Annotated in this window: 50 protein-coding genes and 1 other annotated feature (2 of these 51 running past the window's edge); of the genes, 4 read left to right on the top strand and 46 right to left on the bottom strand. The window is 42.6% G+C overall.

The genetic code is table 11. The features are described 5' to 3' along the window. The 10 genes from hpt to CLV38_RS02735 form a co-directional block, all read right to left on the bottom strand. Nucleotides 1-344, bottom strand: the 5' portion of a protein-coding gene (gene hpt, locus CLV38_RS02780) for a hypoxanthine phosphoribosyltransferase (protein ID WP_106191202.1). 193 nt of this gene lie to the left of the window's left edge; 344 of the gene's 537 nt are visible here — the first part of the coding sequence; the start codon lies at nt 342-344; its stop codon lies off the left edge, out of view. Between the two features lie 36 nt (nt 345-380). Continuing rightward, nucleotides 381-1,790 carry a tRNA lysidine(34) synthetase TilS gene (tilS, locus tag CLV38_RS02775; RefSeq protein ID WP_106191200.1) on the bottom strand — a complete coding sequence of 470 codons (1,410 nt, stop codon included), beginning with the start codon at nt 1,788-1,790 and terminating at the stop codon, nt 381-383. A 92-nt stretch (nt 1,791-1,882) separates the two neighbouring features. Continuing rightward, nucleotides 1,883-2,323 carry a S1 domain-containing RNA-binding protein gene (locus CLV38_RS02770; protein ID WP_106191198.1) on the bottom strand — a complete coding sequence of 147 codons (441 nt, stop codon included), beginning with the start codon at nt 2,321-2,323 and terminating at the stop codon, nt 1,883-1,885. 111 nt (nt 2,324-2,434) lie between these two features. Further along, nucleotides 2,435-2,875: an FtsB family cell division protein gene (locus CLV38_RS02765; RefSeq protein ID WP_106191196.1), complete on the bottom strand. Its 441-nt coding sequence runs from the start codon at nt 2,873-2,875 to the stop codon at nt 2,435-2,437. A gap of 183 nt (nt 2,876-3,058) precedes the next feature. Then, nucleotides 3,059-3,322: an RNA-binding S4 domain-containing protein gene (locus tag CLV38_RS02760; RefSeq protein ID WP_106191194.1), complete on the bottom strand. Its 264-nt coding sequence runs from the start codon at nt 3,320-3,322 to the stop codon at nt 3,059-3,061. Next, nucleotides 3,312-4,361: a MazG nucleotide pyrophosphohydrolase domain-containing protein gene (locus CLV38_RS02755; RefSeq protein WP_106191192.1), complete on the bottom strand. Its 1,050-nt coding sequence runs from the start codon at nt 4,359-4,361 to the stop codon at nt 3,312-3,314. Before CLV38_RS02755 ends, CLV38_RS02760 begins: the two co-directional genes overlap by 11 nt. Nucleotides 4,362-4,387: 26 nt before the next feature. After that, nucleotides 4,388-7,879, bottom strand: coding sequence for a transcription-repair coupling factor (gene mfd, locus CLV38_RS02750; RefSeq protein WP_425427762.1), 3,492 nt, complete (start codon nt 7,877-7,879; stop codon nt 4,388-4,390). An 87-nt stretch (nt 7,880-7,966) separates the two neighbouring features. Then, nucleotides 7,967-8,527: an aminoacyl-tRNA hydrolase gene (pth, locus tag CLV38_RS02745; RefSeq protein WP_106191186.1), complete on the bottom strand. Its 561-nt coding sequence runs from the start codon at nt 8,525-8,527 to the stop codon at nt 7,967-7,969. 116 nt (nt 8,528-8,643) lie between these two features. After that, nucleotides 8,644-9,054, bottom strand: coding sequence for a zinc ribbon domain-containing protein (locus CLV38_RS02740; protein WP_146128982.1), 411 nt, complete (start codon nt 9,052-9,054; stop codon nt 8,644-8,646). A gap of 116 nt (nt 9,055-9,170) precedes the next feature. Then, complete coding sequence (locus CLV38_RS02735) at nt 9,171-9,734, bottom strand: hypothetical protein (protein ID WP_106191182.1); 564 nt, start codon at nt 9,732-9,734, stop codon at nt 9,171-9,173. 421 nt (nt 9,735-10,155) lie between these two features. Here CLV38_RS02735 and CLV38_RS02730 point away from each other — a divergent pair, with 421 nt between their 5' ends. Next, the gene (locus CLV38_RS02730; RefSeq protein ID WP_106191238.1) at nt 10,156-10,638 is read left to right on the top strand and encodes a glutathione peroxidase; all 483 of its coding nucleotides are present in this window, start codon (nt 10,156-10,158) and stop codon (nt 10,636-10,638) included. Between the two features lie 102 nt (nt 10,639-10,740). Here CLV38_RS02730 and aspD read toward each other — a convergent pair whose 3' ends face one another. Further along, nucleotides 10,741-12,324, bottom strand: a complete 1,584-nt coding sequence (gene aspD, locus CLV38_RS02725; protein WP_106191179.1) for an aspartate 4-decarboxylase — start codon at nt 12,322-12,324, stop codon at nt 10,741-10,743. A gap of 208 nt (nt 12,325-12,532) precedes the next feature. After that, nucleotides 12,533-14,473 (bottom strand): alpha/beta hydrolase family protein, encoded by a 1,941-nt coding sequence (locus CLV38_RS02720; RefSeq protein WP_106191176.1) that lies wholly within the window; start codon nt 14,471-14,473, stop codon nt 12,533-12,535. Nucleotides 14,474-14,647: 174 nt separating this feature from the next. Between CLV38_RS02720 and CLV38_RS02715 the strand changes: the two genes are divergently transcribed. Next, a complete protein-coding gene (locus tag CLV38_RS02715) occupies nt 14,648-15,637 on the top strand; it encodes an L-lactate dehydrogenase (protein ID WP_211295400.1) in 990 nt (329 codons plus the stop codon). Between the two features lie 102 nt (nt 15,638-15,739). On the opposite strand, the gene CLV38_RS02710 is transcribed toward CLV38_RS02715, so the two are convergent. The 3 genes from CLV38_RS02710 to glmU form a co-directional block, all read right to left on the bottom strand. Continuing rightward, complete coding sequence (locus CLV38_RS02710) at nt 15,740-16,183, bottom strand: NusG domain II-containing protein (protein ID WP_106191173.1); 444 nt, start codon at nt 16,181-16,183, stop codon at nt 15,740-15,742. Between the two features lie 112 nt (nt 16,184-16,295). Then, nucleotides 16,296-17,273: a ribose-phosphate diphosphokinase gene (locus CLV38_RS02705; protein ID WP_106191232.1), complete on the bottom strand. Its 978-nt coding sequence runs from the start codon at nt 17,271-17,273 to the stop codon at nt 16,296-16,298. Nucleotides 17,274-17,381: 108 nt separating this feature from the next. Beyond that, a complete protein-coding gene (gene glmU / locus CLV38_RS02700) occupies nt 17,382-18,755 on the bottom strand; it encodes a bifunctional UDP-N-acetylglucosamine diphosphorylase/glucosamine-1-phosphate N-acetyltransferase GlmU (RefSeq protein WP_106191170.1) in 1,374 nt (457 codons plus the stop codon). 244 nt (nt 18,756-18,999) lie between these two features. Here glmU and CLV38_RS02695 point away from each other — a divergent pair, with 244 nt between their 5' ends. Then, nucleotides 19,000-19,623, top strand: coding sequence for a general stress protein (locus CLV38_RS02695; RefSeq protein ID WP_106191168.1), 624 nt, complete (start codon nt 19,000-19,002; stop codon nt 19,621-19,623). A gap of 114 nt (nt 19,624-19,737) precedes the next feature. Here the strand turns inward: CLV38_RS02695 and purR are convergent, their stop codons facing one another. The 16 genes from purR to CLV38_RS02615 all read right to left on the bottom strand — a co-directional run bounded on the left by purR (nt 19,738) and on the right by CLV38_RS02615 (nt 39,664). Further along, nucleotides 19,738-20,559 carry a pur operon repressor gene (gene purR, locus CLV38_RS02690; protein WP_106191166.1) on the bottom strand — a complete coding sequence of 274 codons (822 nt, stop codon included), beginning with the start codon at nt 20,557-20,559 and terminating at the stop codon, nt 19,738-19,740. 212 nt (nt 20,560-20,771) lie between these two features. Next, nucleotides 20,772-24,203, bottom strand: a complete 3,432-nt coding sequence (locus tag CLV38_RS02685; RefSeq protein WP_106191164.1) for a pyruvate carboxylase — start codon at nt 24,201-24,203, stop codon at nt 20,772-20,774. A 308-nt stretch (nt 24,204-24,511) separates the two neighbouring features. Continuing rightward, entirely contained in the window at nt 24,512-25,591 is a 1,080-nt protein-coding gene (locus CLV38_RS02680) for a GGDEF domain-containing protein (RefSeq protein WP_106191162.1), read from the bottom strand. A 167-nt stretch (nt 25,592-25,758) separates the two neighbouring features. Continuing rightward, nucleotides 25,759-26,616, bottom strand: a complete 858-nt coding sequence (locus CLV38_RS02675) for a metal ABC transporter permease (RefSeq protein WP_106191158.1) — start codon at nt 26,614-26,616, stop codon at nt 25,759-25,761. After that, nucleotides 26,553-27,269, bottom strand: a complete 717-nt coding sequence (locus CLV38_RS02670) for a metal ABC transporter ATP-binding protein (RefSeq protein ID WP_106191155.1) — start codon at nt 27,267-27,269, stop codon at nt 26,553-26,555. The genes CLV38_RS02675 and CLV38_RS02670 overlap by 64 nt, the downstream gene beginning before the upstream one ends. Before the next feature lie 131 nt (nt 27,270-27,400). Continuing rightward, the gene (locus tag CLV38_RS02665) at nt 27,401-28,627 is read right to left on the bottom strand and encodes a metal ABC transporter solute-binding protein, Zn/Mn family (protein WP_106191153.1); all 1,227 of its coding nucleotides are present in this window, start codon (nt 28,625-28,627) and stop codon (nt 27,401-27,403) included. Between the two features lie 136 nt (nt 28,628-28,763). Further along, the gene (locus CLV38_RS02660) at nt 28,764-29,303 is read right to left on the bottom strand and encodes a hypothetical protein (protein ID WP_170068792.1); all 540 of its coding nucleotides are present in this window, start codon (nt 29,301-29,303) and stop codon (nt 28,764-28,766) included. 147 nt (nt 29,304-29,450) lie between these two features. After that, nucleotides 29,451-30,299 carry a 4-(cytidine 5'-diphospho)-2-C-methyl-D-erythritol kinase gene (gene ispE, locus CLV38_RS02655; protein ID WP_106191148.1) on the bottom strand — a complete coding sequence of 283 codons (849 nt, stop codon included), beginning with the start codon at nt 30,297-30,299 and terminating at the stop codon, nt 29,451-29,453. A 141-nt stretch (nt 30,300-30,440) separates the two neighbouring features. Beyond that, entirely contained in the window at nt 30,441-30,698 is a 258-nt protein-coding gene (locus CLV38_RS02650) for a Veg family protein (RefSeq protein WP_106191146.1), read from the bottom strand. A gap of 230 nt (nt 30,699-30,928) precedes the next feature. Further along, a complete protein-coding gene (gene thiW / locus CLV38_RS02645) occupies nt 30,929-31,435 on the bottom strand; it encodes an energy coupling factor transporter S component ThiW (protein ID WP_106191144.1) in 507 nt (168 codons plus the stop codon). A gap of 314 nt (nt 31,436-31,749) precedes the next feature. Further along, entirely contained in the window at nt 31,750-32,652 is a 903-nt protein-coding gene (gene rsmA / locus CLV38_RS02640; RefSeq protein ID WP_106191142.1) for a 16S rRNA (adenine(1518)-N(6)/adenine(1519)-N(6))-dimethyltransferase RsmA, read from the bottom strand. Beyond that, a complete protein-coding gene (gene rnmV / locus CLV38_RS02635; RefSeq protein WP_106191140.1) occupies nt 32,645-33,214 on the bottom strand; it encodes a ribonuclease M5 in 570 nt (189 codons plus the stop codon). The genes rsmA and rnmV overlap by 8 nt, the downstream gene beginning before the upstream one ends. Before the next feature lie 4 nt (nt 33,215-33,218). Next, entirely contained in the window at nt 33,219-33,989 is a 771-nt protein-coding gene (locus tag CLV38_RS02630; protein WP_106191138.1) for a TatD family hydrolase, read from the bottom strand. Nucleotides 33,990-34,120: 131 nt separating this feature from the next. Next, the gene (gene metG / locus CLV38_RS02625) at nt 34,121-36,151 is read right to left on the bottom strand and encodes a methionine--tRNA ligase (protein ID WP_106191136.1); all 2,031 of its coding nucleotides are present in this window, start codon (nt 36,149-36,151) and stop codon (nt 34,121-34,123) included. Nucleotides 36,152-36,271: 120 nt separating this feature from the next. Beyond that, the gene (locus CLV38_RS02620) at nt 36,272-37,096 is read right to left on the bottom strand and encodes a Cof-type HAD-IIB family hydrolase (protein ID WP_106191134.1); all 825 of its coding nucleotides are present in this window, start codon (nt 37,094-37,096) and stop codon (nt 36,272-36,274) included. A gap of 156 nt (nt 37,097-37,252) precedes the next feature. Next, a complete protein-coding gene (locus CLV38_RS02615; protein WP_106191131.1) occupies nt 37,253-39,664 on the bottom strand; it encodes a glycoside hydrolase family 31 protein in 2,412 nt (803 codons plus the stop codon). Nucleotides 39,665-39,854: 190 nt separating this feature from the next. Further along, nucleotides 39,855-40,053: a binding site (T-box leader), on the top strand. A 218-nt stretch (nt 40,054-40,271) separates the two neighbouring features. Here CLV38_RS02615 and tyrS point away from each other — a divergent pair. Next, complete coding sequence (tyrS, locus tag CLV38_RS02610; protein ID WP_106191129.1) at nt 40,272-41,537, top strand: tyrosine--tRNA ligase; 1,266 nt, start codon at nt 40,272-40,274, stop codon at nt 41,535-41,537. A gap of 677 nt (nt 41,538-42,214) precedes the next feature. On the opposite strand, the gene CLV38_RS13690 is transcribed toward tyrS, so the two are convergent. The 15 genes from CLV38_RS13690 to CLV38_RS02545 form a co-directional block, all read right to left on the bottom strand. Beyond that, nucleotides 42,215-42,352: a hypothetical protein gene (locus tag CLV38_RS13690; RefSeq protein ID WP_170068791.1), complete on the bottom strand. Its 138-nt coding sequence runs from the start codon at nt 42,350-42,352 to the stop codon at nt 42,215-42,217. A 139-nt stretch (nt 42,353-42,491) separates the two neighbouring features. Beyond that, a complete protein-coding gene (locus CLV38_RS02600) occupies nt 42,492-43,457 on the bottom strand; it encodes a DUF1002 domain-containing protein (RefSeq protein ID WP_106191124.1) in 966 nt (321 codons plus the stop codon). A gap of 191 nt (nt 43,458-43,648) precedes the next feature. Next, on the bottom strand, nt 43,649-44,302 hold the full coding sequence (locus tag CLV38_RS02595; RefSeq protein WP_106191122.1) for an SDR family oxidoreductase: 654 nt from the start codon (nt 44,300-44,302) through the stop codon (nt 43,649-43,651). Between the two features lie 104 nt (nt 44,303-44,406). Continuing rightward, entirely contained in the window at nt 44,407-45,189 is a 783-nt protein-coding gene (locus CLV38_RS02590; protein ID WP_106191120.1) for an ABC transporter ATP-binding protein, read from the bottom strand. A gap of 48 nt (nt 45,190-45,237) precedes the next feature. Then, entirely contained in the window at nt 45,238-46,194 is a 957-nt protein-coding gene (locus CLV38_RS02585) for an ABC transporter substrate-binding protein (RefSeq protein WP_106191118.1), read from the bottom strand. Between the two features lie 13 nt (nt 46,195-46,207). Beyond that, on the bottom strand, nt 46,208-47,251 hold the full coding sequence (locus CLV38_RS02580) for a FecCD family ABC transporter permease (protein WP_106191115.1): 1,044 nt from the start codon (nt 47,249-47,251) through the stop codon (nt 46,208-46,210). Nucleotides 47,252-47,254: 3 nt separating this feature from the next. After that, the gene (locus CLV38_RS02575) at nt 47,255-48,313 is read right to left on the bottom strand and encodes a FecCD family ABC transporter permease (RefSeq protein WP_106191113.1); all 1,059 of its coding nucleotides are present in this window, start codon (nt 48,311-48,313) and stop codon (nt 47,255-47,257) included. A 37-nt stretch (nt 48,314-48,350) separates the two neighbouring features. Further along, nucleotides 48,351-49,370, bottom strand: coding sequence for an NAD(P)/FAD-dependent oxidoreductase (locus tag CLV38_RS02570; RefSeq protein WP_106191108.1), 1,020 nt, complete (start codon nt 49,368-49,370; stop codon nt 48,351-48,353). A gap of 178 nt (nt 49,371-49,548) precedes the next feature. Next, nucleotides 49,549-51,828, bottom strand: a complete 2,280-nt coding sequence (locus CLV38_RS02565; RefSeq protein ID WP_106191106.1) for a glycoside hydrolase family 65 protein — start codon at nt 51,826-51,828, stop codon at nt 49,549-49,551. A 621-nt stretch (nt 51,829-52,449) separates the two neighbouring features. Further along, nucleotides 52,450-52,746: a hypothetical protein gene (locus tag CLV38_RS13835; protein WP_342751964.1), complete on the bottom strand. Its 297-nt coding sequence runs from the start codon at nt 52,744-52,746 to the stop codon at nt 52,450-52,452. Further along, a complete protein-coding gene (locus CLV38_RS02560) occupies nt 52,746-53,813 on the bottom strand; it encodes an MFS transporter (protein WP_211295398.1) in 1,068 nt (355 codons plus the stop codon). The genes CLV38_RS13835 and CLV38_RS02560 overlap by 1 nt, the downstream gene beginning before the upstream one ends. Further along, entirely contained in the window at nt 53,813-53,962 is a 150-nt protein-coding gene (locus CLV38_RS13830) for a hypothetical protein (RefSeq protein ID WP_211295397.1), read from the bottom strand. Before CLV38_RS13830 ends, CLV38_RS02560 begins: the two co-directional genes overlap by 1 nt. 453 nt (nt 53,963-54,415) lie before the next feature. Next, the gene (locus tag CLV38_RS02555; RefSeq protein WP_106191104.1) at nt 54,416-55,360 is read right to left on the bottom strand and encodes a sugar kinase; all 945 of its coding nucleotides are present in this window, start codon (nt 55,358-55,360) and stop codon (nt 54,416-54,418) included. Nucleotides 55,361-55,371: 11 nt separating this feature from the next. Next, entirely contained in the window at nt 55,372-56,013 is a 642-nt protein-coding gene (locus CLV38_RS02550; protein ID WP_106191101.1) for a bifunctional 2-keto-4-hydroxyglutarate aldolase/2-keto-3-deoxy-6-phosphogluconate aldolase, read from the bottom strand. 100 nt (nt 56,014-56,113) lie between these two features. Next, on the bottom strand, nt 56,114-57,671 hold the 3' portion of the coding sequence (locus tag CLV38_RS02545) for a fructose-bisphosphatase class III (protein ID WP_106191099.1). The gene runs 380 nt beyond the window's last position; the window shows 1,558 of its 1,938 coding nt (coding positions 381-1,938); its start codon lies off the right edge, out of view — the gene reads right to left on this strand; it ends in the stop codon at nt 56,114-56,116.

The following is a 57,671-nucleotide window of genomic DNA, read 5'->3' as shown; positions in this document are numbered from 1 at the left end:
TTAAATAGGTCTTTCAGGTAAGCAAGCGTTCCGCCCGTATCAATGATGTCTTCCACAAAGAGGACGTGTCTGCCTTCTACATTTGTATCCAGGTCTTTAAGGATTTTAACTTCTCCGGAAGATACGGTGTCATTCCCATAACTGGAGACATCCATAAAGTCGATTTCAAGATAGATCTCCATCTTTTTAATTAAATCAGCCATGAACGGCAGCCCACCTTTTAATACGCCCACTAATAACGGGTTTTTCCCTTCATATTCTTCGTCCAGCACTTTAGCCAGTTCCACTACTTTTTTTTGAATATCTTCTTCTGAAATCAATATACTTTCAATGTCATTTTTCATTAATATCGTCTCCTTCGACTTTCATAGTGATTATGTTTATCGATCACTGGTGTCTGAATAAATTAGTACGTAGCTTATTGTATCAGTTATAGGGTCAAGTGACAATGCGGATTCCTTGTAGTCGACGACCCACAAAATTTCCTGATGAGCATCTGTGATAATCCATGCGTTTTTCCGGTCCTGGGCTGGAATTTTCTGATCAATGAAAATGTCCTTTACTTTTTTCGACCCGTGCATACCCTTAACCCTGATTTTGTCCCCGTCCTGTCGATGTCTGATCGTCAATGGGATCTGTGAGGGCTCTAGATTAAGGTATAGCGGGTGCTCATCTCCTTCTGGTGTTCTGGTGCAGTAATCTGAGTACGGCAGGAGCCCGACTACTTTATTACCTGACAACGGAATCCATTCACCAGGTTCCAATGACTTAGTCTGTGTAGATGGTTCTGACTGACCACTTCCGACTGGTTTCTTCTCAATCGTACATTGATTATAGATTCTTGTTGCAGTCAACTTGTTCGGCAGATCGATGGACGTATTAGGCCCTGCTGTTTCAAGCCAGTTTCTAAAAAGGGTCAGATGTTTTTGAGTTAATACAAAACCAGCTTCATTTTTCCATTCAGCTACGGCGCTCGCCAGTACCTTCTCCTGCATAAAATCATCCAGGATTAAATACGGTTCTCTATCAATTACAAGCTGATGGTCATTCACCTCTACAATCTGTTTCCGCTTTTCTTCAATTAGTGGTGTGATGAGGCTCATTACACTATGGATCTCTTGAGAGAATCGAATGATGTGATCTTCTACGGAGGGATTCTCTGTTTTTAATAAAGGAATAATCGTCTGTCTAAACCGGTTGCGTGTATAATAAGAGGCCTTGTTCGTCTCATCTTCACGCCATTTCAGCTGATGCTTTTCGGCATAGCCGATCAGCTCAGACTTACTATAAGGGAGCAGCGGTCTGATGATAGTCAGATTTTCATCTTTTCGAACAGGTACTATACCCGTCAATGCGTTGAGAGAGTTCCCTCTGACCAGTCGCATTAAGACTGTTTCTACCTGATCATCTTTATGATGAGCAGTCAGGAGAACCTCACTGCCAATACGCTCGGCCAGGCTTTTAAAATAGGCATAGCGAACGGTTCTTCCGGCCTGCTCTAACCCGGAACCTGGATGCTCTTCTTTCGACCACTTGTATATCTCGACATCCGCTTCATATTCTAATGCCAGCGACCTGACAAACAGTGCATCATCACCTGACACCTCTCTCAACTGATGATCCACATGTGCGACAGTTATATTAGGTTTGGTGTCTGCGGGAAGGCGACTGACCAGATCCAGTAAAACGACAGAATCCACTCCACCAGATACAGCAATAATCACCTTGTCATTTTTTCCCCAGTAAGCTCCGCGTTTTACTTTTAAAGCAAAATCTCGATACAGATCCATCCGTTCACCTCTTTTCAAGCTGCTGAATTCCAATTAAAAAAGGTTCAGGGAACCCCCCAAACCCTTTTATTTATTCATTTTAAATGGAGTGATTAATTTTTTCGTCCACCGCGTCCGCCGCGTTTATTTTCAGTGTTTCGTTTAATAGATGTCAGACGGTCTTCACTGTCTTTTAGGAAAGAACTCATGAGAGAGTCAAAATCATCTTTTTTAGGAGCTGGGGCACTTCTTTTGCTTGAAGAAGAACTTGCACGCCCACGACTTGGAGCTTTTGGTCTTGGAGTTGCTTCGACAGGTTTGTCTTGAGCTTTACGGATAGATAATCCGATTTTTCCGTCATCTGCTATAGATAGTACTTTTACAGTGACAGTTTGACCTACTTCTAATTCTTCGTTAATGTTTTCTACATAACTATCTGATACTTCACTAATGTGAACTAATCCAGTTTTGTTATTGCCTAAATCAATAAACGCACCAAAATTAGCAATACCCGTAACTTTACCTTCTACTTTGTTTCCAACTTCAATTGACATATTTTCTATGTTGCCTCCTAAGTAATTTGAGTTCATTATACCATGTTCCCATTTTATAATAAAGGTTTATAGGGAAGGTTTTGTACCAAATCCACTTTAATGTTCGTGTTTTCAGTCCTGATCTCCCAGTTCTTCCGCATCGCGTTCTGGCGCAGTTTCTGTGGCTTCGATATGGTCTGGGTTCCGGTCATCCGGGAAACTGAAGACGATTTCATTGTCTTTAGTCAGATAATATTCACTTCTAGCCAGTTTCGCTACGTATTCTTCGTCTTCCAGAAGACCGATATAGTACTCCAGCTCTTCCTGATGCAGGCCTAGTGATTCGAGCTCCTGCTCTGCCACCACTCTCTGCTCTTCGAGCTCATTTAATTTAAAGTAATTAGTGACCAGTGCACTGCTCGCCAGCAGGATAAGCAATGTTCCCGCTGCAATAATCAGCTGCATTCGTCTTTTAAGTTGTTTTTTGCGTTTATGCGCGCGTATGCTTTCGAGTGTTTTTGTTTCATTGTAAGGATTATCGATGCGAGCAATACGTGGTTTTTTATTATCCATTATTGCTGCCCCCCTTTTTTTCCGATTTAAGTGTTTAAAGTATATCAATAAATGGGTCACTTTGAAAGAACTAGCAGATTTGATTTTTTGAATTATTTTAACTGTACTAAATAAGACACAATCGGTCGGCTGACTGACTCTACTGTTCAGCCAGGCAAGCGACTGTGTCCGGTTGTCAGTGCGTCAGCGTGATTCCTGATACGTTTCTTCAATTATAGAATATAGATTTTTTGCTTCATCTTTTTTGGTCGTATCTTTTATGTCTTCCACTTTTACTTTAAGTGTCTTGTTTCCAAAGTGTATAGTCAGTTCATCTTCTACGGCAACTGTACTCGAGGACTTAGCCTTTTTCCCATTAATCAGTATTCGGTCTTTGTCCGCAATTTCTTTTGCTACAGAACGTCTTTTAATAATTCGGGACACTTTTAAAAATTTGTCAAGTCTCATCTTTCATCCTCTTTTCTTCTCGTTTGATTTTCTGCCATATTGCATCTACTTCTTCTGGTGTATTAGCTTCCACCCCGTCAAACACATGCGGGTGACGTCTTCTTATTTTTCGGTTTACAGTAGTCAGTACGTCTTCAAAGCTGAATAGTCCTTCTTTTTCAGCGGCACTAGTCTGGTAGAGGATTTGAACCAGTACATCCCCCAATTCTTCCTTCCAGTTGGCTGTATCCTCTTTTTCGATCGCTTCGATCAGTTCACCTGTTTCTTCTTTTAAGTACCGTATCAGAGAACGTGGTGTCTGTTCATTGATCCAGACATCTCCTTCAGGTGCAGTCACCTGATCGATGTAATGCTGAAGAGTGGAAAGTGACGTCACCTGCTCATCTAAACTTAAAGGCGGACAGAACAGCGATGTTGAAGCAATTTCCCCATCTTCACTTGCTTGGTCCAGTTCATTGAGTGGTATATAGCTGACCTTTTCATCCTGATTTCCTGGCGAATTAATTACAGTGATTGTATGATCAGCTGGGTATTTAGTCATTAGTACTGACTTTACTTCTGTCATGGCCACAGCGCCGTTGAGCTGTGTAACGAAAACTGGCTGACCTGTCTGGATACTATCCTGCTGTAAACTCCCAGCATTGATTAGCTGTATCCCTTCCAGTGGATCGACATTGACAGCACTGACTAGCGCCTCCAGAAAGCTTTTACCTTGAATGACCTCGACATGACCATAACATGTCTTCAACTCCACCAATAAATCATCTTCAGTAGAAATGAATCCGGGTACTGCATAGGTAACGGGACCCTGGTTCACTTTTTCAATCAGGACTGCTGCCAGTTTAGAGACATCTGCAGGCAACTCACTGAAATCGTTCAAGACGTCAAATGACCTGCCTTCAGCTAAAAGGCTTTCCAGAACTGGATGGTCTGTTGTATTCACAATAAGGTATTCAGCCTTTTTCAGTAACATATACTGATTTAACGGCAGGTCGTTCTTATCCTTATGACCTAAACCGATCAATGTGATCTTATGCATCACAGCCTCCTTACTCTACTCGTTATTTATTCAAGTGATTCGCTCTTTAAGTCTTGTTCATTTTTCGCCTTTTCATTCAGATACTCTGATGTGTTTTTTGCAAATAACACTAATGCATCCAACCATTCATTGACTGTGGTGCGCTTAGTCAATTTGAACTCAATGGTCAGATTATCCTCTGCCTGCATATCTGTTTTGAGCTGGATGTCTTTAAGTGCTTTGAAGACTTCAGGGAGCGGCAGACGATTTGTTCCGGCTTTCGAGAAGACCACAGACAACTTAGTCCCATCCCGTCTGATCAGTTCGATCAGTGCTTGCTCACTATACATTTTGAGTAGTCCAACTGACAGCAGATCGGCCACTTCCTGTGGGTATTCGCCGAATCTGTCAATCAGTTCGTCCTGCAGTTCGACGTAATCCTCGTCAGAACCGAATTGGCGGATGCGTTTATACAGTTCGATTTTCTGGCGTTCATCCTGAATATACGTTCCTGGAAGGTATGCATCCACTGACAGATCCATTTCAACAACTGTTTTATGAGTGGATTTGTCCCCTCGTTTTCTGGCCACAGCTTCTTCCAGCATTTGAGAGTACAGATCGAATCCAACACTGTCAATGAATCCATGCTGCTGCTGACCTAGAAGATTACCTGCGCCTCTGATTGCCAAGTCACGCATCGCTATCTTAAAACCGGATCCCAGTTCAGTGAAATCTTTTATAGCCTGAAGCCGTTTTTCACTGACCTCTGTCAGGACTTTGTTAGGCTGATGCATGAAATAGGAGTACGCGATCCGGCTGCTTCGCCCAACTCGTCCTCTCAGCTGATAGAGCTGGGACAATCCCATACGGTCCGCATCTTCAACGATCAGCGTATTAACGTTGGGAATGTCTACCCCTGTTTCAATGATAGTCGTGGTTACCAGCATGTCGTACTCGCCTTGTATAAACTGGTAAAGGACATTCTCAAGCTGGACTTCACTCATCTGACCGTGTGCATGAGCGATCCTGGCATCGGGCACCAGCTGCCTCAGTTCATCTGCTCGCTGTTCGATTGTACTCACCCGGTTGTGCAGATAAAAGACCTGACCGCCCCTTGCCATTTCTCTTTGTATCGATTCCATAACCACGGCTGCATTCATCTCCATAACATAGGTCTGAACAGGATAGCGGTTAGCCGGTGGCGTTTCAATAACAGATAAATCTCTCACTCCAAGCATCGACATATGAAGCGTTCGCGGAATAGGTGTAGCTGTCAACGTCAAGACATCTACTTCATTTTTCAACTGTTTCAGTCGTTCCTTGTGTTTAACGCCGAATCGCTGTTCTTCATCAACGATCAGTAGACCCAGATCCTGAAAAACAATGTCTTTGGACAATATACGGTGTGTGCCTACGACAACGTCGACATGCCCTTTTTTTAGACCGTCAACTGTTTCTTTCAGCTGCTTGCCTGTTCTGAAACGACTTAACAGACCGATCTCAACGGGAAAATCGACAAACCGCTCAAGCATCGTTTCATAGTGCTGTTGCGCCAGAACTGTAGTCGGTACAAGGAATGCTACCTGCTTGCCGTCCTGAATTGCCTTAAAGACTGCCCGCATGGCTACTTCCGTTTTACCATACCCTACATCCCCGACAATCAGACGGTCCATTGGTTTATCTTTTTCCATGTCCCGTTTAACTTCTTTGATCGATCTCAACTGGTCTTCTGTTTCAGTATACGGAAAAGCATTATCAAACTCATTCTGATAAGCATTGTCTCTGGAGAATGCATAGCCCGTTTTACGTTCACGTTCAGCATATAATTCCACCAGTTCGTCTGCAATATCTTCAACCTGAGACGCCACTTTATTCTTAGTTTTAGACCAGGCAGTGCCCCCTAACTTGTTCAGTTTAGGTGCTTTGCCTTCTGAAGACACATATTTCTGAAGCAGATTCAATTGGGTTACTGGAATAAAGAGTTTAGAGGAATCTTTATAGATGACACTCAAGTAGTCTTGGTGGATGCCCCCGATTTCCATCGTCTCCATACCGGTAAACTGTCCGATTCCGTGATTGACGTGAACCACAAAATCACCTTTATTCAGTTCAGAATAACTTTTCAGTCGTTCGGCATTTGATAAATTCTGTCTTCTCGGTTTCTTTTTAGGTAATCGATTGAACAGCTCTTTTTCAGTCAGGACAGCCATTTTTTCTTGAGGCAGTTCAAATCCTGTTTGAACACTACCGCTGATGACCTGAATAATCCCCGGTCTGATTTCATTTTCATCTGCCAATGTGCTTGGAATCTCAAAGTTAAGCAAAGTCTGATGGACCTTTTCCGCCCGTTCATCGCTTTCAGTCATCACGATAACAGTGTATTCCTGTTTCTCCCAGCGGTCCATTTCGGTTTTCACCAGATTCATCTGCCCGAAAAACTTCTGCATCGTCCGGTACTGGAACGGGTGGATACTGTCCAGACGCAGTCCCTTCATTCCTTTCTGAAAAAGAGAAAAATAAAGCTGGCTTAAACTAGCAGTCTTGATGGTTTCCCTAAAGTTAGAGGAGAACTGCTGATTGATCAGGACATTCCCCTGAGATAACTGAGAGGTGATCCATTCCCCTTCTTCTTCTTCCAGCCTAGCTTCATTTTCAAGTATGCGCGGGTATTCGTCCATAACCAGCTGAGCATCGTCTGAAACATAGTCAAGCAGGGTGGTTTTTTCAGAATAAAGAAAATCGGCATACCGCACGAGTTCTTCTATATAGTACTCTTCCTGTACAGCATCGATAATAGGAGAGATCGTTTTTTCTAGAAGCAGTTTTTGTTCAGCATCTTTCGTCTTTTTAAGTGAGACGGCTAATGCCTTCTCAAAACGGTTAATGATGTGTTCCTTGTCTTCAACACAAAGTAACGTATCTGTGGCAGGTATGAGCTGGACTGATTCGACATTTTTCTGAGAACGCTGTGTGTCCGCATCAAAATACCTCAAAGAATCCACCTCCACATCGAACAGTTCGATCCTGACAGGGTGATCCTCGGTGATAGGATACACATCCACAATTCCACCACGCATACTAAATTCACCGGGAGCAGATACTTTCTGCTCACGTCTGTAGCCCATTTCAGTAAGCTTGCGCTGAAGCTGACCCAGTTCCACTTCGTCTCCAAGGGAAAAGGACAGTTCGGCATTTTTGAATACATCAGGTGCTGGCAGAAGTTTTCTGGCTCCAGCCAGCGACGTAACGACGATTCCTGGTTTCTTTTTCAGAAGAAAGTCCAGAGATTTCACTCTCTCAGCTCGTGATTCTGGTGAGGACACCGACAATTCTGCATGAATCATATCGTCCACAGCAAACAGAAAAAGCTGGTCATCAGGTATGAGACCAGTCAGATCAGTTATCAGTTGGTTCGCATGGTATACATTTTGAGTGACTACGATGATCTGCTGCCCTTTCTCTTCAAACAACGATTTGAGCAGAAGGGTTCGTGCAGATCCGGAAAGCCCGGTTATCAGTTGTTTCTTGTTTTGTCCCATCTGATTAAACAGCTCTTTGACAGCTGGTTTTTCACTAATTAGTGTGTGTAAATCCGCCACAGTCTTTTCTCCTTTTTAATCCAGTCATTAATTAAAATTCGTCATGGTATCTGCAAAGGTATGTCCTTCTACCCAATATAATGCAGCATCAGATGCCTTTTTCACTGAAAACAGGACGTCTTCGTGTACTGATTTGTGAAAAGGGCTGAGCACGTGAGATACCACTGACTGATTTTCGTAAGGTCTTCCAACCCCCACTCTCAGCCGATTGAACTGTTTAGTTCCCAAATGATCAATAAGACTTTTTATCCCATTGTGTCCTCCGGCTCCGCCTTTTTGTCTCAAACGGACCTTTCCTACTGGAAGGTCCATATCATCATAAACGACGACGATGTCTTCTTCTGTGCAGTTATAATAGTCCAGCCACTGTCTAACAGAACGGCCTGAATCATTCATGTAAGTCTGAGGTTTAATCAAGACGACCTTCTCTGTCCCGACAGTTCCTTCAGCATAGACAGATTCAAAATTTGAGCGGTTAAAAGCCCAGCCTTTCTGATAGGCTATTTCATCCAGTGTGATAAATCCGATATTATGTTTCGTCTGGGCATATTTAGAACCCGGGTTACCTAATCCAATAATTAATTTCATAGAGAGACTCCTTAACTGTTTTCTACATACAAAAAAGCTGAACGATAGTGTCGTCCAGTTTTTTGATTTATTACATTATAACACATCTGACTCTTTTTATGGATCCGGCAAACCTGTTAAGTCTTTTTAATGAAGGTCTCTTTGCAAGAAGGGCATGTCACGCGAATTTTCTTTTTGCCCCTTGGTACGCGCACTTTCTGCTTGCAGTTTGGGCATTTTGTGATTTTGAATGCTTTCCTCTGGACCCATCTGTTGCGCCATCTCCTATGCGTGAGTTGCACTTTCTGTTTTAAAGCAAGGTACTTCTGAAGTTCCCTGTAACGATTCGTTTTATCTTTTGATAAAATACGCAGTACGCCATAGGCTATCAGAGCAGTGCCAAGGGCCGAAACCCATATACCGCCTGCAAAATTGGCCACAATCCCTAGGACCAGTCCGCTGATGATCAGCAGTTTGGAAAATTCATCATATCCGTATCTGCCTTTCATATAAAATAAAAGTTTTTGTATCCATTGCATTCTAGTCATTCCTTTACCTGTTTCTTTACAGTATACCTGATTTATTTAAAGAATACATGAAGTTTTAAGGACATAAAAAAACCAGAGGCTCCCCTCGCTCAAGAGAATCCTCTGGTTAAATTTATTTATTCAGCTGGTGCTAAGATAATAACATTTTCCCATCGAACTAATTCTTCAGGGTCAGCTTCATCTCCAACTTCCCACAAATCTTCATCAGATACGCCGACTTGATAATCCTGGTCGCCGTCTGTTGCTTCAGCAGTGAAAGTAAATGCGCCTTCTTCTACTTCAGGTTTTTCTACAACTTCGCCATCTTGAAGAACGAATGCGTAAACATCAACGTCTTCTCCTGCAGCAGCAGAACCGTTAACAGTTGCTGCTCCATCTTCAGGTGTGAAAACATATCCGTCTTGGGACCATGTTCCACCAGTGACTTCAAGTTCGATCGATGATGTATACCCTAAGTCACTACCGATTCCATCGATAATGTCATGAGCACTTTCGCCATCTTCGTCAGTGTCACCTTCAGCAGCATCGTCTTCAGTAGAATCATCTTCTACTTCGTCCGCTCCTTCAGTTCCTTCTTCGATGTCTGGATCCGGTGAAGGTTCCTCATCTGTATCTGCGTCACAAGCAGCTAGTGCAAGTGTTGATACTGCTAATAAACCAATTAATTTTTTTAATTCCATTTGTGCATTCCCTCCTAATTTCTGTGTCTCTTATTATAAGAGACAAGTGGGATAGAACTATCTAAATATTTCGCTCGTGGTTATCATACCATAATAAAAATTTGATAACAATTTTTTTACATATTTTTGTCATAATTTTTTTATTGATTAATATTTAAACTTATAGAGTAGTTGTTTCTGAATTTTTCTTTCCTATTATTGAGAAACTGTTTATATTTCAGTAACACCTTCCACCACTAAATTGCGATGTGTTCTATATCATTAATCTGTATTATCCAGACTAGTCTGCTCGTTCAGTAAAACTAAATCCTTCCAAGACCGGTTAATAATCGGTATACTAATGACAAAGATTCTCCAATAGCAGTTTGAATACGATTTGTTGATCTACTGTAACATTAAAACCAGAAGGGACCGATTCATGATGACAACAGTTTATGATTTTAAAGTTAAGACACCCTCAGAGGAAACCTTCGATTTAAAAGAATTCGAAGGTCACGTTTTACTGATTGTCAATACTGCAAGCCATTGCGGGTTTGCTACGCAATTTGAAGATTTACAGGCTTTGCACGATAAATACAAAGATGCGTCTTTCAAAGTGCTGGGTTTCCCGTGCGGTCAATTTAAAAATCAGGAATTTGATGATATTGACCAGACTGTAGAGTTCTGCAGGGTAAACTACAATGTCTCCTTTCCAATGTTTGCCAAAATAGACGTCAATGGTGAGACGGCTCACCCCCTTTATAAACATCTGAAAGCCCAGTCAAATGGTATATTGTCAAATAATATTAAATGGAATTTTTCAAAATTTCTGGTCGACAGTCATGGACAGGTGGTAAACCGTTATGCTCCGACTACAAAACCGCTGGATATAGAAGATGATATCAAAAAGCTGTTAAAATCTTAAGTCATAATAATCAAGGCTAGTTAAAAAGCAGGAAAGCCTCACTCTAATCAGTGATAAACTTTCCTGCTTTTTGTATTCTTCAGTTATTTTTCAGCTGGTTCATTAGATGGAAACCGTCCATGTATCATGCATTCTATCCATCATTGCGCTGAGTCGTAATCCTACTTCTTTGTATGCTACCGTATCCAGATTAGCCAGAGACACGCGTACTGTCCATTTACTTGAACCGAAAGCCTCTGATTTCAGGAGCATCAGGTGTTCTTCCTGAGCCAGTTTCGCTACGATATCGGTCATCGTCCAGTTTTCTTCGATATAATTCTTGAACTCTGCTCCGTATCGCTTGTTCAACCACCAGTCAAAGTCGATTTCACAGTAATACGCTGTATTGAATTCTTCTATTGGCATCATCAATCCAAGTGAGTCATACAGTAGCTGTCCTCTTTTCTGACAGATTTGAATGACTTCCTGTTTGTACTTGTTTTCTTTATCCATCAAAACATACAAACTGAATAGTGTCATCATGACCTGTTGAGGAGATGACAATCCGGCAGCATGGTTCAGGGCTACTGAACGGCTGTCTGCTACCATTCTGTTGATAAAGGAGATATTTCTCGGCTCAGATGTCAGCGTGCCGTAGCGTTCGTCCAATATTTCTTTTGTCTCTTCAGGCAATTCGTTCAGCCGTCTGTCAAAGACATTATCTCTCGCCACTGCAATTGTTCCGATTCTCCAGCCAGTCGCTCCAAAGTATTTAGAATAGGAGTAGATGCAGGCTGTATTATAGGGCAGTGCCGTGAACAGAGAAGTGAATTTATCGAGGAAGGTCCCGTAGACGTCATCTGATAAAATCATCAAGTCAGGGTTGTCTGTGGCCACAATATCTTTTAACTGTTCGATCGAATCACCATAGATAGAATTTGCTGTGGGATTGCTCGGGTTCACTACAAAAACTGCCTTGATTTCTTTGTTTCTTAACCGATCCAGTTCTTTCTCAGGAAACTGATTGCTGCTTCGGCCGTCAATGTTCATAACTTCTGAACTGATATATTCCACGTCAAATCCGTATTCAGGTAATTCAGGAATTTCCATGTAGGGAGCAAATGTCGGAATCATCAACGCGATTTTGTCTCCGGGTTCCAGCAGATGATTATTCACCAGCGATTTAAAAGTATAGACAATGCCTGCTGTTCCGCCTTCTACTGCAAAGATATCGAAGGGAACAGTGTCAGCTGAAAACAATTCATGATGAAGGTATTGTTTGATTGGCTGTTCGCACGCCTCTAACACACGCTCCGGATAAGGGTAATTATCCCCAATGCTGTAATCCAGCATTTTAGTCAGCCATTTCTCTCTAGGCATCCCTAACAGATGGCCTCCATTTGTCCATATGTCTTTCAGCAGTGCTGCTCCATCAGACTCTCTGCTGTTTAAAAATGATTCAAATCGTTCTGTTTGTCCACTTTTATCTTTGATCATCGTTCCTAGAGAATCTTTTTCTTTGATAACTGTTTCCTTTGTAGCAAATTCTCCAAGCAGGAAATAGGCTTCACGTGGAATCGGGGCGGTCCAGTTCGGATTCCCTCTTCCGGCATTCAGCCACTCTTTTGTATCTTTCTGCAATTCGATACGGTTTTCAAGGTATAACGATAATTCAAATGGACTCAAACTTTCTAAATCTTGTTTCAAAATTCCACTCCTAGTTTTTTTCCTTTTTTGATTAATCAATTTAACTCTCGTGCTTAACCGTTAGTGAGTATAACAAACAATTGCGTCATGCCGGAGTTTAATGCATGAGTTTTAATACTCTTTAATCTAATTCTAATCTTAAATCTTTAGTATCGACATAGAAAAAGAAGACTTTCATATTGAAAGCCTTCTTTTGTTAATCTTAACGTTAATTTAACCAGTTCGCTATTTCTTTCAGACGGTCGATTCTTAGATTTGGCAACCCTTCACGCGATAGTCCGTGACTGGATTTAGGATAAAGAACCATTTTGGTCTCGACTCCCTGTTTTTTCATAGCTGTATACATTTGCTCGCCTTGTTCTTGCGGACACCTTAAGTCCTCCTGACCGTGTATAACCAAAAGAGGTGTTTTAATATTGTCTGTATACGCTAGAGGAGACATTTTCCACAGATCATCCATTTGAGAAACGTCTTTTTGTAGTTGAAATTCCACAAAGAACGCACCGACATCGCTGGTACCGTAAAAACTGACCCAGTTTGAGATACAGCGCTGTGTGACTGCCGCCTTGAAGCGGTCTGTGTGTCCGATGATCCAGTTGGTCATAAAGCCGCCATAGCTGCCACCGGCCACATATACACTGGACTGATCGATCTCCGGATGCTGTTCAAGTACATAGTCTGTACCAAGCATCAAGTCTTCGTAATCTTTATTTCCATAATCTCCGATAATAGAGGCGACAAATTCCTGTCCGTAACCGTTCCCTCCTCTTGGATTCAACAGAATCACACCATATCCTTTAGACGCCAGCTGCTGCATTTCATGGAAGAAAGTCTCACCATAACAGACTTGTGGTCCGCCGTGGATATATAGTACTGCAGGGTGTTTCGCCTTCTGATCAACGGGCGCGATATACCATCCCTGGATATCCCAGTCATCAGCTCCTTTATACCAGAACCGCTCAACGGGTGCGATATGATGGGATTTTTCAAAGGTAGCGTTCGGGTTATACAGTGCTTCCAGTTCACCGCTATCCACATTTACTGTAGCCAGCTTACTTGGTGTCGTCAAATCAGAATAGGTTACTGCAAACGTAGAGGTGTCGATCACATCTCCATCAGTAATGTGCAGCTCCTTGTCGAAAATGACTGTGTTGTTCCCCTTAATATCTCCTTTATAAATCATCACTTTCCCATGTTCAGTTACCGGGTAGACAAATGATTCATTATCGAGCCATTTCACAGGGAACCCTTTTGTTTTCTGCTGGAAATCTCCAATCACCAGATCACCAGCGTATTTATCCTCAACTGATAATTTTTCAAACGTTCGATTTTCTCTGTCCCATCCATACACACTGTCTAAAGTGACAAAAGCATGTTTAAAATCATTTCCAGTGAACAAGAAAAAGGTCTCTTTTTCGTTGACAGCCTCAAAAGAAAAACTGCCTTTCGGTATATCTTTAGTGACTAGATGTGCTGTTTTTGATCTTAAATCATATTCATAAACACTCGCTCCATAAGTCCACTCATCGTCCGGGTTCAGTTTGTCGACATATAGTATATAGCTTTCATCCTTTGAGACATACTGAAGTCTGAAGGCACGATCTTTTTCCAGAACCAGGGCATTGTCCTTAGTAGAGACGCTCACTTTTTTCACTTGATATAATCGGTCACTTTCAGTGATGCCTTGTCCATCCATTTTGTACTGCAGTTTAGTGATGGTGATTGGTTTGACTTTGTCTTTATCTTTTTTATCTTCATCAGATTCCGCTTTGACCGTTGTCTGATAATAGAGAGATCCGCTGTTACTGGTCCAGTCAAATGAACTGACGCCCTGCTTTTCTTCAGTCAATGCAAAAGCTGTCCCTCCTGACAGTGGCATGAGTTGAATCTGCGGTTTGTCGTTTTTACCTTTGGCCAGAAAACTCATCCATTTTCCGTTCGGTGCCAATTTTATCTGAGACGGATTCAACTCTTCACTGATCCACATCACTTTTTCTTTTGATTTGATATTAATACTCCATAGGGATGTTTTGTAATCATTGTCTTTTTTATCGGTTCTGGTTTCCAAGTAAAATACTTTCTCGCCTGAAACGATAGGCTGAGACACATTCTTCAATTCAAATAAACTTTCACTGGTAATATTCTGCATTCATGTAAACTCCCTTATTATAATATATAGTTAAGACCTTATCAGCACTCTTTCATCATTTTCTCATTTATGGAACTTTCAGTCAATATACAAAAACCCCAGAGTGTTTAGTAGCCTTCTCTGTAGATTTAAAAGCTATATGTGGTATACTTAACATGTAAAAAAGGGAAAGGGATGATTATGATGACAGAAAGAAAACAGCAGAAAATTATTCTCATTGGGGACGGAGCAGTTGGGTCAAGTTATGCCTATGCTTTGATCAACCAGAATATTGGTCAGGAACTTGGAATCATAGACGTCAATGTTGAAAAAGCCGAAGGAGATGTCATGGACTTAACCAGTGCCTTAGCTTTTACGGCACCTAAAAAAATATATGTAGCAGATTACGCGGATTGTCATGATGCTGATTTAGTTGTTTACACTGCGGGAGCTTCGCAGAAACCTGGAGAAACAAGACTGGATCTAACTGAAAAAAATCTGCGTATTACTAAAGATGTAGTAGAAAAAGTAATGGCGAGTGGCTTCGACGGGATTTTTCTGGTGGCTACTAACCCGGTGGATATTTTGACTTATGCAGTATACAAGCTCTCCGGTCTCCCTTCAAATCAGGTCATAGGAACTGGTACTTCCCTTGACAGTGCTCGCTTCCGTCAGGCAGTCGCTAATTTACTGGATGTGGATGTGCGAAATGTTCACGGGTATATCATCGGAGAACACGGGGATACTGAATTCCCTGTCTGGTCACATGCTAATGTAGCAGGTCTTCAGATCAATGAGTGGCTAAACAATAACCCTGATACTGATGAACAGGCTTTAGTAGAGATCTTTTTCTCAGTCAGAGATGCGGCATATGAAATCATCAAACGCAAAGGTGCAACTTTTTATGGAATCGGTGTGTCTTTAGCACGTATTACACGTGCTATTCTCAGCAATGAACATGCTGTGCTGCCACTATCCGTCTACCTTGAAGGGGAATACGGTGAGAGCGATATTTATATCGGGTCTCCCGCAATCGTCAACCGTAAAGGTATCGAAAAAATTGTAGAAATCCCGTTGAATGATTCTGAAAAAGAGAAAATGAAATACTCTACTGATACGATCCGTAATCACTTGAAGGAAGTTCTGGAGAAAAATCCTGATATTGGCTTCACCATATCAGACTGATCCTGAACTGATTTTTAGATAAAAAAAGCAGTCAGGTTTGATGCAGCCAAGTGTAGTCCAAAAGACTATACCTGATGCTGCTGTCAAACCTGTACTGCTTTTTTACATGGGAATAATAATGTCGTCTTCTTCGTATATTTCCTGTCCATCCAGATTTTCAGCATGAATCTCGATGATCAGCTGATGGGGCAGAACAACGGCTGTTTCTCCCGGGTGACTGATCCAGCCTCTTCTGACTCCAAGCTGATCTGGACTATTATCTTCTTTATTTCGGATGCGTGTCCCGTCAACTTCGATGATATTATACTGTCCTTCTGACGGCTCCAGCCTGAACTCCTCGTGAGGTGTCTCCTCACTCAATTCAACACTGTACACTTCTTCGCCAGAAATCTTGACTGTCGCGATGATGCGGGCATCTTCATCAATATTACTTAATTGGATACCGTACACAATATGAGGAATAAACGAAGCAATGAGCAGACAGATGATAATGACCACATCCAAAGGCTTCATGTTCCTCAAATGATACCTGACTTTCTGAATCAACTGTCTCTCACTCCTTTCTTTAAGAAAGACGCCGATCGATCTGACGTGCCAAAAAGATTGCTCTCTTTAACCTGCACACTGATCAGACGAATGGCGTCTTTTCCTCAATTCCTTATTGTCCTTTAAACTGTTCCTCGAAAAGCGGTGAGACCGAACGATTTTCATGAATGCGTTTGATGGCATGTCCCATCAACTCACCCACACTGACCTGTACGATTTTGTCGATTTTTTTATCTTCAGGCAATACGATCGAATCAGTGACAACCATTTTCTTGATTGGTGATTTTTCCAGACGTTCCATTGCCGGACCTGAAAAGACGGGATGAGTTCCACATGCGTAAACATCTTTTGCCCCTTTTTCAATCACAGCATTGGCAGCCAGGGTGATTGTTCCTGCAGTGTCGATGAGATCATCGATCAGAACAGCCGTTTTGCCTTCAACATTTCCTACGATATTCATAACTTCTGCTACGTTTGCTTTCGGACGACGTTTGTCAATGATGGCGATAGGCGATTTAAGAAATTCCGCCAGTTTTCTGGCACGCGTTACTCCACCATGGTCTGGAGAGACTACTACTGTGTTTTCTCCTCCAAGATTGTTGTCTAAAAACCAGTTAGCCAATAGTGAAGCCCCCAACAAGTGATCGACTGGAATATCAAAGAACCCCTGAATCTGTGACGCATGCAAATCCAATGTCAGCATACGGTCAGCTCCTGCCTGAGTAATCATGTTAGCCACTAACTTGGCAGTGATTGGCTCTCTCGATCTTGCTTTACGGTCTTGTCTGGCATAACCATAGTAAGGCATGACGATATTTATCGTCTTCGCACTTGCACGACGCAAAGCATCGATCATAATCAGTACTTCCATCAAGTGGTCATTAGTTGGAGCTGAAGTGGATTGAACAACATAAACGTGATCTCCACGAATACTTTCTTCAATATTGATACGAATTTCACCATCACTAAATTTATTGACTGATACTTTTCCTAATTCTACCCCTACATCCTTGGCGATTTTCTCTGCCAGCGGCTTGTTAGAACTCAAAGCAAATATCTTCAGTTTTGGATCAGAATAATGTTCGGACATGTCGGCCTCCATTTGTTTTCTCTCTTTTTTTTCCTACTCTTAGTTTATGCTTTAGAACCAAATAAATCAACTGTACTTGCGTGTGTAAGCCCTATTTTAAAGAGATTTCTAATTTTTGTGAGGCATTTCCTTATAATAGCCTTCTTTGGTGACTTGCCTTGCACGTGCAATCGCAAGTGATTCTGGCGGGACATTATCCGTAATCGTTGATCCAGCTGCTATATAACTATCGTTTTCGACTGTAACGGGTGCAATAAGATTCGTATTACAGCCTATAAATGAGTTGTCTCCTACTTCAATATGATGTTTATTTTTGCCATCGTAATTAACAAACACCGTTCCACAGCCCAAATTGATGTTTTCTCCTAGAGTTGCATCACCGACATACGTCAGATGGCCCACTTTAGTGTGTTTACCAATCGTCGCTTTTTTGATTTCCACAAAGTTCCCGATATGCACTTTTTCCTTGATAACGGCATCCGGTCTCAGATGACTATTCGGACCGATATTACTTTGTTTCTCCATAACAGATGATTCGATCAGTGAACTTCTGACCACCACTTCATTGCCGATCGTGCTGTCCACTATAATAGAATGTGCGCCGATATGACAGTCTTCACCAATCACCGTCGCTCCTTTAATGTAGACCCCAGGTTCAATTGTCGTATCCTGCCCAATGACCGCATCACTTTCAATATAGGTTTGTTCAGGGTCAACAAACGTCACTCCGTTGCGCATATGCGTTTCATTGATGCGTTTTTTCATCAGTTTATTGGCAAGGGCAAGCGCGATACGGTCATTGACACCCAGTGCCTCTTCTTTGTTGGCTAACTGATAAGCTGAAATAAGCTCATTGTCATTTTTTAAGATTTCCATAACATCCGGCAGATAATACTCTCCCTGAGAATTATTGTTGTCCACTTTTTCGATGGCTGCAAACAGGGCTTTATTATCAAAACAATACGTTCCTGTATTGATTTCCTGTACAGCCTGTTCCTGCTCTGAGGCATCTTTCTGTTCGACGATTTTAGAAACAGAGCCATCTTCGGAACGAATAACGCGTCCATAACCGAAAGGATCATCTGCATGAGCAGTTAATACCGTTGCTTTAGCGCCGACCGATTCGTGGTGCGCCATCAGACTTTCAAGGGTTTCTCTAGTCAGTAATGGCGTATCGCCACAAATGACCAGAGTCGTTCCTTCTTCATTTTTAAGGATCGGGCCAGCCTGCTCTACTGCATGAGCGGTTCCCAGCTGTTCTTCCTGAAGAACATACTCACTTTTATCTCCTAAATAATCCTGCACAGTTTCAGCACCGACACCTGTTACAGTCACAACTTTATCCATATTAGCTGCCAGAGCCTGGTCGACCACGTGGCCTACCATTGGTTTCCCCATTACCGGGTGCATTACTTTATATAATTTAGATTTCATTCGTGTTCCCTGACCTGCTGCCAACACTACTGCGAATCGTTTAGTCATTAGTTTCTCCTTGTCTTTTCTTAATAGTCTTATACCAATTCTTTATGACAATATATCTTCTTGTGCGTAACGCACGCAAACCTCCTTTCATAATACGTTATGACCAGGTGGTTTTCAAGGTTGATAAGGTGTTTTGTTTGTCCTATTTATTACAGTTTCCTATAATTAAACTAGTTAAGGATACGCAGTATCGTATAAATATGAGATAGACCACTTAAAGTCTATCCTTAAGGAGGAACTATTTATGGAAAAAGATTTTACCGTTATTGGCAGTTACCCAACTGAGGAAGAAGCTGAACACGTCATACGCAGACTGCTCAAGGAAGGGACAGCAAAACAGGATATTACCATTTTTACTAATAAAGATAAGAGTGATCGTTTGAATAATACGGAGAATGTTGATGTATCAAATGCTGATGTCAACGATGACAAGGATCATGATGATGACAAGAGTTTCTGGGAATCAATCAAAGATGCTTTTTCAGTCAGAGATGACGAATATTATGAAGATCCAAATTATGTAGTGGAAGATGACAGTCTTCATATGTACAGGGATGACTTGAAAAAAGGACATGTCGTGGTCACTATTCAAAAAAACGGCGGACAGGATTCGGGTAAAGAGCGTGAGGCAACGTCCTCTACACAGACACATGCAGGCGATCCAGACCTGGAGACATTAGGGACAACTGCCGGTTTCCCAAATGAGGGGAGTGTTCAGGGTATGGGTGATGGCGGACAACCGCCAATGGAACCTAAAACAAATGATGGAACACCTCCTGAACTGGAAGATACGCATGGTGAAGCGGACGTTGATGCTTCTACTGATGAGCGACTTCGCCAGACTCGAAAAAAAGATCTCGATTCATAATACCTTACGGTTAGACTAAAAAAACATTCCTTTGATGACTGCCATCAAGAGGAATGTTTTTTTGCTGGAACTGATCAGTCTATAAGAAATAATCAACTGCACGGACTATTCAGCCTAATCGAGCGAAAAGTTCCCTGGTGTCACTTCAATCGTTCGGTCTTTAGTATTGACTTTGTCCACTTTGATAAGCGATGTGTAATCCGTAACGGATCGTTCACCATTAAAAATGTTTTCAGCAATCACAGTTGCACCTACTACTTCTGAATTGAACTCTTCGATGAGACTGATCATTCCGTTGACCGTTCCACCGCCTTTAAGAAAATCGTCCACAATCAGGACTTTTGACCCCATATCCAGACTTCTTCTGGACAGTTCCATTTTCTCAACACGATCTGAAGAGGATCCGGATACATAGTTGATGCTGACGGTTGATCCTTCTGTTACTTTAGAATCACGTCTGACGATTACAAACGGCACGTTTAAGTAAAGGGCAACTGACTGCGCAATCGGTACTCCTTTAGTGGCCACTGTCATGACACTATCCACTCGTTTATCCATATACTGGGAAGCAATGACTCGCCCAATACGTCTCAGCCATTTTGGATCACCCAGCATATCTGATAAGTATACATAGCCTCCAGGGAGCAGCCGCTTGGAGTGGTTTAGTTCTTCACATAAATCAGTGATAAACTGGTCTACATCTTCAGGTGTCATTTTAGGAACGTATCTGACACCACCTGCAGCGCCGGGAAGTGTTTCCAGGAACCCTATCCCTCTTTTGGCAAATGTTTCTTTTACGATCGTCAAGTCCTCACTGATACTCGATTTAGCTGACTCGTAGCGTTTAGAAAATAATGTTAATGGAATCAGCGTATGCGGATGTTCGATCAAGTAATGGGTTATATCGATCAGTCGTTCACTGCGTTTAATTTTCATTTCCTTCACCTCATTATGTAACGTACATTACATTCATTTACAGTTCCATTTTACCTTTTTTATTCGTGAATTCCTAGCTTATTTTCAATTAGATTCATTTAATGTTCGGAATTTTTCATTTCCCAGTTTCAAGCAGTTCATTTTACCCTCTCATTTCTTACAAAAGAAAAAGAAGAAAGATCATTTGACTGACCTTCCTCCCCTTGTATTTCTTATTTGGATTCAATTTCTACCAGCAGGTCATTCGCCTGAATCTGATCTCCTTCTTTAACGAAGAGTCTTTCTACTCTACCTGCAATCGATGAACGGATTGTTGTTTCCATTTTCATTGCTTCTGTGATAACGATCGGTGCACCTTTTTCGACTTTATCGCCACGATTGACCAGAACTTGTAGCACAGATCCGGGCATCGTTGCGCCAATGTGCCCTTTGTTTGATGGTTCAGCTCGCTTGCGTACCGCTTTGGTAGCTGTAATACTTTTATCTAGTATTTCAACCTGTCGGCCCTGACCGTTTAATTCAAAGTACAGAATACGGTTTCCTTCCAGATCCGGATCTCCGATCTGAATCAGTTTAATAATCAGTGTTTTCCCTTTTTCAAGACGAACTTCGATTTGTTCTCCCATACGCACGCCGTAGAAGAAGGTCGGTGTATCAAACTTATTGACCTCTCCGTACATGTTATAGAAGAAGGTATAGTCAAGATAGACTTGAGGGTACATGATGTAGCTGATAACCTCTTCCATGTTCGGCTCTCTGTCCAGATGTTCAGCGAGTTCAGCTTTGATTACTGAAAAATCAAGCGGCTTTTTGTATTCTCCCGGTCTCTTAGCCAGCGGCTCTTCTCCTTTCAAAACGAGCTGCTGCAGTCGTTCAGGGAATCCGCCTTCTGGTATGCCAAGTTCTCCTTTAAAGAAGCTGACAACCGACTTAGGAAAATCAATACCGTCTCCTTTTTCAAATATCTCTTCTTCAGTCAGTTCATTCTGAATCATGAATAAGGCCATATCTCCCACTACTTTGGATGACGGTGTCACTTTAACGATATCCCCGAACATTTTGTTGACAAGCGTGTATGCCTCTTTAATGTCGTCCCATCGGTCTTCAAGGCCTACCCCTTTAGCCTGCTGCTTCAAATTGGTGTATTGTCCACCAGGCATCTGGTGAGAATACACTTCTGTAGAGGCTGCGGGCATTCCTTCTTCAAAGTCTGCATAAAATTTACGGGTGTCTTCCCAATATCTGCTCAGGTTTTCAACGTTCTTAATGTTGAATTTAGGCGCGTGAGAAGTTCCTTCAAGCGCATAATACAAACTGCTGATGCTCGGCTGACTGGTTTTTCCACTTAAGGCACTCTGAGCGACGTCGACAACATCGACACCCGCACGAATAGCCGCACCATAGGTGTAAACACCATTTCCGCTTGTGTCATGCATATGCAGATGAATCGGAACAGATACCGTATTTTTCAGTTCTCCGATCAAACGGTAAGCCGCGTGCGGTTTAAGCAGGCCGGCCATATCCTTGATCGCAATGATATGAGCCCCTAACGATTCCAGTTCTCTGGCCATTCGCTTGTAGTAGTCCATTGTGTATTTTGTCTGAGACGGGTCATTCAGATCTCCTGTATAACAGATTGCCGCCTCAGCAATTTTATTCTGATCCCTTACATACTGAATGCTTTTTTCCATTTGCGGGACCCAGTTCAGACTGTCAAAGATACGGAAGACGTCGATACCGTTCTCTGCAGCTAAACGAATAAATTCTTCCAGTACGTTGTCCGGCAGATTCTCATAGCCGACACCGTTCGACCCTCTAAAGAGCATCTGGAACAGCGTATTCGGCATTTTTTTACGCAGTTTTCTCAGACGTTCCCATGGGTCTTCAGTCAGGAAGCGGTAAGATACGTCAAATGTTGCGCCTCCCCACATTTCCACTGAGAAGAGTTCTGGGATCGCTTTTTCAGTTTCTTCTGCAATCGTCAGCATGTCTTTGGTGCGCATACGTGTAGCAAGCAGACTCTGATGCGCATCTCTGAAGGTTGTATCTGTCATTAAGACAGAATTCTGTTCTTTCAGCCATTGAGAGACTGCTTCCGGCCCCTCTTTGTCTAAAATGTGTTTCGGATAGACAATATCTTTTGATGGAAGAATCAGGTTTTCTGGCATTCTCGGTTCTTTGAATGCCCTTTTTTCAACTTTCCCTATTCCAGGGAAGCCATTGACTGTTACATTTCCAATATACTGAAGTGATTTGTTCCCTCGATCACGCAGTTTAGAGTATTCGAACAATTCCGGTGTTTCATCAATAAAGCGGGTAGTGGCTTTTCCTGAAGAAAACTCAGGGTGTTTCAGCACATTGATCAGGAACGGAATATTCGTTTTAACTCCACGGATCCTGAATTCGATCAGTGAACGCGTCATTTTCTGAACGGCTTTTTCATAATCCAGAGCCTGTACCGACAGCTTTACTAAAAGCGAATCGAAAAACGGGGTTACAACGGATCCCTGGAATCCGTTTCCGGCATCCAGACGAATACCAAAGCCGCCCGGAGAACGGTAAGTATTGATTTTTCCAGTATCCGGAAGAAAATTATTGACGGGGTCTTCAGTAGTGATCCGGCACTGAATGGCTGCTCCGTTTAATTTAATGTCTTTCTGCTGAGGCAGTCCCACTTCGTCGAATAAGTTAAGACCTTGAGCGATAAGAATCTGACTCTGTACAATATCGATGCCGGTCACCATTTCTGTGACTGTGTGCTCGACTTGAACTCGCGGATTGACTTCTATAAAGAAGAACTCATCATTTTCCAGCAGAAACTCGACCGTCCCGGCATTGACATAGTCCACATGTTTCATCAGTTTAACTGCAGTATGACATAATTCTTCTCTGACTTTAGGATCCAGATCAACGCAAGGGGCAACCTCCACTACTTTCTGATGACGTCTCTGAACAGAGCAGTCCCGTTCGAATAAATGCACGATGTTGCCTTGAGTGTCTCCAAGTATCTGGACTTCAATATGCTTGGGATTGGATATATAGCGTTCAACATAAATTTCATCACGCCCGAAAGCTGATTGGGCTTCACTTTTAGCCCGGTCATATCCTTCCAGTGCTTCTGATTCATCGTGAGCTACTCGCATCCCTCGACCACCGCCGCCTAATGCAGCTTTCATAATGATCGGATATCCGTACTCTTTACCGAAAGCTTTCACTTCCTCCACTGAATCAACGGGTCCGTCAGTTCCGGGAATCGTTGGAATGCCAGCTTCTTTAGCCACTTCTTTAGCTTTCAGCTTGTCTCCGAATACATCCAGATGTCTGGTTTCCGGTCCGATAAATGTGATGCCTTCTTCCACACATCGTTGTGCAAAAATTAAATTTTCAGATAAAAATCCGTAACCCGGATGAATAGCATCTGCACCCGAATCTTTTGCGATGTCAATGATACTCTCAATATCAAGATAAGCATCGATCGGTTTTTTTCCTTTGCCCACTAAGTACGCTTCATCTGCTTTGAACCGATGAACACTTGCTTCATCTTCCTGAGCATAGATTCCCACCGTGCTGATGTTCAGCTCATGCAGCGCTCTGAAGATACGGATAGCTATTTCTCCTCTATTAGCAACTAATACTTTTTCCATTCAGTTTCACCTCTACCTTATCTATTTCATTGCACTATCATTTTCTTTTAACCTTATTCTCTATTTTAACAGAGATTCACCATAAGAAAAAATTTTTTTTCAATCTGTCTGGGAATAGCCGATCATACTGTTCATCCAGAATGCAAAAAAAAAAAAGAATGCCCTCAGCGACATTCCCTCTTTTGTAGCATTTGACTTCATAACAGTGTTTCTTTCTTTTCCTTTACCAAGTGTATTCTTTCTTCTGAACTGACACTCAGTTTCACCTGCGGATCAATAAAATAGACTGCTTCAGCCAGACGGGCGGTTTACACACTGACCTGATTTCTTCCCGAACTTTTGGATAAGTAGAGTGCCAAATCTGCTTTCTCAACCATCGTTCTGGTTTCATGCGTTGTTTCCGGATAAGAAGCGAGCCCGATCGACACCGTTACCTTCAGCTGTTCGCCTGTGGCTGTGATAAATTCATGATAGTCGACATTAAACCTCAGCTGTTCTGCCAGTTTCAAGGCCTTAGCTTTATCACAGTCGGGCAGGATGACAGCAAACTCTTCCCCGCCTTTTCTAAAAACAGTGCCCTTATCGGCAATGGTCTGTTCCATCAGACTGCTTAATTCGATCAGAACAAAGTCGCCAACTGCATGTCCGTGATTGTCATTTATGATTTTAAAGTGATCGATGTCCAGCATCAAAAGGGCCAGTGTACCCTGCTTCTTTTTCACCGTCTCTGCATTGCGCTCCCAGACTTTATCAAAGTGCCTGACGTTATACAGTCCAGTCAGGAAATCTTTCGACGATTCAGTTTCGTACTGGGAGAAAAGGTATTCCGATTTCTTAATGTAATCGACTAAGAAGACGGCAGAGATTCCACCAATAGTCGAAATCACCCAGTACATCATAAAAATTGTACCGACAAGTCTAAACTCTCCCACCAGAATAACTAAAAAGTATGTAACCACAGCATTGGAAAATAAGGTCATGTAAACTGCCTTAGTCTTCAGGTCTTTTCGGTTTTTCAGCAGCCTTTCCAGGATGGTATATCCAATAAATAAAAGGCTGATCATGACTACTGCATACAGCGCCGAACGGTTAACACCGATTAAAAAACGGCTGAATATGATCAGCACACTACTGATAAAAGCCGGTGTTTTACCAATGAACAGAACCAGCAGCATAATGGGCACATACCTTAAATCAAGCAGTGTTTCATTAGTGACATTTATGGAAAAGTACATTAAGATGTACCCCATGAAACCTCCACTGAAACCATCTATAAGAACTCCTTTGACAGAATAGCCTTGCTCGTAAGCTTTTTTCCACCGCAATTTCATGTATAAAAAAATCAGGGCAACAACAATACAGATATTGACAAATAAATCAGCAAGCATGTTATTCTCCGTTCCTGATACTCATTCTCTCATATTTATGTATCTACATCCCCATAGTACCATTACCAGTGCTACTATATTGAAAAAAATTTTTCTAAATTATGACAAATAAATCACAAAGAGCCCTTCCAAAGAGACTATTCTCTTTGAAGGGCTGGTTTTAAGCTTTATTCAGTATCACCTGTAATGTTTCGACGTCTGTTCAGACGTTCGTACCGGGAATTCGAAAACAGTTTTTTCAGAAGCGACGTCAGTACGAAAATAGTGATAAAGACAAGGGTAATGGATGCTCCTGGAGGCGTACCATACTGATAAGAAGCGGTCAGTCCACTTAACATCCCTATGATGGCTATCGCAATCCCGATCAGAATGACGCCGTTAAAACTCTTACTCAATCTCATTGAAATAGCAGCAGGGAGTACAATAATAGCTGAAACCAGCAGCGCTCCGACAATGGGCATGATGACGGCTATTGTGACACCTGTGAGGATATTAAACAAGATCGACATCCGCTTGATGGGCAGACCGGCAGTATAAGCCGTATCTTCATCGAAAGTCAGGATATACATTGGTTTTCTGAAAATGATATACAAGACGCCAATCGTTATCGTCAGAATAAGCAGCAGCCAGATCTGCTGTTGGCTTATAGTCACGATCGACCCAAATAAAAACTGATTGATGTTGACGGTCGTTCCTCCTTCATTCAATCCCATCAGCACTAAGGCGACAGCCATGCCACCAGACATCAGCATTGCAACTGAAACCTCAGAATACGTACGGTAGACGATACGGAGGTATTCCAGCAGGATCGCCACCGCGATGACTACAAGGATATTGGTCCAGGTAGGATCGATCCCTAAAAGCATTCCTAACGAAACCCCAGCCAGAGAGACATGAGACAGCGTGTCTGCCATCAGCGACTGTCTTCTGAGAATAAGAAAAAGACCAAGTATGGGAGCAATCAGTGAGATAAGGAATGATGCCTGGAAGGCTCTTTGCATGAATCCATAGAAAAACATCTCCACGGGGAATCCTCCTTCCTGATCAGTTCAATGTGTTTATTAGCATAGTGACGTAGTTCTTCGTGATCATGTGTGACCATTAAGATCCCTTTACCATGGTCTTTACTATTATGCTGCAGTAATTTGTAAAATTCTTCTCGGGAATGAATATCCATTCCTGTCGTCGGTTCATCTAGTACAAATAGATCAGGATCCGTAGCAAATACACGGGCAATCGAAATTCGCTGTTTTTGTCCACCGGAAAGTTCTCCAATTTTTTTATGGCGCATGTCCCACATCCCTACTGATTCAAGTGAGCGTCTAACATGTTCCTTGTCTTCTTTGTCCAGTTTTTTGAACCATTTCCCTCTTGGATAGCGGCCGGACTGGACTAATTCCAGAACGGTACTGGGAAACCCTGCGTTGAAGGAAGATACTTGCTGAGGGACATACCCTACAACCAGTTTGTCATTCCGGCGGTTCTGATCGGAAATCGTCACACTGCCTTTTGATGGTTTCAACAGTCCTAATATATTTCTTAGTAGCGTCGTTTTTGCTGCTCCATTTTCACCAGTCAGCATAACAAAGTCCCCTGAGTTTACCTCAAAGGAAATGTTTTCCAGAACGGGTTCGTCTTCATAATGGAAAGCAAGGTCATCAACTTTAATGTACTCCATGTATAATCGACCTTTCTTTAATAGTGTCACTACTCATTATAACTGACTTCTTCAAAAAGAACAGCTCTATTAGTAGTCAGCCATAAAACAAGGAGCGCCCTGCTGATCAGCGACACTCCTGCTCGACTTCTTTATTCTATACTCCGTTTTAAAGCTTCCAGATTTTCTCTCATAGCTTCTATATATCCGGCGTCCTGTTCACGAAGTTCTTCAGACAAGGTTTCCAGATCATGAAGAACAGCCGTTTCTGTCCCTGTTTCGTCGGCGACAGTCTGTGCTATCGATGAATTTGCTCCCTGCTGATAATAGATAACAGGCACATTATGCTCGTTGACCAGTTCATTGATTTCTGCAATGCGTGAAGGGCTGGGTTCAACTTCAGTAGACAGTCCACCGATAGCCACTTGTTCTAATTCATATCGACTTGCAATATATCCAAACGCCTGATGCTGAACAACGAACGTCCTGTTTTCTGCATCAGCGAATGCCTCTTCATATTCTGAATGTATAGTTCTCAGTTCTTCAATAAATGCTTCAGCATTCTCAGTATAGTCAGCTTCATTTTCAGGATCGACTTCTATCAGCGCTTCCTGGATCATGCGTACCTGATCTTGAGCCAGTACCGGATCCAGCCAGATATGAGGATCTTCTTCAACATGGTCATCAATCTGGATATGAGCAACTTCAGACTGGGCTAAATCATATCCGTCCTGATCAACAGCCACCACCTGAACGTAGAAATCATCCGAATCCGTCTGATATTCAAATCGTTCATCTGTAATTTCCTCTATTCTATTCCACTGTCCATCGGTATCTTTTACATGCCACGCCCATTCATAGGCTTCTTCATGCTGTGCAAGTACCGTAATCGAATCTCCACTGTGGTAATGTCCACCTACTCCTATTAATGAAACATCATAAGGGGCGTCGGATACAGATTCAACTGATCCGCCAGACTCCTCGTCGGCACTTCCAAGTGTGTCGTAATGCGATTCACTTTCAAATCCATCTGCAGTACGTACGATATTTAAATCATCATTTTCAACCGTGTTGAGCAAGCTGGGCACCCAAAACTCCATTTCCTCACTGCTGTAAACAAACATATCAGCTTCATTGATTCCAGCAATATCCTGCGCGCTGGGCTCGTAACTATGCGGGTCTACCCCATTCCCCACCATTAATGTTATATCAGCATTGTCTCCGGCCACCCGCTGGGTAAAATCGTATACCGGATAGAAAGATGTTACAATAGAGAGCTGTTCTTCACTTGTTGCTTCGTCTCCGTCTGACGTACAGGCTGATAACCCTATAGCCATTAACAGTAGGGGAATCAGACGTCTGTATATTTTATTAGTCATAATTGTCTCCTTAATTTATAAAATCCAAATCGTAATCATTACGGTATATAAAGTATCATGCGCACCTCTGAAATGTCAAGGTCTATTTATCCACGGAAAAAGCGGCTTAGTCATTCAGCCGCTTCAATCCTATCTATTAATGATTGTCTACTTCCAGCTCTATGACTTCTGACTCTGCATATGCCTGATGATCGTCATCATAAAGCACAGCACGCATCTCAACGGTGTGTTCCGGTGCTTCACCGATAAACTCGTTTGTATTCTGTCCGGAGATCATTTCCCATTCAGAATCATCATCTGTTCTCAAGTACCACTGCCAGTCATCGTAATCACTGTCTTCAGACAAAACAGCCGTCAGCTCCACTAGATCGCCTGTGTGATAATACTCGCCCATCCCTTCGATCTGAACGGTTTCCATTAGATCAGCAGCAGGCTCATCCTGTTCAGCCTGACTGTCGGCTTCTTCATCGTCCTCTATATCTGAATCTGAGTCTATTTCTTCGTCAGTCTCCCCTGATTCTTCCTCAGACTGGTCTGCTGTTTCAGACATTTCCTCTTCTTCAACGATTTCTGCAGACTCCTCTTCTACTGCTTCCTCATCAGGCGTATCACACGCTGCTAAGTACAAAGTCAATAGTGCAACACTCGAAAACTTGATCCATTTCTTATTCATCATTATCTCCTCCCAAATTAGTAAATCGTAATCTTTACGTTTTACATTTAACCACGTCTAATCTTCTTTGTCAAACAGAAAAAACAAAAAAAGTGTCTTCCAATTCCTGACAGGTCTTAAACCGGTCATTCTCTGGAACACACTGGTACGTTAATTGATGGTTCGGACCAGATAGACTTCCTGGCAGAATCCTTTCAAGCCGTTGACGATTCGTTTAGCTTTACTATAATTTTGAGTCAACCCGTAAACAGTTGGACCTGTTCCGCTCATTAAGGCAGTATCAGCTCCAAAACTGATCATTTTTTCTTTTATGTCTCCGATCACCGGATTCTGCAGCATCGCTTTTTGCTCAAGAGCATTTCCGGCAGCTTTAACCATTTTCTTGTAGTCCGATTTTTCTACAGCGTTCTTCATCTCATCGATACTGTAGGACGGTAGGCTCGCGATAGCCAAATCCTTAAAAACAGTCCAGCTTGAGATGCCTTTTGGAGGCTTGACCACTATTACCCACGCGTGAGGAATGGGGGTTATGGGTTCTACTTTTTCACCTCTTCCGGTAACGCAGGCTGTTTGACCAAATATACAAAATGGGACATCCGATCCAATCTTTTCACCCAATTCAGCCAGACGGTCAAGTGTTAGATCCAGTTTCCATAAGCGATTCAAAGCTCGTAAAGTCGCAGCTGCATCACTGCTTCCACCACCCAGCCCGGCAGCGATCGGTATCGCTTTCTCGATATAAATATGCGCTCCAGAGTCAACATTATAAGTTTCTTTCAAAAGCAGAGCTGCCTGATAGACGATGTTTCTTTCGTTCAGCGGCATAAATGAACTGTCGGAGTCGATTGTGATTCCTGACGTCTTCAAAGTGAAACTCAGTCGATCTGCTAAATCGATGGGTGTCATAACCATTTCCACCTCATGAAATCCATCACTTCTCTTATTTAATACATTCAGGCATAAATTGATTTTAGCGGGTGCTTTTTCAAGCTCCTCCATCTCATCCCTCCTAAAACATCAGCTTATTCCTATTGTAGAACAGATGACACGATTTATAAAAAGATAACGATTACTATCTGTCAGACAAAACAGAGCATAAAAAAAGTAGTATAATATAAAATTATACTACCAGCATTTTAATTAGTTTAATACGACTTCTTTTTCTTCTTCAAATTCCAGTTCAACTGAATGAGTTAGTACATCAGTATAACTATATGAAACTCTATCTACTGCATTTTCATCCTGATCTAACTCTACGACGAATACTGATGGATATGTTTCAGTTAGTATTCCTTTGCGTTCTGTTGTCTTTTTTCTTCCGGCCTGGGCAATCAATTTGATTTCTCTTCCGATTTGACTGTCCAAGGATTTCTTGATGCTCGCTAAAGTAGTTGGCATTTTCGACTCACCTCACAAAGTATTATCTATACTATAACACAAAAAGACGAAAATTGTAAGCTAATTGTAAAATAAAGATAGTGTTTTCTGTGAAGATTAAATTAAAGAGAGACTTAAAAATGCTTATTCTACGGTTTTTTCCTTCTTTTCAGTTTTGAACCCTAATAATACGCTCATATTTCAGCATTCTAATGTTCGTGTTTAATCTTTCCAAAAAGAAACGGCCATGTCTATTTCTCAGCTTTTACCTGCATGAATTTGGAAAATGCGGTATGCTTTCTCATCTGATAAGCCAGCAGTACGCCCCCTATCGTTCCAATCAGCGCGCTGATAAAAAATACAGGAACAAACCCGAATAATGCTGCTTCCGAGCTTAAGAAAAGGCGTGCGACAGGGTAACTGGCTAAAGCCCCCATAATCCCACTTCCCACTATTTCCCCCACAGCCAGTAAATAGAATTTATGTCCTTTTCTGTAGAGATAACCTGAAAGAAATGCCCCGATCATGCTTCCCGGAAATGCCAGAAGTGAGCCAGTTCCCGTAATATTTCGTAAAACTGACACCCCAAATGCCTGAGCCAGACTGTACCATGGCCCAAGAAGAAAGCTGACAATAATGTTCATAAAATGCTGAAATGGTGCAGCTCGTACAAATCCTAACGGGATAACGATCAGACTCCCTCCAATATAGCCGATTGCAATACACAACGCTGTAAAAACCAATGCTTTTGTTTTCATTTCCACTCTTCCTTCCTTTTTTATACAAAAAAACACTTCCCTTAACTGATGAACGTTAAGACAGAAGTGTAGAAAGACAGAATAATATGACGCCTGAAAGATTCTTCATTGACGCATTAGCTGAGCAGACACAGTCTACTTCACATTATTGACTCCACCCACTCCCTCCGCTGGCATCATCCAGTTCAGGTCACGACAGATTTTTACGATCTGATAGGGATAAGGCTTATTCGCCACTTTCAGGACTACTCATGACACAATGGTCACCAAGAACTCTCCCAGGGTTTTCATATGAAATTTTCATTATTAGCGTACTATTTTTCTGAATCGAATTCAAGACCGAGTTGCGAGAACGCATTAGCCAGTGATGCGAATTCTTCTATCGTCAGGGTCTCGCCTCTACGTTTGGGATCGACTGATGCCATCTCCAGTCCCTGCTCCAGTTTTGCTTTTGTGTCATCTGCTTTACCGAAAGCGACCAGTAAATTGTTCCATAGTGTTTTTCGTCGCTGAACAAAAGCAGAACGGACCAGCCTGAAAAAGAGTGGTTCATCATTAACTTGCACATTCTTCTCTGTTTTTTCAGATAATCTGATGATAGCTGATTCCACATTTGGTTGAGGGACAAAGACGGTTTTTGGCACAGTAAATGCCACAGCCGCATCCATATAATACTGGACTGCTACAGAAAGCGATCCATAAGCCTTAGTACTTGGTGAAGCAGAAATACGGCTGGCCACTTCCTTTTGCATCATTAATACCATTCGGTCAAGTACCAACCCCGATTCAAGAAACCGCATGATGATAGGTGTCGTAATATAATATGGTAGATTAGCGACCAGTACGACCTCTTTTGCATCAGCCAGATGAGACGCCTCAAAAGCCTTCATATCCACCTTTAAAACATCTGAATGAATGATGTCAATATTATCATAAGGAGATAAGGTATCTTCGAGAACCGGCAGTAAACGATCATCTATCTCAAACGCAATAACATTCTTTGCTTTCTTTGCCAGCTGTTCAGTTAATGCCCCTATTCCTGGTCCGACTTCTATAACCGTCGTTTCTTTATTTATCTCACCGGCATTGACGATTTTACTTAAAATGTTTGTATCGACTATAAAATTCTGGCCCAGACTCTTTTTGGCTGATAATCCGTATTTCTCTAAAATCTGCTTTGTCCTTAAAGGGGTCGCGATATCTTTATGTTCAGTCATTAGTTAATTCCTTTCTGATCTTATCCAGTGCTGTTTTGACCTCTTCTTCAGAGATACCAAACATATTCAGCCGTTTTTCCAGCTGCTTTCCATTTGTATAGCCAATACGCAATTCGTTTCCGAGTCGTTCCCTGAGCATACTAGCTTGAGGGGTACCTATCAATCCTTCACTGATCAAGAATTGTTTCGAAACAGTCGGTAACGATTCAATCCTTTCTTCCACTACTTTATCCAGTGCTTCTCTGATGGATTTTACAGAGGCATGTTCGATGCCAATGCTTTCTTTATTCTTGACTGTTCTTCTTGCTTCTTCTCTTGGCAAAAAAGCATGCTTGACTCCCGGAACGTTCTGAGAAATGATTTTCCTGATTTTTTCCCCCGGCCCATCTGGATCTGTAAATACAATAACGCCCCTGACTTCATAAGCTAGTGCGATCCGTTCCAGTATTTCTTCGTTGATGGCCGATCCCATCGTTTCGATTGTGTCGCAATTTACGGCTAAAGCCAGTCGCTTCGAATCGTCTTTTCCTTCGACTACGATTACTTCTTTAATCTTATCCACAGTCTTACTCCTTTAACCTGAACAGTTTCAGTGCATTCTGAGTGGTCTGATGAGCCACTGCTTCAAAGGTCAGTTCTCTCTGGGCAGCAATTTCTTCCGCTACATATTTTATGTAACCCGGCTCATTCCGTTTTCCTCTGTTTGGTGTAGGCGCAAGGTAGGGGGCATCCGTTTCAATCAGAAGCTTGTCGAACGGCACATTTTTCGCCACTTCTTTTACTTCTTTTGCATTTTTGAACGTTACCACTCCGCTGAGTGATATATGCATCCCGATGTCCAGAAATTTCTCCATCCAATACGTATCCAGACCAAAACTATGCATGATCCCGCCAGTGTCTCCGGCATGTTCTTCTTTCAGTATCCTGAAGGTATCTTCTGTCGCATCGCGGTTGTGAATACTGACTGGCAGATTCAGTTCTTTTGCCACACGAATCTGTCTTCGGAAAGCATCATGCTGAACAGGTTTTGGTGCAGTCTCCCAGTAGTAATCCAGACCCATCTCCCCCATCGCGACAACCGTCTCATCAGACAACTGACTGATCAGTTTTTCTTCCACTTCATCTGAATAGCTGTCTGCTTCAGTTGGGTGCCACCCGATGATGGTATACAACCCTTCATAGGTGTGAGCCAGTTCGACTGCTTTTTTTATGGTCGGCGTATCAAATCCGACGATCGCCATTTTAGTGACGCCGTTGTCTCTTGCTCTACTGATCACTTCAGCTTCTTCACCTTCAAATTGGTCTACATTAATATGGGTATGTGTATCAAATAACATTGATTTATAGTCCTTTCTCTTGTGGAATCGATCGCTTCATCTTGTTCAGAATACACTATCAGCAAAAAAAATTCCAATAAAGCTGAGACATGACCGTCTCAGACTTTACTGGAATAAGCTTATTGTAATGATTAAGCGACGATAGACCCGTTGGGCATATGCTTAGGTGCATCGACTATCGTTAAGTTTCCTTCAGTATCTTCAGCTGACAAAATCATGCCCTGGCTAATTTCGCCACGCATTTTTCTCGGCTTCAGATTAGCGACGATGATGACTTTTTTTCCAACAAGCTCTTCAGGATTTGGGTAAAACTCAGCTACTCCTGAAAGGATTTGACGGTGTCCCCCTTCATCTCCTGCATCAAGTCTGAAATTCAGTAATTTGTCAGCATTCTCTACCTTACCAACTGATATGACTTCCGCAACTTTGAGTTCCACTTTATCAAACACATCATATTTAATCTCTTTTTCTTTAACAGACGTCAGCTGTGTGTTTTCAGGATCAAAGGCGTCTTCAACCTCCTCAGCCGGTTCACCACTTGCCATCCAGCTTTTGATTTCTTCCACTTCGCTATCGACATCCAGTCGAGGAAAAATAGGTTCTCCTTTTGAAACGACTGTTTTGCCTTGTGGGAAGTGACCAAAGTCCACATAATCAAAAGATAAATCCGCTGCTTCAAGTCCTATCTGCTCAGCAATCGCATAAGAGGTGTGAACCAGAATCGGCTGAAGCAATGTCGCCGTGACCCGCAGGCTTTCTGCCAGATGTGTCATAACACTTTCAAGCTGCTCTTTCTGGTCAGGGTCTTTGGCCAGCACCCATGGAGCTGTTTCATCAATATATTTATTTGTACGGGAGATCAGTTTCCAGACCGACTGTAAAGCCGAGCTGAACTGCATCTGGTCCATACTTATTTCGTATTCATTGATCGATTCAAGCGCTTGAAGTCTCAACGCTTCGTCGAATTCGGTCATGTCCCCTTTATAATCAGGAACAGCTCCGTCAAAGTATTTATTCATCATTGCAACGGTCCGGTTCAGCAGGTTACCTAAATCATTTGCGAGATCATAGTTGATTCGAGACACAAAATCTTCAGGCGTAAATACGCCGTCACTGCCAAATGTCACTTCTCTCATCAAGTAATAACGCACTGCATCAACGCCGTAACGCTCCACCAGTTTTTCAGGGTAAATCACATTTCCTTTAGACTTTGACATCTTGCCGTCTTTCATCAGCAGCCATCCATGTCCGAAAACCTGTTTAGGAAGCGGCAGGTCTAACGCCATAAGTAAGATAGGCCAGTAAATCGTATGGAAACGGACAATTTCTTTCCCAACCATATGAACATCAGCCGGCCAGTATTTTCTGAACATCTCCGGCTGGTCATCAAATCCGCCCAGATCAGGATCGTATCCTAATGCTGTAATATAGTTTGTCAAGGCATCGATCCAGACATAGACGACATGTTTCGGATTAGACGGAACAGGAACGCCCCAGTTGAATGTCGTGCGGGAAACAGCCAGATCTTCAAGTCCCGGCTTGATAAAATTATTGACCATTTCCTTCTTACGTGACTCGGGCTGAATAAATTCTGAATGTTCTTCATAGTACTCAAGTAACCGGTCAGCATAATTGCTCATTCTGAAGAAATAAGACTCTTCCTTGACCCATTCGACAGCATGTCCACTTGGTGCTAAACCACCCGTAACATTGCCTTCAGAATCGCGGTACACTTCTAGCAGCTGAGTCTCAGTGAAAAATTCTTCGTCGGAAACAGAATACCATCCTTCATAGTCTCCCAGGTAGATATCGCCTTGCTCCAGCAGTTTTTCGAATATCTTCCCCACAACTTCCTTATGTTTCGGTTGCGTTGTTCGAATGAACTGATCATTAGAAATATCCAGAGTCCGCCAAAGTGACTGAATACTTTCAGCCATTTCATCCACGTACTCCTGAGGTGTCTGATTTTTTTCGGTCGCTTTTGTTTCAATTTTTTGTCCATGCTCGTCGGTACCTGTTAAATAAAAGGTATCGAACCCTTTCAAGCGTTTAAAACGGGCTAGTACATCACACGCTATGGTGGTGTAGGCATTCCCGATATGCAAATTACCGCTCGGGTAATAGATAGGTGTCGTGATATAAAATGAATTTCGCTCAGACAAGTGATTGTCCTCCTTTTTGTGATTACATTGCAAACAAATCGTTTAAACATACTTTCCTAGTATAGCACAGCTTTAATACGCTAAAAAGTTCTGATTTTATAATATATGACTGCGGCCTCTTCAGATCAAGTTGAAGTGCTTAAGTGCTTTTTCAATTCCGTCTTCGTCCACAGGATCAGTGACGTAATCAGCGGCCTCTTTAGCTTCAGCCCATCCATTGCCCATAGCGACACCGGTCTCTACATATTCCAGCATTTCCAAATCATTCAGACTGTCTCCAAAAGCATAGGTCTCTTTATTTTCCATGCCCAATTTCTCAAGTAGTTTTTCGATACCCACTGCTTTTGAAATGCCCTCACTGATGATATCCACGGTATAGCGATTGGATCTGGCAAAGTTCAGACTTGGAAATTCAGTCTTATAGCTTTTTTCTTCATCCATTGAGGTTTCAATAATGACCTGATAGATATTTTTTCCTTCATAGTCTTTTGGATTAGGCGGTTTTCTGATCAGCCGCTTAAAGAGTGAGAGCTGCAGATGACCTGGTATGATTTTCCCAATCCCTTTTAACACTGTCCACGCTGAACTTCTCTTAGCGAGTGAAACAATCGAATTACTGAATATATCTTCAGCTCCGCATAAAATGATTCCATTGCTCCGTTCAACAGCTTTGGCCGTCAAGCGATCCACCGTCTCTTTTTTTATCGGATTATCGAAAACGACTTCTCCTTTGTGGACGACGATCTGACCATTCATGGCAATATAACTGTCTATTTTAAGTTCTTTGATGATTTCTTCAATCAGTAAAGGCGCTCGTCCTGTAGCAATCACGGGAATGTGCCCATTTTCTTTTAGTCTGGTAATGGCTTTTTTTGTCGATTGAGGGACTGTATTATATTTCGTAACCAGTGTTCCATCGATGTCGAAAAATACAATTTTAGTCATATAAGATGCTCACTTTCTATTGAACTTACCTGTTATTGTATCATGTATTCGCTTTAGTACATACGAAAAAGGAAAGAAAAATAAGTCATAGCCTGCTGATTAATCTGGTCAGTCAGCAGGCCTGATCTATTTTCTTTCCTTTATCCTTTTAATTTATCAGGAGACGTCATCCGGGTTGGCCCAGACAATTTCACTGATGGCATCCATTAGATCCGGATCGATATCAAGTGCCAGTAATGCACTAATGACGCGTGCACTGCTTTTGCCTTTGACGATCGTCGTAAAGATTTTCTCTTTAGAACTCGCAGGAATTTGAGCACGGTCCAGGAACCTGAACAATTCGCCATGCATATCATTCTTACGAAGGCCGACACCTCTAAAGTAAACAGTGTAAGATGACTCGACAGGTTGTTTAGGAATAACCACTTTCGTACACTTTCCTTCTTTAGAAATCTCTATATCGACCTTTTCATCATTAACATATACTTCAGGCATTTGAGTACACTTGAATCCGACAAGAGATAAAGAGTATTGGCGGTACTCCGGCAGCACCTCTATGCTGCCTTCCGGAGGTCCAACTTGAAGCATTGCCCATTCATCTTCATTCTCTCTCCATTTAAATTGCATCTTGGTCGTTACCTGATGGTTGCCTTTGCCTAAACCATCGTCTTCATACAAAGAGAAATTCCCGTCTGCACCAGCGTATACACGCAGCTCCATCTCTTCAGGATTATCTGTATGATTCTGATGATTCTGATCCATTGGCAAAATCCCGCCGGCTTTTACGAATACCGGGAATGTGGACATCGGTCTATAGACATCGATCATCCGGTCTCCTTCATACGACCGGTTATTAAAGAAGTCATACCAATTTCCTTCAGGCAGCCAGACTTTAACTTTCCCTAAACGCAAATCATTATTCATTGGCGTCGTTATTGGTGCAACGATCATCTGAGTTCCGAAGTAATACTGATTCGGGACTTCATACGCTTCATCTTTCCAAGGATAATGATAGTACATCGGACGAATCAGTGGGAAATCGTCCATATGGTTAAGCACGTTCATAGTGTAAAGATACGGAATCAGGCGGTGTCTCAGCTGCATGAATTCAGTTACAATGCCATTCGCTTTCTGTCCATAGCGCCACGGTTCTTTTCCGCTGAATTCGCCGTCCTGACTGTGCAGACGGTTGATTGGTGAAAACACGCCGAACTGTACCCATCTGACAAACAGTTCATTATCTTTTATGCCACCCATATGTCCACCAATATCATGACTCCACCAGCTGTACCCTACGTTAGATGACGTAGCTGTGAAATACGGCTGGAAGTGAAGAGAGTCCCAGGTAGACGCTGTGTCGCCTGAAAAACCGATTGGGTAACGGTGAGATCCAAGCCCTGCATAACGGGAAAAGATCAGTGCTCTGTTGCCTTCACGTGCATGATCCAGGAAGTGGTAGTGATTCAGCATCCAGAGTGGATCCAAGCCTTCGACTTTTGTCACACTGCCCTGCTGCCAGTCGATCCACCAGAAGTCTACTCCGATTTCTTCATGAGGATGATGTAAGTATTTAAAATAACCCTCCAGGAATTCAGGGTTGGCAATGTCAAACTCGATCGGTTCTTCTTCTTCTACATTGACCCCTAATTCTCTGGCCATAGGTTCATACATTTCCTCAAAAGGCTGTACCCCATTTGCAGGATGAAGATTTAATGTCGTTCTCAAACCATTGTCACTTAGCCAGCTTAAAAACTCATCAGGATCTGGGAATAAATCAGTGTTCCATGTGTAACCAGTCCAGCCCGATCCATATTCAGGTGCGATATCCGTTACATGCCAGTCCATATCGATCACGGCGACAGAAAATGGAATCTCCCTTTTCTGAAATTCAGTCATCAGGCGTTTGTAGCCATCCTGACTGTAAGCATAATAGCGGCTCCACCAGTTCCCTAATGCATAACGCGGAAGGAGTGGTGTCTTTCCGGTTAGATAATGATAGTCTTTGAGTGTACCAAGGTAATCTCTTCCATACCCAAGGAAATACATGTCCGTCACATTTCCCGGTCTCTTTTCAACCCAGCCGTCCTCGGTCAGACGCATAGAGTTACTGTCATCGAAAACAGAAAAGCCATTCTTGTTCATCAGGCCCTCATCCAGTTCGATCGCGCCGTCTGCAAAATCCAGCGTACGCGCTGTTCCTTTCAGTGATTCCGGCTTTTCTCCAAAATACCATGTGCTGTGATATAAACTGTAATTCCCTATCGCTTCAATATTCAGGTTGTGCTTTGTAAACCCGCCTTCCGCTTTATAAAACATCAGATGCGAGTGACTCGTAATGATTTCAATGTATTCATCAGTATCTTTCAAATCAAAATCAGGTGTATCAAAGTCTCGATTCAGAACCGTTTGTGTTGCTTCATCTTCAAACTTTCCTTCCGGATCATATTCAAGACGAATCATCGCTGCAGTGAGTACAGTAAACCGGTAATTTCCCCAAGTCACTATTGATTCTTCAGGTGCCTTAGGATGTGTGTCTAATTTAAACGTCTCTTTTCTATTTTTAACCAAACGCAGTCATCCTTTCATTTTGAGTCTTTCTTATTCTTAAGCATACCAAAAATAAACGCCCAGATAGAAACAATTACCACTGTAATCAAAATTTAATTTAGTATAGCCCAGATTGTGTCTTTTCTTCACTTGGCCAGTCTATTTAGTAATTGACTAAACCCACTTATTCTATTATACTGACGATTAGAATACAAAAGCGATGAATAGGCGAAGTAGTGTATCTGATTTAATCTTAGAGAGCGAGTGGCTGGTGGAAACTCGTATAAACAGATAACATGAATTACACCTTGGAGCATTCTCTTAAGAGACGCTTCCCGGCGTTATGGGAATGAGTGAAAGTAGCAAGGCTACTTTAATCAGGGTGGTACCACGGCATGTTCGTCCCGGCAGAAAGCACAGGCTTTTTGTGGGGATTTTTTTGTGTTCAACATTAAAATCAGTGAAGGATGTGGTTATATTGAATGACTATTTCTATACTTTACATTTTGGTGTTTACTGTATTGGGATGACACGAGAAAGATATAACCATTTCAATTGACAGACTTCACCTATTAAAAGACTTATTTCCTCATCAAAAACGAAACTATGAAATCAAAGGAGATTGACAATGAATATATTGGACGAATTAGAATGGCGCGGAGCCATTAATCAGCAGACAGATGAAGAAGGACTTAAAGAAGTCACCGATGCGAAAAGCATTGCCCTTTACTGCGGAATCGATCCATCAGGTGACAGTATGCACGTCGGACACTTGATCCCATTCATGATCCTCAAACGATTCCAGCTGGCAGGTCATAAACCAGTCATTCTGATCGGTGGCGGCACAGGTTCGATCGGCGATCCGAGTGGACGGAATTCAGAACGAGTCCTACAGACGATGGACAAAATTCAGGATAATGCAGACAAACTGAGTGCTCAGATGCGCAAGCTGTTCAAAGCCGGTTCAGAAGAATCCGGCATTAAACTGGTCAACAATTACGACTGGTTAAGCGGCCTGTCCTTTCTAGATTTCCTGCGTGATTTTGGGAAAGAATTCAATATCAACACGATGCTCGCTAAAGATGTTGTGTCAAGTAGACTGGATACCGGTATTTCCTTTACTGAGTTCAGCTACCAGATCATTCAGTCGGTCGATTTCCTGCATCTCTTCCAGAATGAAGACGTGCAGCTTCAGATCGGTGGTTCTGATCAGTGGGGAAACATCACAGCCGGACTTGATTTGATCCGTAAAAAAGAAGGCTCAAATGCTAAAGCGTTTGGACTGACTATTCCGTTGCTGCTTAAAGCGGATGGCACTAAATTTGGTAAATCAGCAGATGGCGCCATCTGGCTGGATCCCGAAAAAACGACACCTTACGAGTTTTACCAGTTCTGGTTCAACCAGGATGACCGTGATGTGGTCAAATACCTGAAATACTTTACATTCTTATCAAAAGACGACATTGATGCTTTAGAGAACCAAGTGGAAACTGAGCCACACAAACGTGCAGCTCAAAAAGCATTAGCAGAAGAAATGACGCGTTTCGTTCATAGTCAGGAAGCGCTTGATGAAGCCATCACTATCACTCAAGCTTTGTTTTCGGGTGAAATCCACTCATTGACTGCTGATCAGATTGAATCTACCTTTAAAGAGGTCCCTTCTTCTGAAGCACCTAAAGGCGAACACAATTTAGTCGAATTTTTAGTTGATGTGACTGGGATCGAACCGTCTCGTCGTCAAGCCCGTGAAGACATTAAAAATGGAGCCATTCGTCTGAAAGGGATTCAAATCAAGGACGTCGATCACATTGTTAATGAAGAAGACAGCTTTGACAGCCGATTTATAATTGTCCGTAAAGGGAAGAAAAAATACTTCCTGGTCAATTTAGTTTAAACCTACATTAATAAATAGAGAGCTGCCGATACGTGAGCCGACCCCCAAAAGATAGATTTTTTAGGTCTAACTTTCGGGGGTCGGCTCATACGTCGGCAGCTCTTTTTAATATCATTTTGAAGCTAGTCATCTGAATCAGACTCTTTTTCCTATTTCATTATCTTTCTCATTGCTTTGGAAGACTCGGGAACCGATGTCTATCTACTTTGAAGGGGTTCGGGGTGGGTGCTTCGGTTCACTCAACTACTACATCTCTTTGACTGTATCGTGTTTGATTATCTTCGGCGTACTGAACCGTTCACCGCTTTTCACTTTGCCGAAGATGGCGTCGCTTCGGTTCACTCACAATCTATGTCTCCCCGAGTAGGTTGTGTTTGATCATCTTCAGCATACTGACTGACTCGACGCTTTTCACTTTGCCGAAGAAGGCGTCGCTTCGGTTCACTCACAATCTATGTCTCCCCGAGTAGGTCGTGTTTGATCACCTTCGGCATACTGACTGACTCGACGCTTTTCACTTTTCCGAAGATGGCGTCGCTTCGGTTCACTCACAATCTATGTCTCCCCGAGTAGGTCGTGTTTGATCATCTTCAGCATACTGACTGACTCGACGCTTTTCACTTTGCCGAAGATGGCGTTGCTTCGGTTCACTCGTAATCCGTGTCTCCCCGAGTATGTCAGGTTTGATCATCTTCGGCATACTCCAGGACCAGAACATACTCACTTGGATTAACTCGGACGACCCATCCAAACTCTCGCTGAAATTTACAGCTGGACGGTCTAATGCCTAATGCCAGCAGATGAAAGATTTCCAATCTTTCTTTCCATATTAATGATCTTATAAGGATCAGATTTGAGCCACTCAAATCACCGAAAAAAAAAGCCTTTAATCTATGCCTCCTTTTAGATTGATCATCGAAAAGAAAACAAAGACAAAGACTTTCTCATAAAGGTTTAGTTAAATAATCCTGTGATGGCTTCCCAGATTTGTCTGAAGAAATTACCAATCTGATCAAGTAGACCGCTGTCTTCTGCCTGCTGCCATGCGTCACCGAATCGATCTCTCAGATTTCCTGATAACTGTTCAAGTTGCTGTCTCACTTGAGCTGAATCGATGGCACCTGTCTGCTGGTAACGCTCAAAGAATGCCAGTAAACGATCAATCTGGTCTTGCGAGATAACATTCTGCAGTTCATTATTTGCCAAGGCATCATTTATGATCTGTTCAATCTCTTCTCTAGTAGCCAGTTCGTCTTGACGCTCACGCAAATCAGCCAGCTGCTGTTTGATCTCAACAATCGCCTGGTCAAATCGATTGGTATCAAATTCATCCTCATCCGCATTTTCCTGTGCGATTTCATTAGTCGTTTCCAGTTCTTCCTGCGCCACTTCCATACGGTCCTGATCCAGGTCCTCACCGTTGACATCGAACGCTTTATAAATACCAGTCAGTGCGCTTTCGCCTGTTACAGGGCGGATGCTAGCGACCATAATAGTCACATCCTCCACTCCTGCAGTGATCGCTGCATTCGTATACTGTTCTTCAGTGATTTGAGTAATATTCTCTGGTGTTTCGTTGATCACATTAACTCCTTCACCTTCATTTTCACGCTGAACCAGTACCGATGAAATCATGCTGGCCGTATTCCCGGATCCCGTTCCCAGATAGTTCTGCAGGTCTTCACCTGTTACAGAAACATCAGCGACATTTTCCATATCGTCTATACCGAGCAGGTCTGCCGTCTCACCTATTTGTGCATCGTTCAGCCCACCTCCGTAAACGAAAGTCGGTAAACCCCATGCTTCGTTCACAACACTTGTATCAATTCCTTCTGAAGCAAAGGCTGTCTGTGCTGTCATTACTGCTACAGTACTTAGTGCTAAACCAGTTGCTATCAATTTTTTAAATGTTTTTTTCATGTATGACTCTCTCCTTTGCCTACTTAAAACAAAAGCTATTCTCAGCTTTAAACCATAGTATACCACCAACTAATTCATTTGACTATGCAATAAAAAATGGCCAGCGCTTACTTATAAGCTGGCCATTCCCCTCTTTTTATTCAGTTTAATACTGACTTTTCATAGTCGTCTGCACTCTCGAAAACGACTGATTACAGTTTATTCAGTGCGTCTTTGATGTTGTCTTTTCCAGTCACCAAATCAAATGACTGCTTGTAAGTCGCTTCATTGTCCAGACTGGCAGCAATGACTTTTGCTACATCGACACGCGGGATGCTGTAGGAGTCCGGATCAGTCATTGAATCACTTGCTAAGACTGTTCCGATCGAGTCTTCATTTTCAAGCAGACCCGGACGAATAACGGTATAGTTTAAACTAGAATCCATCAGCCACATATCTGCAAAATGTTTAGCGACAAAGTATGGTTTCATATCTTCATTCCACTTATCACGATCGTCTGCCTGGAAGGCACTGACCATTACAAAACGGTCGATGCCACTTGCTTTAGTTGCTTCAACTGTTTTGACAGCTCCGTCTAAATCAATCAGAAGAGTCTTATCATACCCCGTGCTTCCGCCCGATCCAGCCGTAAAGACTACCGCATCGATATCACTCATCTGTTCTTTGATCGATGACACACTCTCTTCCAGATTGCCCAGTCGTGCTTCTACACCTTTATCTTCAAACTGTTTGACTTGTTCTTCTTTTCTGACAAAAGCCACCGGCGTATGCTTGCCTTCCTCTTTTAACACATCGACCAAGTGTTGCCCTATTTGACCATTTGCTCCGACTATTAATACATTCATTCAAATCGCTCCTTTAATTTTATCTCTTTTCTAACCATAACAAAAAGAAAACCTTTCTTCCAAAGATATGCTTACTTTTTGGAAGTAGATTTTCTTCTGAGCAATTATAATAAATGATAGGTCAGGCACGCCGGTTTTTTAGTATACGGGTCTTCAACGATTTGAGCATCAATATCGAACACATCTCTCAGTACCTGATTCGTCATGACCTCTGCCGGTTCACCTGCTTTCACTATCTTTCCGTCTCTAATCGAAATAAGGTAATCAGAAAAGCGGGAGGCATGGTTAAGATCATGCAGGACCATAACAATCGTTTTGTTCTGCTTTTTATTCAATTTTTCCAGAACCTGAAGAACATCCAGCTGATGAGCCAGATCCAGGTAAGTGGTGGGTTCATCCAGCAGTAAAATGTCTGTATCCTGAGCCAGCGCCATGGCGATCCACACCCGCTGACGCTGACCTCCTGATAGAGAATGAACGAAACGGTCAGCAAATTCGAGCAGGTTTGTTTCTTCCAATGCCCAATGGATCATTTCCCAGTCTTTGTTGGTCAATTGCCCAAACCCCTTCTGATAAGGGGACCGCCCATAGGACACTAAATCTTTAACAGTCATTTCTTCTGGTGTGTGGGGTGATTGAGCCAGTATCGCTATTTTTTGAGCAATGCTTTTTGTAGATTGATGGTGGATAGTTTTTCCATCAAGGAGCACAGCCCCTTTGGAAGGCTTGAGCAATCGAGCGATCGTTTTAAGAATGGTCGACTTTCCACAGCCGTTCGGCCCGATGATACACGTGATTTTAGAATCAGGTATCGTCAGTTCCAGCCCGTCTACGATCAGATGTTTCCCGTATCCTATTGATAAGTCTTTTGTCGTAATACGCGACACTGTGCTCTCTCCTTCCCAAATGACTGATGCTTTATTTTCTCTATTCTCCTACTGCAGGCTTCCATCGATAAAGTCTAAAACCTGTTCATTTGCTATTGGTCCATAGTACAACCACGCAGATTGTGAGTCAAACGTGTAAACAGCTTCGTTTTGAACAGCTGGTATATTCTGCCATAGACGGTCTTCAGTCAGTGAACTTTCTTCATCATCTGAAATCAGGAATAAGTGATCGACTTCCATTTCTGCTACTTCTTCAAGAGAAACAGCTGCCCAGTCTGCGTCATCAGATAACTGATCGACTACAGCGGGTATCTCGAAACCGGCATCACCATATAAGACAGCTCCACTGGAACGCTCAGGATGGACGACGAACAGACTTGTATCGATCATCCAGATCGCTGCTGCAGATTCTCCATCCGCCTGTTCCTCAACTAGTGAGGCAGTCTCTTGAGCTCGTGCATCATAGTCCTCTATGACAGTTTCTGACTCGTCTTCCAGATCTAATACGGTCCCTACTTCTCTCATTGTTTCACGCCAGTCTGTTGGACTTGCGTTCAGCACATATGTTGGGGCAATCAAGTTGTACTGATCGATCATGTCCTGTTCAGGCTGGTCACGGATCATGATGAAGTCCGGTTCAAATTCCATGACAGCTTCGTAAGGAAGGTCGTAAGGAATAGTTGGAACATCGCCTAAATCATCCTGAAGGTAGTATTGGACCCCTTCGCCGTCACTGATCGACCACTGCGCTGCAGGGATGACATCCAGTGCCAGCAGATAGTCTTCCAGATATGATGCAATGATTGCTTCAGGATTTTCAGGAATGTCAACGTCCTGTCCTGCTCCATCTGTTAAGACTCTACTTTCTGAATCCGTTGTTTCCTTATTTTCTTCCGTCACAGTGTCTTCTGTTGTATCGTTCTCAGACTCATCCACTGTATTTTCTCCATTGCAAGCCGCAAGAAAAAGGGTTAACGACAACGTGCTCACTACTAATTTTTTCATCTTTATTCCTCCACTATTCTTTTATGGTTATTAATAAGTAAATAAAATAAGGGGCACCAATCACAGAAACGATCAGGCCGACTGGTATTTCTGAAGGAGCCAGAACTGTACGGGCTATACTATCTGATAACACAATCAGTATCGCTCCGATTACTGCTGAAACAGGTATCATCCGCTGAAATTTCCCTCCAACCAGTCGCCGTGCCAAATGAGGAGCGACTAGTCCGACAAAAGCGACCCCTCCGGCAACTGATACACTTGCAGCAGAAAGGGCCACGCCAATGATCAGCAGTTTGATGCGTTCTTTTTCTACTGCAGTTCCGAGACCAACAGCCATTTCTTCTCCCAATTGCATGACTGACAGTATGCGTGCCTTATACAGTGCGAGCGGCACAAACAAAAGAATCCATGGCAGCAGGCGTAACACTGTTGCCCACGATGCATTCCATATGGATCCTGAGAGCCAGATAATGGCTCTGTTAAAGTCGCTTTCGCTCATTCTCAACTGAACCAGGAGTATAGCTGCAGAGAATCCAGCATTTATCCCGATACCGACTAAAACCAGCCGAATAGGCGTGACGCCTTCTTTCCAGGCGAGCACATAAATCAGGATGGCAGCTGTAATGCCTCCGACAAATGCAACAAAGGGCAAACCGATATTAGCCCACCAGGGTGGCTGGTCCTGACTGAGGGAAACTAAATAAAGAAATAAGACGACGAAAAATCCGGAACCTGTGTGGATCCCTATAATGCCGGGATCTGCCAGCCCGTTCTGAGTGACACCTTGAAATAGTGCCCCTGCCGTAGCCATTCCGATCCCTACGAGAACAGCCAAGATGATGCGGGGAAGCCTAAACTGAAAAAGAAGGAGCTGATGTGCCTCTGTTCCAGAACCGGTCACTGTCTGCCAAATGTCGCCAGGTGACAGGGACAAATGTCCGGAGCCTAGACTGATAACGGTCAGAATCAGCAGCAGGAATAGTAAAAAGAAGAAAAAATAAAGGGACCGTTTAAAAACTCTGTCTTTAAAAGGAGACAAATCGTCCGTATCCGTCATGTGTCACCCTCTCCCTTCTTTTCGAGCCAGGACCAGGAAAAACGGAACGCCAATCATCGCTGTCAAAGCGCCTACTGGTGTTTCGTAAGGCTGATTGATTGTCCGGGCGGCAATATCAGCGATAACAAGAAGCCCAGCTCCAAATACAGCGGAACTGGGAATCACCCATCTGTAATCCATGCCCATAACTTTTTTAGTGATATGTGGAATGATCAACCCGATATAACCGACTGTACCGGCAATCGAAACAGCAGCACCTGTAAGAATCAGTACGATCAAAGTAGAGATAAACTTGATCCATCCAATCCTGATTCCGAGCCCTTTGGCCATTTCCTCACCCAACCCCATGATCGTCAGTGACCTTGAGAGCGCAAAGGCTGCCAGTAATCCACCAAGGGCTATGATGCTGACCAAACGGACACTTTCCATTCGAACGCCGGCTACACCGCCTGCAAACCAGAAACTGATGTCCCGGGCAACATTGAAGTGCAGCGCGATAATGGTGGACAGAGACTGTAGTAGTGCACTGACTGCCGCACCGGCCAGAGCCAGCTTCACTGGTGTCAACCCTCTTTTACTGAACGAGCCGATAGTAAATACCATCCCTGCTCCCAAAGCTGCTCCCGCAAAAGACCAGAAGATCAGCTGAAAATAGGTGGACTCTGGATAGAAAGCGAAGGCTATCGCAATCATAAAGGCCGATCCAGAAGTCACGCCCATAATAGATGGAGACGCTAGAGGATTAAGCGTTAGCGCCTGCATGATAACACCTGAAACCGCTAGAAAAGCACCAACTAGACTGGCCGCTAAAATCCTGGGAATACGCAGATCTCTTAAGATAACATGACTGGTATTCGTTTCATCGAATGCAAAAAGAGAGTCGATGATCGTCCGCCAGCCAATATCAGAAACACCGATGGAAACTGACAGGACCATTAAAACACCGAGTGCAAGCACACTCAGTGTCAGGATCAAAGCAGCTGGATGAGGCGCACTCAAGCGCTTCATCAGGCGTTTTTGTGTATCTTTTTTTGTCAGTTGATTTTTTCTGATCTGCTCCATGTTTATCCCTTTTCCTTACGCACTTGTCATTGGCTGTTTATTTATTTTGAAGACCTTCATGAAAAGAAGACATGACGACTTTCGGGGTTTCTGAAGGGACTAGTGATTCCTTGATTTCGTTCACAGCATTAACTGCATCATGAAACGCACCGGCGATCAGCCTTACTTTTCCCTTATAATTTACAATATCTCCAATGGCATAGATCCCGTCCTGTGACGTGTGAGTCATGGTATCGCCTTCTATATAATAATTATCTTTCAGTGACAGTTTCAGACCTTTTGTCTGATGAAAATTTGGTTCACTGTCAAATCCTATGTTGACGATCAGATCGTCAAGAGTTAGCTGGTAGGCTGTTTGAGATTGACTATTTTTAACTTCGATTGCCCGAATAGATTCAGGCGATTCACCTGGAATCAGTTTTTCAATGGATGTATAGGAATGAATATGAACATTAGATTCTTTCAACTGTCTCAGCTGTGATTCATGCGCCCTGAATGTATCATTACGGTGAATAAGATGAAGTTCAGAGACGAGCTCTTTAAGCTCATTAGCCCAGTCAATAGCTGAGTTGCCACCACCAACAATGACGACTTTCTTATCTTTAAAGTCGTTCAAGCGGTAAATGGTATAATGCAGATTCGTTTTTTCAAAATCCCTCGCCCGCTTCGTATCCAGTCTTCTAGGATAAACGATCCCACCACCAGTAGCGATTATGACAGACCGGCTAAGATATCGGTCTCCATCTGCACTGATGACTTCAAAGAGCTGCTCGCCATTTTTGTCAATCGTGACTATCTTTTTATTCAGTATGATTTCAGGTTCAAATGTACTGCTCTGGTCGATCAACTGCCCCATGACATCGAGTCCATGTGTTGGAGGCATTCCTCCGATGTCCCAAATCTTTTTTTCAGGGTAAAAATGCAGTTTTCCCCCTAGTGTTTTTTTGATTTCGATCAGTCGCACGGACATATCTCTCATCCCTGCGTAAAAAGAAGCATACAGCCCGGCTGGACCGCCTCCTATTATTGTACAATCCGTTACGTTCGACTCATGCATGGTACCCCTCTTTTATAATTGAGAATGATTATCACTTTCACATAAGTTATACCATTCACAAAGTCCGGTGTCAAGGCTTCCCGAGATGTTTAAAGGCGTTAACTTCCCTTGGCACCCTGCCATTTTACGTCAAAAAAAAGCGAAAGGCCTGCCTTTCGCTTTTTCACGCATGATACTCTTAAAGTGTTTTCTTTTCTCCATTTTCTATGATTGTCAGCTGGTCTCCTTCTACTAACTGATAATCAGTAGAAGATGGAGTCATTGACACTTGGATCAGGCGTTTTTGAAACCTGACTTTAAACACGATGCGTTCCCACTCTGAAGGACATTGGGGTGAAAAATGCAAAGTCCCTTTATCTACTCTCAATCCGGCAAATCCCTGAACCATACTCATCCAGGTGCCCCCCATATTCGCAGCGTGGACACCGTCCTTTGTATTAGACTGCAGATCTGAAATGTCCATTAAAGCTGTGTCCATAAAGTAATCGTAGGCTTTCTTTTCTTCACCAATCTGACTGGCCATCATTCCGAAAACAGATCGCGAAAGGGAGGAGTCATGTGTTGTGACCTTCTCATAATAGTCAAAATCTCTCTTCTTCTGTTCCTTTGAAAAATCATCCAGGAATAAAAACTGAGCTAAAACGGTATCGGCTTGCTTGCAGACCTGATGTTTATAGATCGTCAGCGGATGATAATTCAGCAGAAGCGGGTAGTTTTCCTTAGGCGTCTGTTCAAAATCCCACACCTTTTTATGAAAGAAACTGTCGTCCTGCATCGTCAGCTGTTTATCCTCATCATATGGCAGGTACATATGCTCTTCTGCCTTTTTCCACTCAGTCAGTTCATCTTGAGAGACGTTAAAGTCCTCATCAGGTAACTGCCTTCTCCTTTTCTCAATCCATTCAATCGCATAAGCCAAATTTTTCTTGGCCATCAAATTGGTATAGTAGTTATTGTTCACAATTGCAGTGTATTCATCTGGACCTGTGACATCATTAATGACAAAAGCTCCCCCTCTATTATCATCAAAATGACCCCATTCCAGCCAGAAGCGTGCCGTCTCCACCAGCATCTCCAGTCCTTCATTCAGCATGAACGCATCATCACCTGTCACTTCACCGTAAGAGTATATAGCGTGTGCGATGTCTGCGTTGATGTGTATCTGAGCAGTTCCGGCAGGATAATAAGGACTGGCCTCTTCCCCATTAATAGTCCGCCATGCAAAGAGTGCCCCATTAGCGATAGCCATCGTTCTCGCACGTTCTTTCGCCTGAGGTAAAATGCTGTAACGATACATGAGCAGAGACCTGGCAATTTCCGGTTGAGTATAAAGGAAAAATGGGAACATATACATTTCAGTGTCCCAGAAGTAATGGCCTTCATATCCTTCACCTGTCAGTCCTTTGGCAGACATGTTCGTTTTTCCGTCGCGCCCCGCCGCCTGATGAAGATGAAACAGATTGAACCGTAAACCCAGTTGAAGAGCCGGTTCCCCATCAATCTGAATATCGCTGTGTTCCCAGAAAGACTCCATCGTACTGATATGTTCTGCCTTTACCTTTTCGTATCCTGATTCGGTAACATTTTTTAGAGTACGGATTAAATTATCTATTATGTTTTCAGTTAGAGATTCTTCTTTGTAAAGTTCACTGTAGGCAACAAACCGGTCAATAACAATAGTCTGATTTGCTTTTGAGTAAAAAGATAGACTGTCTCTGTTTTTATCTGAGATCTGCTGATGCACGTCATTATCAGTGACTACCCTATTTCCGACAACAGCATGAAGTCCTGAGGCGTGTGTTTTAATATGAAGCATGTCTGCATCGTAAAATTCCAGGTCATCTGATTCGAACCGTCTGCTTGCCTGTTCTTTCTTCCGAGGATCCGGGTCGTCCTCTTTGTCGCGTTCTTTCCCCATACTTTTAAGATCATCCAGTTCAAAAGACACCTCCAGTGAGTTATTGTCATCTTTTGGTGTAAGTATGAATCGTTGAGCCATTATCTCCGGATAATCATATGAAACAAAACGCTCGATCGAGACTTCTAACTCATGACCATTTTCAGTTTTCCAAGAGTAGGACCGTGTCAGAATCCCTTTTTTCAAATCAAGTGTGCGGTTGTGGTCTTTCGCGTCTGAAGAGGTCAGATCGAATACTTCTCCGTCATACTTCATTTCCATTTTTTTGCCGTCAGGAATTGGAATCGTCGTCTGGTGATGGGTAGCATAGCCATATGCCCACTCCCCATAAGTAATGGGCTCTGTATCAAAAAAGCCGTTCATCAGGGTACTTTTACTATGACTGAATTCAGGTGTCAGATGTGTTTCTTCCAGACTCCCTCGTGTTCCAATGTGCCCGTTTGACAGTGAAAAGAGCGTTTCGTTTTGTTTAATAACCTCAGGATCTGTCCCTACTTCTTTAAGCGTCCATGGTGTCCCCTTTTCAATCAGTTCATGCATACTTGATCGCCTTCCTCTCTTTCTTATCATTTTGTCAATAACACTTGAATAAAGCAAGTTAGAGCGCTTTACAAAAGATGATTTGGAGTGATTTATCTTCCGATAAATCATTTTCCATATTGTATCCTGCTGATTTTGTTCAGCTGACAGACTAGTTGAATAGTTTTAAAGAAAGACAGCCTGTGACGTCCCTATTTATTTCCTTTTCGGCTGGCTCCCGCCTCGTGTTGGCACCACCTTACCGAAATTCCACCGTCTTCGACAAAGTCAGAACTGGGATGCATTCGACTATGCTATAGCAGACTCCTGCTCGGTAATGTCATTTAAAAAGGCGTGATGACTTTGCCTAAATAAAGTCTTCTTCAGTTAACTCAGGCTCTTTTTAGTTTGACTCTGCTAATACCGCTACTATTAAGGTAAACTCCAGCTGACAGGTCTACTTCACTTTACCTAATTGTCTCTTCTTTGACATACTCGATTTGCTCTAATCATGCAGTTTACCTAACCCATCCGTTATACAGATGAAAAGAGCTTATTTCTAAGTATCTGAGATGAATTATGGCTAAAACAAAAAAAGACTGAGCCTCTTGTCGCAATTGAGGATCAGTCTGTGTTTGGTATTTAATCTGTCTTCTGTTCAGCTTTCACTTTCTGTCTTCTTTCTTCAATTACAGCTTGAATTTCAACCATTTTCTCCTTATCTAAATCATAAAATTTCATGGCGACCAGTGAAGCGATCCAGGCAACCATGAGCATTCCAATGAACATGAACAGGGTAACCCACAAGATATCACTTGAATAAGGGGTACTCACATCCGGGAATACCTGTTCAAATCCAATGAACGCCAATGTCAGTCCAATGATTGTCTGACCGAAAGATGAAATCATTTTGTCTACAAATGAGAATATGGTGCCCATCACACCTGGAGCATATCGTCCCGTTCTGTATATTCATAATCAGTCACATCAGGAATCATCGGAATGACGAGTCCACCAGATAATGTTCTGACACCGTTACCAATTATAAATAGAGTCAGGAACGCGATCGTCATAAAGCCCATGTTGCTTAATGAAATCTGTGTTGGATCACCTAAAACTAACAAGAGGAATATGCCACTGTATGCAATCATAGACAGCCAAGTCGAAGCAATGTATCCTTTTTTCGTTCCGAATTTCCCTGCAAGACGTGTCCCGAAGATCGCGATGATGATATTGGGAATCAGTAATATACCGGAGATCACTCCGAACAGCCCATAATCTCCGATGATGATCCCAAAGAGCATCACCATTACGATTGAGTTTGTGGCCACAGTCTGACCCAGTTTATCAGTTGAGGCTGCAATAATCAGCATCTGCAGCGGACGGTTTCCTTTATCGATCTCCCACATATCTTTTAAATTTATTTTGACTGCTTTTCCTGTACCGAAGTGTTCAGTACAATCTTTTTCCCAGATACCTATAATGGCTAAAAGAGTTAAGACTCCCGAGAGAGCGATAATGGTCAAAGTGAATTCAGCAAATAATGCTGCACTGTTGAATGATCCGTATTTGGGTACTAGATAATTGGCAAGATAGATGCCGGCACCAGCGAAAAAGATTGCCGTCATTGAAATATCAAATGTAGAGAACATTGGACGCTGTTCAGGATCATTGGTCAGAACAGACTGGCCTGATTTAGTTACTGCTGTCTGGAATGTGTAGCCGATGATATAAATTAAGTATAATAAAATGAAATAGGGCATTCTCATTGCGTCAGGTACTAAACGGTTAGTAAAAAACATTAATAGCACAACAGTAGTCATGGTCAAGTATCCAGCCAGCATGAATGGTCTGAACTTACCGTATTTGCCATCTGTCTTATCGATCCAAAGGCCGATAACAGGATCAGTCAGCCCGTCAAACATTCGGCTCCCTGTTATGATCGTCGAGACGACGACGGTTCCCAGTCCTACTACCCCGGTGGCAAAATAAGCCACGTTCATCATTAAAACATAAATGCATTTGTTGCTGTATTGTTAGCTGCGAAAAAACCCATCTGCCAGACTTTCGCCCGGTTGAAGTTCTTCGGATTATCCAACTGTGATAAAATTTCTGCTGCTGCTTTCGCCTGTGTTTCTTTGTGGATCACTTCCATTGATAACACTCCCTTTTTTGTTTTGAACTGACTTACACGGTTTCTTCCATTATGATACCTATGGCACCGTAAAAAACGAACCGCTTTCATTTATTTGTATACTAGTATATCAGAATACTTATTTTGGTAAGTCTACTCTTTAAGTAACCCTTTTCATTTTATTGTTTTTCCAATTCCATCCATTATATTATCATTACAGTTTATTTAGAACCAACATCACAATTGGATTGCCTTTACAGCTTATGAAGTGTGACAAATGGGTGTCCTTTCCTGTTGATTGTATTCCGAAATCCTTTATGCATAATGTTCAAAGCTTCATTATTACTGGAGTAATGTGTCCTTTTATCCGTCTCATAACTAATTTTGCTCCTAACATTAACAAAATTAATAGACTAGATACAAAAAAGGCCAGGACAGCTAGTGAGCCATCCTGACCTTCCGATTATTTATGTCTTAACTGTTGTTCGCAATATAGCTGTCCAGTTTACTCAGTGTCGGTAAGCCTTCGTTATCTCCTGCATGCTGAACCTGCATCGAGCCGATTGCATTGGCATATACTGCCGCCTGCTCCCAGGAGTATCCGCTCAAATAAGCGTGAATGATTCCGACTGCAAACCCGTCTCCGGCTCCGACCGTATCCACTATCTTTTTAACTTTGAATCCTTTAACATTTACTGTCGGTTTGTCTTTTTCAGTGACATACGCACCATGAGCTCCACTTTTTGTAATGACAACCTTTGCTCCCTGATTCAAGTAAAAGTCTGCTATCTCTTCGATATTTTCAGACCCCATCAAGGTTTTCCCTTCCGAGACTCCCGGCAGGACAACATCAGCGTAACTGGCCAATTCATTCAGCACTAACACCATTGTTTCCTCAGACTCCCAAATGGTCGGTCTGAGATTCGGATCGAACGTAATGAATGTACCAGCTGCCTTCGCCTTTTTCATAAGATAAAAAATGGCTTCTCTTACAGACTGACTCACAGCAGGCGGTATACCGGTAATATGCAATAAATCGACTGTTGACACATCTATATTTTCAATATCTTCTACCGATAATGATGTGAACGCACTGCATCTTCGGTAGTAGGCTGTGACCGGATCACCCGAACTGACTTTGTTTTTCAGCATCAGTCCTGTTTCGTGATTATCCGAAAACAGCACATGTCGGGTATCCAACTGTTCCTGATATAAATAATCTAATATATGTTCTCCAATCGGGTCTTTACCCAGCTTCGTCACATACTTAACCTGGTGCTCAAGTCGAGACAAACCAATCCCAACGTTCAGCTCTGCCCCCGCTACTGAACGGTTGAAACGGTAAACGTCTTTTACTTCCCCAAATTCTTGTGCTCTGAAAAGTCCCATCGGTTCTCCAATTAATACAACACTAGCCATTTTTGCACATCCTATTTTAAGCTATTATATTTGTCAACAAACGCTTTGGCATTCTCACTTACACTTTCGATTCCTTTTTCTTTCATATCTTTAGTTAATGCACTGCCGATTCCGACAGCCCACGCACCATTATCCATCCATGTCTCCATATTATCCAGACTAACCCCGCCAGATGGCATCATTTCAACATGCGGAATCGGACCGTGAACATTTTTAATGAATGCAGGGCCTAAAATACCGCCAGGGAAGACTTTTACAACTTCAACTCCTGTTGCCATAGCTTCCGCTACTTCTGTAACTGTGCCGCAACCCGGCAGATAAGGAACACCATATGTGTTACAGACTGTTGAGATTTCAAGAACCATGTTTGGACTGACGATAAAGTCTGCTCCTGCTATGATGGCGATGCGTGCAGTGATGGCATCCATTACTGTCCCGGCTCCGACGACCATATCCGTACCCGCATATTTTTTGGCCAGCTCTTTGATGGATTCGTCAGCCTGAGGAGTGGTAAAAGTCACTTCAATGTTCTTGATCCCGCCTTCATAAACGGCTTCAGAAATCTCTGTTGCTTCTTCAGCTGAGTTTCCTCTAATAACTGCGAATAAGTAATTCTCTTTTAGTTGTGATAAAATCCCTTGCTTTTTAGTCATAATTTCCTCCTATGATCTTTACACTCATATACTAGTATAACGCTTTCTTATATTCAGCTCAATCGTTTTGTTCAAATGTCTAGTGTTAATTAATTGTGGTTTACTCTTGTGATTCATCAACTTGGATGTGCTGAACCACTTCGAGTAATAAATCGATTTGTTTCTGTATTGTATGACCAATCGTCGTTTCCCTGATAACCGTTCTCCCCAGTTTTCCATCGATCATGTGCTTTAATGTCGTCTCATCTTTGCCCTGTCTGAATAATTCAGAAACAGATTTAAACAGCTGATGTGTCACAATTTGGAATCCGTAAGAATTGTTGAGTAAAGAGTACCCGGCGATCCCCGTTGCATTCCGGTACGCTTCATTCATTCCTCCATCTATTACAATCAGTTGCCCGTCTGCTTTGACTGGACTTTCCCCTTTTTTCACTTCTACCGGTGTGTGACCATTGATGATTCTTGACTGACTGCTTTTTAGACCGAATGCCTCCAAAATATCTCGGACCACATTCTGATTATCTCTTAAATCAAAATAAGGATTTCTCTTTTCAGAGTGCGTTTCACTATTTTCAATATAATAGCGTTCAAATGTCGTCATCTTATTTCGGCCGAATAAAGGAGACCGGTCACCTGCCCATGCATACCACATCAGATCAGTTGCAAAATCATCACTGGTATCGAGCGCCCTGGAGGCTTTTCTCACGTAATAATCATATGCACCCAGCATGTCTTTCCCTGAAACACTCTGACCTTCCAGTTCCACTGAGATAAACTGGCCTTGATCATCTAAAGGAATACAGCCATGAAAAAGCAGATGATTATTGTACACCAGATACATACTGCCTTTTTCCAGCAGGAACTGGACATACTCTTTTATCTTTTCCGAGCGCTGGAAACTTTCGAGCAAGGTACTCACGATGTGTTCTTCTTTCTGTGACAGACGATCAGGTTGCTCAAGATCCAGCTGCGTATATGGAAAATCAGTCAGCTTCCACCTCTCACCTTCAATCTCCACTTCATGAGTTTCAGGATCTATCGATTCCAGTATCAGCCGTTTTGACATCTTAAATTCCGGACGTCTTTTGATCAGCTGTTCTTCCAGTTTGAACTGAATAACTGCCAGAGCATGATGTGCTTTAGTGAGCAGTTCTTCACTTTCTTCTTTGAGTAAGGTCGAATCTTCTGAACACTTCGGTTTAAATGCCGTATTGATCTGATAATTCTCTTCTGCATGCAGGAACAGGGGCCGTAAATTCAAGCCATAGATTTTTTCCAGTTCAAACAGATAGCCGTACCGTGCGGCGATTCTCAGTAACGTGATCAGATTTACTTTCGATCCAAATCGTGCCCCCATCCAGAGTAAATCGTGATTTCCCCACTGGATATCAACAGAGTGGTGATGAATCAGCTGATCCATTACCAGATTTTCACCACTCGATCGATCAAAAATATCCCCTACTAGATGCAGATGATCAATGACCAGTCGCTGGATGACATTGCTCAGTGAACGAATAAACGATTCAGCCTGATCCAGAGCTATCAGTTTCGTTAGAATATTTTTATAATACAAATCTTTTTCCCTCTGGTTCAAATCAGTATACAGCAGTTCTTCTATGATATACGTATACTTCTCAGGCAATGCTTTCCTCAGCTTC

The organism is Alkalibacterium olivapovliticus, from assembly GCF_003003275.1.
Taxonomy (GTDB): Bacteria; Bacillota; Bacilli; order Lactobacillales; family Carnobacteriaceae_A; genus Alkalibacterium; species Alkalibacterium olivapovliticum.
This window is presented reverse-complemented; position numbering and strand designations above follow the sequence as displayed.

Bases quoted from the DNA above. Each gene is read 5' to 3' on its own strand.
- mfd (WP_425427762.1), bottom strand. From the start codon at position 7,879: ATGGGACAAAACAAGAAACAACTGATAACCGGGCTTTCCGGATCTGCA.
- CLV38_RS02715 (WP_211295400.1), top strand. From the start codon at position 14,648: ATGATTATGATGACAGAAAGAAAACAGCAGAAAATTATTCTCATTGGG.
- tilS (WP_106191200.1), bottom strand. From the start codon at position 1,790: ATGGATCTGTATCGAGATTTTGCTTTAAAAGTAAAACGCGGAGCTTAC.
- CLV38_RS13830 (WP_211295397.1), bottom strand. From the start codon at position 53,962: ATGGAAGTGATCCACAAAGAAACACAGGCGAAAGCAGCAGCAGAAATT.
- pth (WP_106191186.1), bottom strand. From the start codon at position 8,527: ATGAAATTAATTATTGGATTAGGTAACCCGGGTTCTAAATATGCCCAG.
- CLV38_RS02665 (WP_106191153.1), bottom strand. From the start codon at position 28,627: ATGACTAATAAAATATACAGACGTCTGATTCCCCTACTGTTAATGGCT.
- CLV38_RS02560 (WP_211295398.1), bottom strand. From the start codon at position 53,813: ATGATGAACGTGGCTTATTTTGCCACCGGGGTAGTAGGACTGGGAACC.
- CLV38_RS02580 (WP_106191115.1), bottom strand. From the start codon at position 47,251: ATGACGGATACGGACGATTTGTCTCCTTTTAAAGACAGAGTTTTTAAA.
- CLV38_RS13835 (WP_342751964.1), bottom strand. From the start codon at position 52,746: ATGGGCACCATATTCTCATTTGTAGACAAAATGATTTCATCTTTCGGT.
- CLV38_RS02575 (WP_106191113.1), bottom strand. From the start codon at position 48,313: ATGGAGCAGATCAGAAAAAATCAACTGACAAAAAAAGATACACAAAAA.
- CLV38_RS02730 (WP_106191238.1), top strand. From the start codon at position 10,156: ATGACAACAGTTTATGATTTTAAAGTTAAGACACCCTCAGAGGAAACC.
- CLV38_RS02760 (WP_106191194.1), bottom strand. From the start codon at position 3,322: ATGAGACTTGACAAATTTTTAAAAGTGTCCCGAATTATTAAAAGACGT.
- CLV38_RS02585 (WP_106191118.1), bottom strand. From the start codon at position 46,194: ATGAAAAAATTAGTAGTGAGCACGTTGTCGTTAACCCTTTTTCTTGCG.
- CLV38_RS02680 (WP_106191162.1), bottom strand. From the start codon at position 25,591: ATGCTTGCTGATTTATTTGTCAATATCTGTATTGTTGTTGCCCTGATT.
- CLV38_RS02650 (WP_106191146.1), bottom strand. From the start codon at position 30,698: ATGCCAACTACTTTAGCGAGCATCAAGAAATCCTTGGACAGTCAAATC.
- rsmA (WP_106191142.1), bottom strand. From the start codon at position 32,652: ATGACTGAACATAAAGATATCGCGACCCCTTTAAGGACAAAGCAGATT.
- CLV38_RS02685 (WP_106191164.1), bottom strand. From the start codon at position 24,203: ATGGAAAAAGTATTAGTTGCTAATAGAGGAGAAATAGCTATCCGTATC.
- CLV38_RS02620 (WP_106191134.1), bottom strand. From the start codon at position 37,096: ATGACTAAAATTGTATTTTTCGACATCGATGGAACACTGGTTACGAAA.
- ispE (WP_106191148.1), bottom strand. From the start codon at position 30,299: ATGGAGGAGCTTGAAAAAGCACCCGCTAAAATCAATTTATGCCTGAAT.
- CLV38_RS02660 (WP_170068792.1), bottom strand. From the start codon at position 29,303: ATGATGAATAAGAAATGGATCAAGTTTTCGAGTGTTGCACTATTGACT.
- CLV38_RS02720 (WP_106191176.1), bottom strand. From the start codon at position 14,473: ATGCAGAATATTACCAGTGAAAGTTTATTTGAATTGAAGAATGTGTCT.
- CLV38_RS02705 (WP_106191232.1), bottom strand. From the start codon at position 17,273: ATGTCCGAACATTATTCTGATCCAAAACTGAAGATATTTGCTTTGAGT.
- CLV38_RS02550 (WP_106191101.1), bottom strand. From the start codon at position 56,013: ATGACTAAAAAGCAAGGGATTTTATCACAACTAAAAGAGAATTACTTA.
- CLV38_RS02595 (WP_106191122.1), bottom strand. From the start codon at position 44,302: ATGAATGTATTAATAGTCGGAGCAAATGGTCAAATAGGGCAACACTTG.
- CLV38_RS02630 (WP_106191138.1), bottom strand. From the start codon at position 33,989: ATGTTATTTGATACACATACCCATATTAATGTAGACCAATTTGAAGGT.
- tyrS (WP_106191129.1), top strand. From the start codon at position 40,272: ATGAATATATTGGACGAATTAGAATGGCGCGGAGCCATTAATCAGCAG.
- CLV38_RS02555 (WP_106191104.1), bottom strand. From the start codon at position 55,360: ATGGCTAGTGTTGTATTAATTGGAGAACCGATGGGACTTTTCAGAGCA.
- CLV38_RS02770 (WP_106191198.1), bottom strand. From the start codon at position 2,323: ATGTCAATTGAAGTTGGAAACAAAGTAGAAGGTAAAGTTACGGGTATT.
- CLV38_RS02765 (WP_106191196.1), bottom strand. From the start codon at position 2,875: ATGGATAATAAAAAACCACGTATTGCTCGCATCGATAATCCTTACAAT.
- CLV38_RS02670 (WP_106191155.1), bottom strand. From the start codon at position 27,269: ATGGAGTACATTAAAGTTGATGACCTTGCTTTCCATTATGAAGACGAA.
- CLV38_RS02735 (WP_106191182.1), bottom strand. From the start codon at position 9,734: ATGGAATTAAAAAAATTAATTGGTTTATTAGCAGTATCAACACTTGCA.
- CLV38_RS02570 (WP_106191108.1), bottom strand. From the start codon at position 49,370: ATGCATGAGTCGAACGTAACGGATTGTACAATAATAGGAGGCGGTCCA.
- CLV38_RS02740 (WP_146128982.1), bottom strand. From the start codon at position 9,054: ATGACTAGAATGCAATGGATACAAAAACTTTTATTTTATATGAAAGGC.
- CLV38_RS02565 (WP_106191106.1), bottom strand. From the start codon at position 51,828: ATGCATGAACTGATTGAAAAGGGGACACCATGGACGCTTAAAGAAGTA.
- thiW (WP_106191144.1), bottom strand. From the start codon at position 31,435: ATGAAAACAAAAGCATTGGTTTTTACAGCGTTGTGTATTGCAATCGGC.
- glmU (WP_106191170.1), bottom strand. From the start codon at position 18,755: ATGACTAAACGATTCGCAGTAGTGTTGGCAGCAGGTCAGGGAACACGA.
- CLV38_RS02600 (WP_106191124.1), bottom strand. From the start codon at position 43,457: ATGAAAAAAACATTTAAAAAATTGATAGCAACTGGTTTAGCACTAAGT.
- purR (WP_106191166.1), bottom strand. From the start codon at position 20,559: ATGAAAATTAAACGCAGTGAACGACTGATCGATATAACCCATTACTTG.
- CLV38_RS02755 (WP_106191192.1), bottom strand. From the start codon at position 4,361: ATGCATAAGATCACATTGATCGGTTTAGGTCATAAGGATAAGAACGAC.
- CLV38_RS02695 (WP_106191168.1), top strand. From the start codon at position 19,000: ATGGAAAAAGATTTTACCGTTATTGGCAGTTACCCAACTGAGGAAGAA.